The organism is Burkholderia sp. COPS (assembly GCF_019425585.1).
GTDB lineage: Bacteria > Pseudomonadota > Gammaproteobacteria > Burkholderiales > Burkholderiaceae > Burkholderia > Burkholderia cepacia.
In genome coordinates, this window is record NZ_WIXR01000060.1 from 56,490 (window position 1) to 114,160 (window position 57,671).

The following is a 57,671-nucleotide window of genomic DNA, read 5'->3' on the forward strand; positions in this document are numbered from 1 at the left end:
CGTCACATGCGAGACGCCCGCACCGCCATAAGCCTTCGGCACGGTGATGGCCCACAGCCCCGACTGCGAGAACCATTCGATCTCGTCGCGCGGTAACCGGCGCTCGCGGTCGCGCTCGGCCGCGCCTTGCGCAAGCCGTTGCGCAAGCGCATGCGCGGCCGCGATGGCCTGTGCGTCGTCGGCGATCACGCTGGCCGCCTGCGGTTGCGTATCGGCCGGTCGTTCCTGGATCGTGGCGCTCGTCTCTGACATCGGGCTCTCCTGCTGGTTGACGGAAACGTTCAATCTAGCAGTGCACCGAGCGCCGGCAAACCGAGCGATTCGCACAACGATATTCCTTCGAACGACAAACGATGCGGCACGCCGCGCGCAAAAAGCCGCGCATCAGCAGCGACATCGACGCCCCGGCATCGATGCCACGGCGCGTCGCCCGCGTAATGCCCGGCAGCGATAAGGATGTACGAATCCGTTATTGGATCGTGCGCATCGTGCTTCCTATACTGGCCTGCCGGCATCGACGGCCCCCGCCTTTCAAGGACCACCGCATGACTTCATCTCCCGCCGCAACCGAACTTTCCACCGGCACCGACTATGACGCGCTTGCCAGCCGCTTCAGGCCGATCTTCGAACGCATCGCGGCCGGCACCGCGGAACGCGAACGCCGCCGCGAACTGCCGCACGAGGCAATCGGCTGGCTGAAGGCCGCCGGCTTCGGCGCCGTCCGGCTGCCGGTGCGCGACGGCGGCGCCGGCGCATCGCTGCCGCAGCTGTTCCAGTTGCTGACCGAGCTCGCCGCCGCCGATTCCAATCTGCCGCAGGCCTTGCGCGGGCACTTCGCGTTCGTCGAGGACTGGCTGAACGCGCCGCCCGGCGCCGATCGACAGACGTGGTTCGACCGCTTCGCGAGCGGCCAGCTCGTCGGCAATGCGTGGACCGAGACCGCCGACGTGTCGCTCGGCCAGACCATCACGAAGGTGTCGGAAAAGAACGGCCGGCTCGTGCTGAACGGCCGGAAGTTCTACAGCACCGGCAGCCTGTTTGCCGACTGGATCGACGTGTTCGCGCAACGCGCGAGCGACGGCAGCGACGTGATCGTCGCCGTCGCGACCGCGCAACCCGGCGTGATCCGCGAAGACGACTGGGACGGCTTCGGCCAGACGACGACCGGCAGCGGCACCACGCGCTTCGAGGACGCGACGGTCGACGCACGGGACGTGATCGACTTCGCGCGACGCTTCAAGTACCAGACTGCGTTCTACCAGCTCTTCCACATCGCGACGCTGGCCGGCATCGGCCACGCGATCGTGCGCGACGCCGGCGAGCTGGTGCGCCACCGCACCCGCGTGTACAGCCACGGCAACGCACTGCGTGCAGGCGACGACGCGCAGCTGCAGCAGGTGGTCGGCGAGATCGCGTCGTGGGCCTACGCGGCCGACGCGCTCGCGCAGCGCGCCGCGCAGCCGCTGCAACGGGCCTACGAAGCGCACTTCGGCGGCGATGCGGCGGCCGAGCACGATGCGAACGTCGCGGCCGAGATCGAATCCGCGCAGAGCCAGCTCGTCGTGTCGGAACTCGTATTGCGTGCGGCGACGCACCTGTTCGACGCGCTCGGGGCGTCCGCCACCCGCAGCACGACGGCGCTCGACCGCCACTGGCGCAACGCGCGCACCGTGTCGTCACACAATCCGCTCGTCTACAAGGCGCGGATCGTCGGCGACTGGGTCATCAACGGGCGCACGCCGCCGTTCGTCTGGCAGGTCGGCAACGGCACGGGCGCGGGCGCGGGCGCGGACACGCAAGCAGAAACCGGAGCCGCGCAATGAGCAAGACCGGCAAGACCATCCGCTTCAACGCGTTCGAGATGAACTGCGTCGGCCACCAGTCGCCCGGGCTGTGGGCCCATCCGCGCGACCGGTCGTGGCAGTACAAGGATCTCGACTACTGGACCGACCTCGCCCGCGTGCTCGAGCGCGGGATCTTCGACGCGATCTTCATCGCGGACGTGATCGGCTATTACGACGTCTACAAGGGCAGCAACTACCACGCGCTGCACCAGGCCGCGCAGATCCCGGTCAACGATCCGCTGCAGCTCGCCGCGCCGATCGCGATGGCGACCGAGCATCTCGGCATCGGCATCACCGCGTCGACGACGTTCGAACACCCGTACACGTTCGCGCGCCGGCTGTCGACCGCCGATCATCACACGAAGGGCCGGCTCGCGTGGAACATCGTCACGTCCTACCTCGAAAGCGGCGCGAAGAACGTCGGCGATCACGGCCTGCGCACGCACGACGATCGTTATGCGGTTGCGGCCGAATACGTCGAGGTGCTGTACAAGCTGTTCGAAGGGAGCTGGGAAGACGGCGCGGTAGTTCGCGACCGCGACGGCCGCGTGTTCACGCATCCGGAGAAGGTGCACGAGATCGGCCACAAGGGCCGCTTCTTCGACGTGCCCGGCTACCACCTGTGCGAACCGTCGCCGCAACGCACGCCGGTGCTGTTCCAGGCCGGCGCGTCCGGCCCCGGCAAGGCGTTCGCCGCGCAGCATGCCGAATGCGTGTTCGTCGCCGCGCCGACCCGCGCGCAGCTCGCGCGCTACGTGGCCGACGTGCGCGCGCAGGCCGCCGCCGCGGGGCGCGACGCGAGCAAGGTATTGATCTACAACCTCGTCACCGTGATCGTCGATGAAACCGACGAGAAGGCGCAGGCCAAGTTCGACGAATATCGCAAGTACGTGTCGTACGACGGCTCGCTGGTATTCATGTCGGGCTGGACCGGCATCGACTTCGGCCAGTACGCGCCGAACGATCCCGTCCGGCGCGTCGAGACGAATGCGATCGTGTCGGCGGTCGAGCACCTGTCGGGCGGCGACACCGCCTGGACGATCGAGGAACTCGCGGCCTGGGGCGGCATCGGCGGCCTGGGTCCGGTGTTCGTCGGCTCGGCGGCGACGGTCGCGGACATCCTGCAGGAATGGGTCGCCGCGACGGACGTGGACGGCTTCAACCTCGCGTATGCGGTCGCGCACGAAACCTTCGAGGACGTCGTGCGTCATCTCGTACCCGAACTGCAGCGGCGCGGCGTGTACCCGACCGGCTATGCGCCGGGCACGCTGCGCGAGAAACTGTTCGGCGGGTCGGCGCGGCTGCCGGACGAACATCCGGCCGCGCAGTTCCGCGACATCGAGCAGGTCAAGCGCGATGCCGAGCGGGTAGCGGCCTGAGCGGACGGCATTGCGGCAGCTGGTCGGCCGGCTTCACGACAGGCAGCAACCGGTGCGTCGGGCCGCTCGCCCGACACCTCGCCCGATTGCTGCTCTCCTCCTCGCTCGAAGAAGCGCGCTGCGGCTCCGCCGCGCGTTCCGGCTGCGCACTCGCGCATCGACAGCAATGCAGATATCGCGGTAACGACGACGCGCGCACTGATGAAAGCGCGCGTTTTCCAGCGGACGAACATTCGCGCGATCTGATTCCGGGCTGATTCATCACCGATTCGTCGCCGGCATCTCCCGACCCCGATCCGGCACACGTTCAACGCCAGGGCAACGCATCCGCAGTGTCACGCACGTGCGGCAAGCATCGCCGTCGTATCGGCGCCCCAACCGGGTGCGCGGGAGATCGAGCGTGCCCGCTCACGTCGCGGCCCCATGCAATGCCGCGACGCGCCGGTGCACCGACGCACATCAACCGTGCGTATGCCGCAATTCGCCGTCGATCGTCTGCGGCAGCGTCAACAGGTTGAAGATCGGGCACACGGCCTCGACCGCCTGATGCAGTGCACGAATCGTCTCCGGCGGTTCGGGCGACACGATATCGAGCGTGTAGCGGAGGTTGTGCGGAAACACCGGCACATGCTCGAAGCCCGGCTGCTGCGCGAGAGGATGCTGGTCGCCGGTCACCTCGACTTCGATCGAGTCGATCTTCAGGCCGCGCTCCGCGGCCTGGATCAGCGTGATGTGCGTCAGGCAACTGCCGAGCACGCCGAGCTGCAGCTCCGGCGACGCCGGCCCGAGGTTGTAGCCCGCAAAGTCGGGCGGACTGTCGCTGATCACCTGGAAATCGCGAATGCGGATCTCGCGCACGCCGCTGCGGCCCAGTGCACGCACGGTCGCTTTCAGCGGCGTCGCCTTGAATTCCGGATCGTTGCGCGCGGCATCCTTTTTCGCGAGCCAGGCGTCGCGCTTCTGTTCGAGATAGTCGTTCAGTGTCGTCATGGTCGGGCCGGTACGGTCGCAATCATCGGCCTCGCATGCGACGGCCGGTTGAGGGGAGTCGTCATGCTATTCCGATCCGCTTCGACCACTAAACGATCTTTCCAGCAAAGCAATTCGCGCCGCGCGATGTCACATTGCAACCTCCGCGTTCAGGAACGCGTCGGCAGTTATGCACCGGCCGCCGACTTATCCACAATTTCCGTGCATAACCCTGTGGAGAACCTGGCGGCAATCGCGCTGCCGCCCTTGCCGACAGGCGTCGCCGCGCCGCCGTCGCCGCATCGCGGGCACTGAACGAGAACAACGCCGCATCGGGTTCGACGCTCGCCTGGATCCGGTTCCTCATCGTGCCGGTTCATCGGTTGCGTCAATATCGGCAGTCAGGATGTCCGCACCAGAAGCGTGCTGCTTCGACGACGTCCGCACCGTGTCCTGCCGCGATCGCGGCCCGACGATCCGGTGCCCGTCGCCCGCGTCGAGGCATCACGCGAGCGCGTCGTCACGCAGACGGAACTGCGCGACCGCCGCGCTCAGCCGCGCGCCTTGTTCGTCGAGCGACAGCGCGGCGGCCGCGGCCTCCTCGACCAGCGCGGCATTGCGCTGCATCGCCTGCTCCATCTGGATGACCGCGGCGTTCACCTGTTCGATGCCCGACGATTGCTCTTCGAACGCGTGGCTGGTGTCGCTCATGATCGTATTGACGCGCTCGACCGCGGCGACGAGCTCGGCCATCGCCGAGCCGGCCAGTGCGACGAGACCGCTGCCGTCCTCGACGCGCTGCGCGGAATGGCCGATCAGCTCGCGGATTTCCTTCGCCGCCGACGCACAGCGCTGCGCGAGCCCGCGCACCTCGGTCGCGACGACCGCGAAGCCGCGCCCTTGCTCGCCCGCGCGCGCGGCTTCGACGGCGGCGTTCAATGCGAGGATGTTGGTCTGAAACGCGATGCTCTCGATCACGCCGACGATCCCGGAGATCTTCGCGGAACTGTGCGAAATCGCCGACATCGTCTCGACGACGCGCTGCATCGCGTCGCCGCCGCGCGACGCGATGCCCGCCGCGCCCTCGACATAGGTGCGGGCATCGCGCGCGTTGTCCGCGTTCTGACGCACGGCCGCCGTCAGCTGCTCGACGCTCGCCGCCGCCTGCTGCAGCGAAACGGCCTGCTGCTCGGTACGCGTCGACAAGTCGACGTTGCCGCTCGCGATCGTGCGGACGTCGCCGACGATCGTCTCCGTACTCGTGCGCACCTGGTTCACGGTGTCGACGAGGCCGTCCTGCATCCGCTTCAGCGCATGCAGCAGATACGCCATCTCGTTCTCGCCGGGCACGACGACCGTGCCGGTCAGGTCGCCCTTCGAGATCTTTTCGAACTGACCGACCGCGAGCCTGATCGGCTCGATGATCGCCTTCGCGAGCACGCGCTGCGCCACGAAGCCGACGACGAGCGCGAGCACCGCGACCGCGACCATCCCCCACACGATCCGGTGGAAAAGGACACCGGCCGCCTCGTAGCGCGCCTTTTCTCGCGCAACCTGGAACGATTCGAGCGCATCGATCGCCTCCTGGTACGCGGTGAACAGGGCCGGCGGCGCGGTGCGTTGCGTGTCGAGGAAGCCGAACGCGTCGTCGCCGTCGAGTTGCGCGAGCGCCTTCAGGAACACGCCGTCGAGCAGGGCCCGACGGCGATTCTGCAGCGTGTCGAACAGCGCCTGTTCGTCGGCGCTGCGCGCGTGCAGGCGCGCGTAGGCATCCAGTTCGTCGTTGCTCTGCTTGAGGAGCGCGTGGACTTTCGCGACCTCCTCCTTCGCCGACCGGCCGGCGCTGATGACCTGCGCGACGTCGCTCATCCGTTCGCGCAGCACCAGCATGCGCTCGGAGCTGGTCTTCAGGTGCAGCAGCGACGCGGTGTCGTCGCGGTACATCGCCTCGAGCGAACCGTTGCCCATATAGAGGGCCGCGATGCATGCGCCGACCACCAGCACGAGCAGCACGGTATAACCCGCGATGGTCGCGACGAGACCACCACGGATAGTGAGTTGTTTTCGCATGACGTTCCCTTGCGCCGGCCGGGCGCGGCCAGCGGCGGATGTGGATTCCGGATCACGAAAGACGCGCGCCGCGTCGCAACACGCGGCGCATGGGCTGCGAACGGGTTAACGGCGGGTGGAACGGGGAGGTTTTATCCGCACGCGACGCGAATCTTGACGATTGCGACAAAGGAAGCGAAAAGATGCGCTCGACGCGTGCGCCAAGCAGTACTAACGATTGCGTGGGTCGCTTTTCGCGAGCGTCGGGCGGAACACGAGAAACACGAGGCACGCGAATCGCTCGACGCGCCCGACAGGTATCTAACCGCCGCCGGCCAGCCGTGACCGGATCTCGTCAACCGGGAGATCGCGCTGATGCGTCGCGATCTGCCATGTATTTCCCCAGCGGTCTTTCACCATAGCCCGCCTGTCGCCATACGGCATGTCGGCCGGCGCTTCGAGCGGAATCGCGTGTGCCGCGAGCGCTCGCCGATAAGTCAGGTCGGCATCCTCGACATAGACGTACAGAAACGCGGGCATCGGATCGCGCAGGCCGTCTTCGCCGCTGATCATCACGACGGAATCGCCGATCCGGATTTCCGCGGGCAACCCGGGTCGGAACGCGCCCTGGGCGTGAAACACCGATCGCATGAATTCGATCAGGTGTTCCGGATCCGGCACCACGATGCGGGGCGTGACGGTATGCCATCCGTCGGGCTGGAATCGGGCCATGTCGGGCCGCCTCCGAAGAGATTTCCGCGGGTATTCTCCTCCGGCTCCGACGCGCTGCAAAGGGCACGCCGCCGCCGGCCGGAACGCCCTGGGTTCAATCGACGATGAGCGGTTTCGCGCCCGTCTCTGTGGACGATCGACGGGCCTCCCTTACGAACCCGGCCTGACGACGCCTGCTTCGTCATAAGCCACGATGTTCAACCCTTCCGTCGCCGTCGGCGCGACGAAGTACCGCGTCATCCTGTCGAACTCGGCGTCCGATGCCTGGAACGGATGATCGCCTCGCGCGTTGCGCGCGCGCAGCCGCAACTTGCAGACCGCATCGGTAACGTCGAGGTAATGCAGCCGATGGCCGCAGCCGGCGGCCTGCGCAACGGCGAGCCCCCATGCGCGCGCGGCGACGGTGTTGAACGGCACATCCAGCACCACCGACACGCCGGCCCGCAGCACCGCACGGGCATGATCGGCAATCACGACGCCGACGCGCCTCGCACACCGGACGTAGTCGTCGATCGACAGAATCTCGCCCGGATGAAGATGGGCGAGCCACGCGTCTTCGCTGATCGCAACGACCGGCCCGGCGCTCGCGAGCCGCGCGACGAGCGTCGATTTTCCGGAAGCGATCTTGCCGCATACCATGTGGAGCAACACGGCATCGTTCGATGCGGTTGCGTGGAGTGACTCCGCTATCTGCATTTCCAGGCTCGCCATCGCATGCCCAGAAAGCAAAAACCCGCCTTCCGGGCGGGTTGTGACGATATCCATTCAGTCGATCGTTATCCCGCCGTCAACATTGCGGCGCGAATAATCGAACGGGTTTGCGAATGGGTCATGCGCATCAGAATAACCAACTGCCCGATCGCGAGCAAGCGGATTCGAAGCGGCATACTTCAACCGGCGGGCTTAAAACTGATACGCTTGCCGGAAAATGAACGGGGAATTCCGTGGCGACTCCGCGCCACCTCCATTCAGATAACAGAAAACCAAAAAGAGGGCATTCCGAAATGAAACGTAGTTTTGTATTTGCCGGCCTGCTGGCAATGTCGTTATTGGCCGCGCAAGCGGCACTGGCGCAGGAAAAGACCGCGCCGCCCGTCTATACGTGGCTGTCCGAGCGTTTCCCCGATTACACCCGCTACGATTCCCCCGTATTGACCATCAGCGATTCGGGCTTGTCGGCGGACCAAGGCATCGTCGACGCGCAATTGACGCTCGTCCAGTCTCCGCAAGGCGTCGATTCGGTACTGGGGCTGGCCGTCGCGTTCCATACGACGCAGAAATGGAATTTCAATACCGTGCGCGATTACGGGGCATACGGCACCCACTACCGGCAGCCGAAGATTCCGGTCGTGATTCCGACGCTGAACGGCGGCGGCTACGCCGACACCCCATACTGGAACACGTCAGCCGATGGCGCCAAGGCCTGGCCCGTCAACGGCGGCGTCTTCGTCATGCTGGACCGCCTCTACCTGAAGACCTACGAGATCAGCGGGACCGACCTCGTGCTCAGCCTCTCGGACTACGACCCGGTCGGCAAGGTCTTCAGGATCCGGATTCCGTCCGCGTACCTGTCGCGCTTTCTCACCAGCATTCCGAACGACCGCCGTCTGGTGCCGGAGGAGCTGAAGGACCGTCCGATGGGCTTCGGCGTGCATTTTGTCGAGCTGGACGAAGGGATACAGGAGGGGATGAAGGTCCCCAGCAGCGCGATGCAGATCCTCGGTGTACTGCCCGGCACCGTCGCCGATCGCGCCGGCCTGAAGAACTACGACGTGCTGATCCGGTTCGGCGATCGCCCGCTCAAGACGATGGCCGACCTGGCCGACGCCGTGCATGCGACCGCCAAGGGCACCGTGGTGCCGCTGACCGTCTGGCGCGATGCCAGGGCGGTCACGCTGCAGGCGCAGTTCTGAGCGCGCCGCCGGACCGGTGCGCGAACGCGGCCTGACGCCGCGGCGCACGCGTCACGCGGCCCCGTCGCGCCCCTTCGAAAACTCGCCACGGCTCATCGCGTCGAGCTGCCGCTCGATCTCCGCGCGCAATTCTGCGGAGATCTCGACGCTGTCGAGCAACTGCGAGATCCATAGCCCGTCGGCGGCGAGCCGGCAGATCATCAGCGTCGCGGCCTGCTCGAGCGGCACCGGGTCGGGGCGCGTCCATTCCCGCATCGGCACCGACCATCGTTCGCGCGTGTCCTGGTCGGTAATCATCGACGCGACGAGCACGCGCAGCACATCGGTACTCGCGACCGGCTGCGACTCGTCGAGCACCGCGTGCATGTAGGCCCGCGCCGCCGCACCGGCGCCGCCGGCATCCGCCGCCACCCGCTCGGCCATCTGCGCGGCGAACCGCCCGGTCGCCTGACCGAACAGCGCATCCAGCAGACCCTGCTTGTTCGCGAAGTGATACTGCAACGCGCCCTTCGTCACGCCGGCGCGCTCGGCCACCGCATCGAGCGTCAATGCGGCCACGCCATGATGTGTCGCGATTTCCGATGCGGCCGCCAGCAGCTGCGCGCGCACCTGGTCCGGTGCTTTTTTCCGACGCACGCCGGCGGTGGCGACGGCCGGCGCCGACGATGCTTCAGGCGCCCGCGCACCGGCCACGGCAGCCGGTTCGACAGGCTCGGCCACATCGTGCGGCGCGGGTTCGAGGTGCTTTTTCATGGTGCGGATGTTAGCACCGGGCGTCTCGATATAAACATTCCGGCTGGATGGTATGATCCGCCGCATGACTCAATCCACCCTCTCCCCCTGGTCCGCGCTCGACACCGCCATCGCCCGTGGACGCGACGCCCTCGTGCGTCTCCAGCAGCCTGACGGCAGCTGGTGTTTCGAACTCGAATCCGACGCGACGATCACCGCGGAATACATCCTGATGATGCATTTCATGGACAAGATCGACGACCTCCGCCAGGAGCGGATGGCGCGCTACCTGCGCGCGAACCAGCGGCTCGACACGCACGGCGGCTGGGCACTGTACGTCGACGGCGATCCGGACGTGTCGTGCAGCGTGAAGGCGTACTTCGCGCTGAAGGCGGCCGGCGACAGCGAGCACGCGCCGCACATGGTCCGCGCGCGCGACGCGATCCTGAAGCTCGGCGGCGCGGCACGCTCGAACGTGTTCACGCGCATCCTGCTCGCGACGTTCGGCCAGGTGCCGTGGCGCGCGGCGCCGTTCATGCCGATCGAATTCGTGCTGTTCCCGAAGTGGGTGCCGATCTCGATGTACAAGGTCGCGTACTGGGCGCGCACGACGATGGTGCCGCTGCTCGTGCTGTGCTCGCTGAAGGCGCGCGCCCGCAATCCGCGCAACGTCTCGATCCGCGAGCTGTTCGTCACGCCGCCGGATGAAGAACGCCGGTACTTCCCGCCCGCGCGCGGCATGCGCAAGCTGTTCCTCGCGCTCGACCGCACGGTGCGCCATGTCGAGCCGCTGATGCCGAAGGGCCTGCGGCAGCGCGCGATCCGCCACGCCGAAGCGTGGTGCGCGGAGCGCATGAACGGCGAGGACGGGCTCGGCGGGATCTTCCCGCCGATCGTGTACAGCTACCAGATGATGCAGGTGCTCGGCTACCCGGACGATCATCCGCTGCGGCGCGATTGCGAGAACGCGCTGGAAAAGCTGCTGGTCACGCGGCCGGACGGCAGCATGTATTGCCAGCCGTGCCTGTCGCCGGTGTGGGATACCGCGTGGAGCACGATGGCGCTCGAGCAGGCGCGCGGCGTGGCGGTGCCGGAAGACGGCGAGCCGGACGACGCGCGGCGCGCACTCGACGCACGCATCGCGCGCGCGTACGACTGGCTGGCCGAACGCCAGGTGAACGACCTGCGCGGCGACTGGATCGAGAACGCGCCGGCCGACGTCCAGCCGGGCGGATGGGCGTTCCAGTACGCGAACCCGTACTACCCCGACATCGACGACACCGCGGTCGTCACCGCGATGCTCGATCGCCGCGGCCGCACGCATCGCAACGCGGACGGCACGAATCCGTATGCAACGCGCGTCGCGCGCGCGCTCGACTGGATGCGCGGGCTGCAATCGCGCAACGGCGGTTTCGCGGCGTTCGACGCCGACTGCGACCGCATGTACCTGAACGCGATCCCGTTCGCCGATCACGGCGCCCTGCTCGATCCGCCGACCGAGGACGTGTCGGGCCGCGTGCTGCTGTGCTTCGGCGTGACGAAACGCGCGGACGAGCGCGCGTCGCTCGCGCGCTGCATCGAATACGTGAAGCGCACGCAGCAGCCCGACGGCAGCTGGTGGGGCCGCTGGGGCACGAACTACATCTACGGTACGTGGAGCGTGCTGGCCGGCCTCGCGCTCGCCGGCGAGGACAAGTCGCAGCCGTATATCGCACGCGCGATCGAATGGCTGCGTTCAAGGCAGCATGCGGATGGCGGCTGGGGCGAGACGAACGACAGCTATATCGACCCGAAGCTGGGCGGCACCAATGGCGGCGAGAGCACGTCGAACTTCACCGCATGGGCGCTGCTCGCGCAGATGGCGTTCGGCGACTGCGAATCCGATTCGGTGAAGCGCGGCATCGCGTATCTGCAGTCGGTGCAGCAGGAAGACGGTTTCTGGTGGCATCGTTCGCACAACGCACCCGGCTTCCCGCGCATCTTCTACCTGAAGTATCACGGCTATACCGCGTACTTCCCGCTGTGGGCGCTCGCGCGTTATCGGCGGCTGGCAGGCGCGGCTGCGGCTGCGCCCGCGGCGGTCGATGCGGCCGACACGGCCGTCGCCTGAACGATCGCGCGCCGCGGTGCCCGACGGCACCCGGCGCGCTCGCTGTCGCTGTCGCTGCCGCTGTTGCATTCCCCTTCCCGCCGAATCATGCGGCGCCCTTCTCCCGCATCCTCGCAAACGCATCGCGCAAATCCGCGCAGAACGCATCGCCGATCATCGACAGCGGCTGCGACGCGGACGTCACCATCGGGCACAGCCTGCTCGAACGCCTGGGCCGCCACGCACTTGCCCGCTTACGCGGCCATTACCCGATCGATCAGCGTGCCGCCCGGCGCTCAACGATCGATCGGCAACGGCGCATCGGCTGCGACGAGCTGCTGCCCGCGCATCTCGCGCCGGAAATCGGCGGAGATATCGAACGTCGATGCCGCTGAACTTCGACGGTGGCGATCGCTTCAGCGTCGGGAATGTCGCGGAACATGTTGCCGAGCGGCGCCGCGCCGAAACCGAGCCGGGTATCGGCCGACAGCGTGTCTTTGAGATTCATCGGTTGCTCCGGCTCGGACAGGAAAGTGAACCCAGTCTAGGTTGCACACCTAAGTCCGCCCAAGACATAATTCATCAAACTTGAGTCCCCGAAGGTCTTGCATGCTCGACATCCGCCAGCTTCAGTATTTCATCGCGGTCGCGGAAGAGGAACACGTCGGCCGCGCGGCCGAACGCCTGCACATTTCGCAATCGCCGCTCAGCCGCCAGATCGCGCAGCTAGAGGAAAAGCTCGGGCTGACGCTGTTCGAACGCAGCCAGCAGCGCATTCGTCTGACGCGTGACGGCCGCACGTTCCTCAGCGAAACGCACGCGTTCCTGCGTCACGCGAACCGCCTCGAATCGCTCGCGCGCCGGCTCGGCCGCGGCGACGAAGGCGGCCTGTGCATCGGCTACCTCGAAACGGCCACGCACTCGGGCGTGCTGCCGCGCGCGCTGAAGACGCTGCGTGCCGATCGCCCGTCCGTTCACATCGCTCTGTACAACTATCAATCCGCCGCGCAGCTCGAAGGCTTGCGCGAACGCAGCCTCGACATCGCACTCGTCACCGAGCCGCCCGCGCCGGACGATCCCGAACTCGATTCGATGAGGGTGCTGAACGACCCGATGCTGCTCGCGATGCCCGACGGGCACCCGCTCGCAAAGAAGAAGACGCTCGTCGCCGACGATCTCGCCGCGCAGGCGTGGATCGGCGTGACGCAGCACGAAAGCGCGCCGCGTCACGGCGCGTTCGTCGCGGCGTGCGCGAAAGCCGGCTTTTCGCCGGACATTTCGGTGGAAGCGACCGAGCCGCTCGCGGCGCTCGGCCTCGTCGCCGCCGGGCTCGGCGTGACGATGATCCAGCAGAGCCTGCGTCACCAGGTGCCGGAAGGCGTCGTGCTGCGCGAGCTGCCGTGGTTCAGTTACCGCACGCCGCTGTGGGCTGCGTGGCACAAGGTCAACCTGCGGCCGCTGGTCGGCATCTTCCGCGAAATCCTGACCGGCGAGGAAGTCGTCGCGGTGGCCGGAAAGTAACACTGCGGATGGCCGGCGGGCCTGCACATCGGCGCGGTCGCGCATGCGAAGCAAAACGTGCCAACGCCTTCGCTGCGAGCCTGAACCTGCGACGAAGGCGCTGACGAAGCCCGATATCGCCGGGCTCCTGCTCACGCGGTGCGACGCAATGCGCCGAGTTGCGCTGCCGTCAGGCCGCCGCGAACCGCTTCGCCAGTTCCGCGAGGCCGTCTTCGTAGATCCCGCGGAACAGCTTGACGGTGTCGTCGTCGGTCGCGCCGTGCGGCGTGAACGTGCCCGACCACTCGACGGTCGACGTGTTCGGGCCGTTTTCACGCACGCGCAGCGTGGAGCGATAGTTCACGACCGGGAACGGCGCCTCGAGGATCGCGTACGTATAGCTGCGTTGCGCTTCGTCGAACGCGACCAGCCGCTCGACGATCGCCTCGCCGGCCGGGTTCGCGAGACGCCGCACGCGGCCGCCTTCGCTCAGTTCGCTGTCCGGAATGTACGACAGCCAGTCGGGCAGCGCCCCGAACCCGCCGATCAGTTGCCAGACCGCCCCGGCCGAAGCCGGGAGTTCGATGCTTGCATTGGCCTGTGCCATGTCATCACCTTTCAGGATTGATGTCAGGATCAACGACCGGCCGGCAGCGGCGCGTTCGCCGCGATCAGACCTTGCTCACGCATTTCGCGCCAGAAGTCGGCCGGGATCACCACGTTCAGCGCTGCCTGGTCTTCCGCGATCCGCTCCGGACGGCTCGCGCCCGGAATCACCGCGACGGTGGCCGGATGCGACATCGAGAACTGCAGCGCCGCGGCCTTGATCGGCACGTCGTAGCGCGTCGCGATCGCCTTGATCCGCTCGACCTTCGCGAGGATCTCCGGCGAAGCCTTCTGGTATTCGAAGTGCGTGCCGCCGGCGAGCACGCCCGAGCTGTACGGGCCGCCGACGACGATCCCGACGTTCTGCGCGGCAGCCGCCGGCATCACGCGTTGCAGCGCGCGCTCGTGGTCGAGCAGCGTGTAGCGGCCGGCCAGCAGCATGCCGTCCGGTTGCGGTTCGGCGAGGTCCAGTACCAGTTCGATCGGCTCGACGCGGTTCACGCCGAGGCCCCATGCCTTGATCACGCCTTCTTCGCGCAGCTTGCTCAGCACGCGGAACGCGCCCTTGCGCGCCACTTCGAACTGCGCGAGCCATTCGTCGCCGTAGAAGTCCTGCGCGATGTCGTGCACCCAGACGATGTCGAGGCGGTCGGTGCGCAGGCGCTTCAGGCTGTCCTCGATCGAACGCAGCGTCGCATCGGCCGTGTAGTCGTTGACGATGCGGTTCGGCCGGCCGTGTTCGAACAGGCCGCCCTTTTCGCCGAGATCGCGTGCCGACACGTCTTCGATTTCGTCGAGGATCACGCGGCCGACCTTGGTGCTCAGGACATATTCGTCACGCGGGTGGTTCGCCAGCGCATCGCCGAGGCGGATTTCCGCCAGGCCCGCGCCGTAGAACGGAGCCGAATCGAAATAACGGATGCCGTGTTGCCATGCCGCTTCGACGGTGGCCGCGGCTTCCGCGTCGGGGATGTTGCGGAACATGTTGCCAAGCGGCGCAGTACCGAAACCAAGGATCTTGTTACCGGGCAGCTTGTCTTCGAGACTCATGATTTTCTCCAGGGAATGAGGGAAAGCGGGTTCAGTCTAGGTACGTCGGTTAAGTCTGTCCAAGACGGAATTCGACACACTTGAGTCCCCGAAGGTCTGAACGGCCGTTTCAAGGCCTGCCTCGACGACCCGCCCCGATACCCCGTTCCGGCAGGACGCCCGACCGGCAAGGCTTTCGACCGAATTCACACCCGATTCGTGATTCCAGATCAAAAATCATTTGGGCCGGCAGCCGTTTTTCCCGGGCGCCGCGATACCTATATTGGCTGCACTCGCAACGACATCGACGTGGTTGCGGTTCACTCGACCCGACAGGTACCCATGATGAAAACGCTGACTTCTTCCACGCTTGCCGCACTGATCCTTTCCGCACCGGCGCTGTCGTTCGCGCAGCAGGCCGACCATCAACTGACCCGCGCCGAAGTGAAAGCCGAAATGGCCCGCCTCGCGGCGGTCGGCTACACCCCGGCGCTGGACCACAACCAGTATCCGGTCGCGATCCTCGCCGCCGAAAAGCGCGTGCGTGAAAACACCGTCGCACACAATGCGCCGGGCACCGCACCGGCCGCCGCGACGTCCGGTTACGGCAGCGAAGCGCGCACCGCCGGCGAATCCGGCCGCGTGACGACGATCAAAGGCCGCGACTCGATCTATCGCGGTCATTGAGCCGCGCCGACACGCAAGAGCGCCCGCCTCCCGACAAGCGCCGCCGCTCGTCCCGCCCTTCCGCATGGCCGGCCCGAATCGCCTGAACAGGCATTCGGGCCACGCGTCGTCGCCGCATTTTTTCTCCCCCGCCCTGCCCCGCGAAACCCGCTCGCACATCGTCACCGCGTACGCCGATTCGTGACTGCGCAGTACAAGTTCTTATGCCGCTTCATCCGTTTATCCGCCGCGCGCCGCGCCGGATACTGCGCACCATCCGGCGCCAGGCGCCCCACTCGATATTTCGCACACGTATGAACCGATATCCAGGATTGAAGCGCATCGCGCGACCGGCCGTGCTGGCCGCCATTCCACTGGCCGCGCTCGTCGCGTTGTCCGGCTGCCGGTCGGACGACAAGGCGCCGACCGCGACGCCGAACGTGATCGTCAGCGCGCCCGTCGCGCGCGATGTCAACGAAGTCGACGTCTATACGGGCCGCTTCGAAGCGGTCGACACCGTCGACGTGCGCCCGCGCGTGAGCGGTTATCTCGACAAGGTCGCGTTCCAGGACGGCGCGACCGTCCGCAAGGGCGACCTGCTGTTCGTCATCGACCCGCGCCCGTATCAAGCGGCCGTCACGGCCGCGCAAGGCACGCTCGAACGCGCGCAGTCGCAACTGAAGCTGAGCCGGCAGGATTTCGAACGCGCCAGCGTCCTGATCAGGACCGACACGATCGCGCAGAGCCTCTACGACCAGCGCAGGCAGGCCGTGCAAAGTGCGCAGGCCGAGGTGACGAGCGCGCAAGGTGCGCTCGAACGCGCGCGGCTCGATCTGTCGTTCACGCGCATCGTCGCGCCGATGTCCGGCCGCATCAGCCGCAAGCGCGTCAGCGAGGGCAACCTCGTGAAAGGCGGCGACAGCGACGCGACCGTGCTGACGACGATCGTGTCGCAGGACCCGATCGACATCTACTTCGATGTCGACGAGGCAAGCTACCTGCGCTATACGCGCGAGGCGCAAAAAAGCGGCGGCAGTGCGTCGTCGCGGCAGGTCGCGATCGCGCTGCCGGGCGATGCGCAGCCGTCGCTGACGGGCACGATGGATTTCGTCGACAACCGCCTCGACGACTCGACCGGCACGCTGCGGCAACGCGCACGCGTCGCGAATCCGGACCGGCGCCTGAGCCCCGGCCAGTTCGGCCGCGTTTATCTGTCGAGCCGCGTCGCGCATCACGCGCTGCTCGTGCCGGATGCGGCCGTCGCGACCGATGCGACGCGCCGCGTGCTGTATTTCGTCGACGCGAACGGCACCGTCGCGATGCGCCCGGTGACGCCCGGCCGCCTGTACGGCAACCTGCGCGAAATCGATGCGGGGCTGAACGCGGGCGACCGCGTGATCGTCGACGGCTTCCAGCGCGTGCAGGCCGGCGACAAGGTCAAGGCCGTGCCGCGCGCGATCGAAGCTGCCACGTTGGCCCGCGCGGCGAGCGGCACGACCGGGAGCGCGCAATGAACCTCGGCCGTCTGTCCGTCCAGCAACCGGTGCTCGCGATCGTCCTGTCCATCGTGCTGACCATCGCCGGTGCGCTGGCCTATTTCTCGCTCGCGGTGTCCGAGTATCCGGACATCGCGCCGCCGACCGTCGTGATCCAGGCGACCTATCCGGGCGCGTCCGCGGAAACGGTGTCGCAAACGGTGTCGACGCCGATCGAACTCGAAGTAAACGGCGTGGAAGACATGCTGTACATGTACAGCCAGGCGACGTCCGACGGCAGCCTGAACATCACCGTGACGTTCAAGCCCGGCACCGACGTCGACAAGGCTCAGGTGCTCGTGCAGAACCGCGTCGCGCTCGCGACGCCGCGCCTGCCGGAGCCCGTGCAGCGCAGCGGCGTGTCGGTGCGCAAGTCGTCGCCGACGCAGCTCGGCACGATCTTCCTGTACTCGCCGGACCAGCGCTACGATCCGCTGTACGTGTCGAACTACGCGATCCGCGACGTCGCGGACGTGCTGAAGCGAATCGAGGGCGTCGGCGACATCAACCCGCTCGGCGCGCGCGAATACTCGATGCGCATCTGGCTCGATCCCGAACGCGTGGCGTCGTTCGGCCTGAGCCCCGGCGACCTGATCGCCGCGGTGCGGGCGCAGAACACGCAGCTCGCGGGCGGCGTGGTCGCGCAGGCGCCGATCACGAACCAGGCGTTCCAGCCGAACCTGATCTTCGAAGGGCGGCTCAAGCGCCCCGAGGATTTCAGCGACATCGTCGTCAAGCAGGGCAAGGACGGGCGGCTCGTGCGGCTGAAGGATGTTGCGCGCGTCGAGGTCGGCGCACTCGCGTATGCGACCGACAGCTACATGCTGCGCCACCCGACGATCGCGTTGCAGGTGCTGCAGCAGCCCGGCGCGAACGCGGTCGCGACGATGGATGCGGTCGAGAAGAAGATGGCCGAACTGGCCAGGGACTTCCCGAAGGGCATCGTCTACAACATCGGCTACAACCCGACCGCCTTCATCGGCGACAGCATCCACGAACTCGTCAAGACCATCTACGAAGCCGTCGTGCTCGTCGTGTTCGTCGTGCTGCTGTTCCTGCAGGGCTGGCGGCCGTCGATCATCCCGATCCTGTCGATTCCGGTGTCGCTCGTCGGCACGTTCGCGGCGATGGCCGCGCTCGGCTACTCGATCAACAACCTGACGCTGTTCGGCCTCGTGCTCGCGGTGGGGATCGTCGTCGACAACGCGATCGTCGTGGTCGAGAACGTCGAGCGGCACCTGTCGGCCGGTGCCGGGCCGCTCGACGCGACGCTGCTGACGATGAAGGAGGTGGGCGGCGCGCTGTTCGCGATCACGCTCGTGCTGTGCGCGGTGTTCGTGCCGACCTCGTTCATTCCGGGCATCTCGGGCCAGTTCTTCCGCCAGTTCGGTGTGACGATCGCCGTGTCGACCGCGATCTCGTTCTTCACGTCGGTGACGCTCGCGCCCGCACTCTCCGCGATGATGCTGAAAGCGCACACCGGCGATCACGATGGACCCGCACCGGCGTCGCGCCAGGCCGCGCCGTTCGCGCCGGCGATGCGCGTCGCGCGGCGCTTCTCGAACGCGTTCAACCGCGTGTTCCAGCGCCTGTCCGATGCGTATGGCCGGCTCGTCAGGAAGGTCGTGCGGATCATCCCGGCGATGGGCGTGCTGTACGTGGTGCTGATCGCCGCGACCGGCTACCTGCTCGTGTCGAGCCCGAAAGGCTTCATTCCCGCGCAGGACCGCGGCTACCTCGTCGTGCTCGTGCGGATGCCCGACGGCGCGACGCTCGAACGCACGAGCGCGGTCGCGCGCAAGATCGAGGACATCGCGCTGTCGGTGCCCGGTGTCGCACGCGTGCCGGTGTTCTCCGGCGTGAACGCGGCGACCGGCACGAACTCGGCGAACAGCGCCGGCCTGTTCCCGGTGTTCGAGCCCTGGCCCGAACGCAAGGCGCGCGGCCTGACGATCGACACGATCGCCGCCGAGATGCGCAAGCGGCTCGCGGCCGTCACCGAGGCGTCGATCGTCGTCGCGATGCCGCCGCCGGTGCAGGGCCTCGGCAGCACGGGCGGTTTCGCGATGCGGCTCGAAGACCGCAACGGCCTCGGCACCGCCGCGCTCGCGAAAGCGACGCAGGATCTGGTGGCGGCCGCGAACCGCACGCCCGGCATGGTCGGCGTCTATACGCCCTACTCCGCGACGAGCCCGCAGGTGCACGTCGAGCTCGACCGCGAGAAGGCCGAGATGCTCGGCGTGCCGAGCCAGGCCATCAACGACGCGGTCGAGACGTATTTCGGCTCGACCTACATCAACGACTTCAACATCGTCGGGCGCACCTATCGCGTGACCGCGCAGGCCGACCTGCCGTTCCGCGTCGGCGCCTCCGACCTCGCGCGGCTGAAGGTGCGCAACCGCGACGGCGAGATGGTGCCGATCGGCAGCGTCACTCGCATCGACGACACGCTCGGCGTCGATCGCGCACCGCGCTACAACCTGTATCCGGCCACCGAGATCAACGGCGATACGGCACCGGGCCTCGGTTCCGGCTTCGCGATCAAGACGATGGAATCGCTCGCGAAACAGGTGCTGCCGCGCGGCATTTCCTTCGAATGGACCGATCTGTCGTATCAGCAGACCACGGCCGGCAACACGGGGCTGCTCGTGTTTCCGCTGTGCGTACTGCTCGTCTACCTGGTGCTCGCCGCGCAGTACGGCAGCTGGAGCCTGCCCGTGTCGATCCTGCTGATCGTGCCGATGTGCCTGCTCGCCGCGTCGCTCGGCGTGCGCGCGCTCGGCCAGGACGTGAACATCCTCACGCAGATCGGCTTCATCGTGCTGGTCGGGCTCGCCGCGAAGAACGCGATCCTGATCGTCGAGGTCGCGCGGCAGCTGGAGGCCGACGGCACCGAACTCGTCGAGGCCGTCGTCGAAGCCTGCGTGCAGCGGCTGCGCCCGATCGTGATGACGTCGCTCGCGTTCATCCTCGGCGTGCTGCCGCTCGTGATCTCCGAAGGCGCCGGCGCGGAAATGCGTCAGGCGGTCGGCGCGGCCGTGTTCTTCGGGATGATCGGCGTGACGTTCTTCGGGCTGCTGTTTACGCCCGTGTTCTATGTGATGGTTCGCCGGCTCGCGTTGCGCAAGGCCGCTGTCGCGACCGTCGCGACGGAGGTGGTGCAATGAAGTTCGTTCGACTCGTGGCCGCGCTGTCCGCGGCGGCCGTCCTGACCGCGTGCACGAGCGCGCCGGTCGCCACCGTCACGCCGCCGCCGCTGGCCGCGACCTATGCGAACGCGGATCTCGCGGCCGGCGGCCCGGCCGCCGACACCGGCGCGTGGTGGCACGCTTTCCACGACCCGATCCTCGACCGGCTGGTCGACACGGCGCTCGCGAACAACCTCGACCTGCAGGCTGCGGTCGCACGCATCGACGCGGCGCGCGCGGTGCGGATCGGCGCGGCGGCGCAGTGGTTCCCTTCGGTCGACCTGAACGCGGGCGCCGGCCGCCAGCGGCTCTCCGCCTCGCAGGCATTCCCGACCGATACGCCGACGACCGGCAACGCGTTCGACCTGAATGCGAGCCTCGCGTGGGAAATCGACATCTTCGGGCGCATCCGCCAGGGCGTGTCGGCCGCCGACGCGGATATCGCGTCCGCGCAGAACGATGCGGCGGCCGTGCGGATCGCAACGATCGACGAAACCGTGCGCACCTACGTGACGGTGCGCGGGCTCGAGCAGCGGCTTGCGCTGGTCGAGGCCAACGCGTCGAGCCAGCGCAGCACCGAGGAATCGACGCGGCGCCTGTTCGCCGCGGGCGTCGTACCGATTGCCGACGTGGACCGCGCCGCCGCGCAGACGGAAACGACGCTGGCCGAGCTGCCCGCGCTGCAACTTCAGCGGCAGGCCGCGATCCACCGGCTGTCGATCATCACCGCGTCCACGCCGCAGGCCATCTATGCGCGCGTCGATCCGCCCGCGCCGGAACCGGTGTGGACAGCCGCCGCACCGGGCGTCGGCACGCCGGCCGACTTGCTGCGCCGCCGGCCCGACGTGCGCGCGGCCGAGGCGCGCGTCGTCGCCGCCTATGCACGGATCGGCGTGGCGGAGGCCGACCTGAAGCCGCACCTGCAACTGATCGGCGTGATCGGTGCGGCGATCGACGGCTTCTCGGGCGCGACGCTCGCGCGTTCGCTCGCATGGATGGCCGGCGCCGGCGCGAGCGCGCCGCTGTTCGACGGCGGGCGCCGGCGCAGCGTCGTCGCGTTGCGCCAAGCGCAGGCCGCACAGGCGGTCGCCGCGTATCGCTCGACGGTGCTGACAGCCGTCGGCGACGTCGAGACGTCGATTGCCGCCACCGCCCGCGATCACAGCCGGACCGAGCGCCTCGAACGCGCGGTGTCGAACGCGCGCGGCGCCTATACGCAGATCAACCGCTCGTGGCGCAGCGGCGAATCGGCGTTCATCGATACGCTGGAGGTGCAGCGTTCGCTGCTCGCGGCCGAGGATTCGCTCGCGCAGGCGCGCACCGAGGAAATGCTCGGCCGGGTCAGGCTGATGACTGCGCTGGGGCAGTAGGCGCGCGGTTCAGGTGCGACCGCTGCCGCGCATCGGTCGATACGCAAAGGGCGGCGGGTTCGATGTGACTCGAACCCGCCGCCCTTTTGCATGTTGCGTGGCCAGCTGCGTGCGGCACCGGCTCAGTCGATGTCGCCGCCGTCCTTCAACTGCGCGCTCAAGTAGTCGAGAAAACTGACGATGCGCGACGACAGTGTCGCATTGCGATAGAACACCGCGTGAATCGGCTGGCGGAACTCGACGGTATCGTCGACGAGCAGCTCGACGAGGCTGCCGTCGCGACGATGCGTGCCCGTCATGTAGTCGGCCAGGCACACGATGCCGGCGCCACTGAGCGCGAGCGTCAGCAGCGTCTCGCCGCTCGACGCCCGCAGCGCCGGATGAATCCGGTACACGCCGCCGTCGGCGGTATGCAACGGCCAGTGGTTCAGCGTTTCCGGCTGCACGAAGCCGAGCAGCGCATGGTTCACGAGATCGGCGACGCTCGTCGGCACGCCGGCTTTCTCCAGATAGGCCGGGCTCGCCAGGATGCGCAGCCGGCTGCTGCCGAGCCGGCGCGCATGCAGCGTCGAATCGCGCAGCTCGCCGATCCGGATCGCCACATCGGTGCGCTGTTCGAGCAGGTCGATGATCTCGTCGCTCGTATGGAGTTCGGCCGTGATCGCCGGATAGGCTTCGCGGAAGCCGGGCATCATCGGCGCGATCACATGCTGCATGAACGGCATCGCCGCGTTGATCCGCAAGCGCCCGGACGGCGTCTCGCGCTGGCTGACGATCTGTTCCTCGGCAAACTCGACCGACGCGATGATGTCGCGCGCGTAGTCGAGAAAAAGCTTGCCCTCGTCGGTCAATTCGAGGCGGCGCGTCGTGCGGCGGATCAGCGTCGTGTCGAGCTTCTCCTCGAGGCGCCGCAGGATCCGGCTCATCACCGAGGTCGGTTGATGCAGCTTGTCGGCCGCACCCGTCAGCGAACCGGTATCGGCGATGGTCACGAACGCGAGCATCTCGTCGAGGGTCGTCTTCATGGTCGGCAACCTTCCGCGGTTTCAGAAACCGCCACGATAGTGCCGCCGCGCCACTTTGATAAGCCGGCGCGCGCGCGAATCACAGTTGATTTCGGTTCAATGATTCGCGGCGACTATTGTCCGAACAATCCGGCATGAAGCGGGAGGCCGCATACGCAAACGCGCCCGGGCGGGCGCGCTTTTCGTCAGACAAGGCAACGCCGCGTCAGGCCGCGACGGGCATCTCGTCGCGAATCCAGTCGAGCATCGCGCCGTGCGTCGGCGCCCACCGGAGTTCCTGCCGCGCGCGCAACGCCTTCACGCGGCTGTTCGACGCGAGCGAGTAATGCGCGCGCGAATGGCCGAGCGCCCGCGCCGCATCCGCGATGTCCCATTCGACGATGGACGGCAAGCCGAGCCGCTCGCCGAGCGCATGGCCGATTTCCGCGAACGACGCTTCGCCGTTTTCCGCGAAGTAGAACGCACCGGGCGGCGCGGCATCGATCGCGCGCAGATACAGATCGGCGACATCGGCGACGTGCACGTTCGACCAGCGGTTCAGCCCCTTGCCGATCACGCGCACCGCGCCGGCATCGCGCGCGATCGCCGCGAGCAGCGGCAGCTGCGCGCTGTCGCGGCGGATGCCGAGGCCGTCGCCGTAGATCATGCTGTTGCAGATCACGGCCGAACGGATGCCGAGGCTGGCCGACGACATCACGAGCCGGTCGATCGCGCGGCGCTCGGCCTTCGCGGGTTTGACGACGGGCGTCGTCTCGTCGAATACGGGGGCATCGCCATGCGCGCCTTGTGCGTCGTCCGCGATCACGCTGGTGCCGCTCGTATGCACGAACGTCTTGCCCGAGCCGCTCAGCGCGGCGATGATCGCCTCGACGGCCGCACGGTGATCGCTGCTCGCCGCGTTGACGACGCAGTCCGCGTCGCGCGCGAACGCGTGCAGCAGCGCCGAGTCGTCGAGCGTGCCGACGACCGGCATGATGCCGGCCGCCGCGAGTTTCGCGGCGTTGTCGCCGTCGCGCGTCAAGCCGGTGACGACGTGCCCTGCCGAGACGAGCCGCGCGGCCACCGAGCCGCCGATGTAGCCACTCGCGCCCGTCACGAATATCCTGATGCCTTTCATCTGCTGCTCCGAGAGCGAGACAGTCGGTACGGCACACGTCTCGCGAAATGTCGTGCGTCGCAGTATCGGCGGCCGGCGTTGCGCGAGGAAGGGCAGCGTCGCGAAAACAGTTTTGAGCGCAACGGGATGATCGGCCGCGTCAGACGAATCCCTCGTCGACCAGCGTGCAGCCGTTCGCGGTGATTTCGTGCCGCTGGCCCGAGCCGCCGGCCACACGGCTCCAGCTTTCGGACACGAGCATCGCCGCATCGCCGTCCGTGTGCAGCGCATAGCCGAATCCGCCATACATGCCCGGCACGGCGAACCACATGCGTTCGGCCTGCGCGTCGAGTTCGAGTAGCGGTTCGAGTTCGGGCAGGCGCAGCGCGTCGACGCGCAAATGTGCGATGCGGCCGAGCATCATCGCGTGGAAATGGCGCTGGATGGCGAACAGCGTGGCGTCGGGCACGAAGCGTCGCGGCTGCGGCGCCAGCAGGTCGACCAGATGCCGATGCCCGCGCCGCCCGGCGATATCGACCGGGCGCTCGCCGTGGGCATCGCGCAGCATGCGCCACGCACCGAGCCGCAACAGTTCGGCGACGACCGCCTTCGGTGCGCCGCCGCAGGCAGCCTGATGCAGCGGCGCACGAAGCGACGTGCCGCCGAGCCGGGTCGCGTTGACGAGCGCACGCTCCTTCGCGACGAGCGCAAGCATCGTCGCCCAGTCGCCGTTCCTGGCCGCGTCCGCCAGCGCGTGCCGGGTCGCGACCTGCGCGTCGCCGAGCACGTCGGCGCCCGTGATGCCGTCCCATGTGATGCTCAACCGGATCTCCTCGTGTGTCGCGTTCGCGTGATCGCGTCGATCGCCCATCATAAGCGTTCGTCGCGGCTGCGCGATCGCGCGGCGCTGCTTCGGGTCGGGATTTCCCGGCGCCCGATCGGGCCACTGCCCGCACCGGCCCGTCGATCTGCGATGATGTCGGACGCGAGGCCACGCATCGCGATCGCCTCGCACGGGCGCGCCGCACGCGCCCCCGATCCATCCACCCCGACGAAGCATGCCCATCATGATCGACGTTTCCTCCATCACCGACGCGTTCGCCCCGGGCGGCGAGCCCACGCAGTACCGCGTATCGCCCGAGAAACTGATTTCCGGCGATCCGCTGCAGACGCTCACACCCGGCTTCGCGAGTCCGTGCGGCCGCTTCTCGACCGGCATCTGGGAAAGCACACCCGGCTGCTGGCACGTCGCGTACACCGAAGCGGAATACTGCGAGATCCTCGAAGGCACGTCGGTGATCACCGACCTCGAAGGCAACCGGAAGACCCTGCGTGCCGGCCATCGTTTCGTGATTCCGCCGGGCTTTCGGGGCACGTGGGAAGTCGTCGAACGCACGCGGAAGATCTTCGTCGCGTACGACGAGCAGCCGCCCGAATGAGTGGCGAGCGGGCGCGATCGACGCGGCATTGCACGACAGGTCGACGATCCGCCAGCCGCGCTGCATCGCCGCCGTGCGCAATCGTTCGTCCGGATTCGTCGCGACCGCATCGGTCGCCTTCCCGACAGCTCGGCACGCCGGCCGTGCGGCACGACCGGCGTGCCGGCGGAAATGTTACCGCCGGCCGTCGAGCGCCCCGAGAATCCCGTACGCGGCCTTTACGCGGTCTTCGTTCGGAAAGCTGCGGTTCGCGAGCATCACGATCGCGATCCGCTTCGACGGGACGAACGCGACATAGGTGCTGAAGCCGTTGGTCGAGCCCGTCTTGTTGATCCACGTATTCGCGCTCGGCGCGAGCGGCGGCTTGATCGCGGAGGCCGGCAACCCGTCGCGCAGCATCTTCATCGAGTTGCCTTCGAGCAGCGTCGGCAGCGCGACCGGATACGGATACTGTTCCCAGATCAGGTCCTGCGTCAGCGGCCCCGCGCGGAAATAGCCGGTGTGGGTGCGTTCGAGCGCGCGCTGCAGGCGCGGCGCGGTTTCGATCAGCCCCATGTTCGCCTGCACGAAGCGCAGCAGGTCGGCCGCCGTGGTCCGCACGCCGTAGGCCGGCTGCCACAGCATGCCGCCCGTCATCCGGATCGGCTTGCCGTCCTGCGTATAACCCTGTGCATAGTCGGCCTGACGTGCTTCCGGCACGTTGATGTACGTGTGCGTCATGCCGAGCGCGGGAAAGAGCCGCTGCTCCATCAGCACCGCGAAATCCTTGTGCATCGCCTTCGCGGTGAGCCACCCGAGCATGCCGACCGACACGTTCGAATACGTCCGGTACGTACCCGGCGCATGCGCGGGCCGCCACGCGTCGAGATAGCGGATCAGCCCCGCGTCGTCGCGGATGCTGTCCGGCACCTGCACCGGCATGCCGCCGGACGTGTGCGTACCGAGATCGAGCAGCGTCACGACACCGAACGGCTTGCCCTGCAGGGCGGGCAGGTACTTGCCGACCGGGTCGGCCAGCGACAGTTCGCCGCCCTCCTGCGCGTCGGCCGCGAGCGTCGCGGTCAGCGTCTTGCTGACCGAGCCGATTTCGAACAGCGTGTCGCCGGTGACGGGCTTGCCGGTTTGCGTCGACATCACGCCGTAGTCGAACACGTAGGGCTTGCCGTCGGCGACGATGCCGACCGCCATGCCGGGAATCGCGTACTGCTTCATCAGCGGCGCGATGTGACGGGTCACGGTGTCGTGGAGGTCGTCCGGGGTGGCGGCGGCCGCGCGGCCGGCCGTGGCGGTGACGCACGCGGCGACGAGCAGGGTCGCGGCGAAGCGTGTCGCGTTGAATCGCATGGTTGCGGTTCCTTCGATTTCTGATGGTTGCGTGGACAACAGATCCGGTCGCGCCATGCGGAAATCGCAGCGGCCGGCCTGCCGAAGCAGGACTATCCGCTGTAAGCCGTCCGTCAACAATCGACGTTATGTTGATCGAGCCTAAAGAAAAACTTATGGGATTGGCGAAGGAGTGGATGACCGCTGCCGCCGGCGCGGCGTGCTCGATGGTTTGCGGGGAACGTCGAACGGCACCGTCGCGTGCACTGCCACGAACGCGACACGTCGATGACGTTGCCGTGCAAACGGGTCACGGCGCCGACAACACGACGGCTCGAGCGCGTTACCCCGGCAACTGGTCCAGAAACCCCAGCATCGCCGCGTTGAACCGCGCGGGCCGCTGCAGCGGCGCGAAATGGCTCACGCCGGGCAGGATCGTCAGCGTCGCGCCCGGGATCGTGCGCGCCAGGTACGCCGCATGCTCGGGCCGGATGAATTCGTCGTGCTCGCCCAGCACGATCGTGACCGGCACGGCGATCGCCGCGAGATCCTCCGCGCTGTAATCCGGTTGCGTGCGCATCATTTCGCTGACGGCCGCGACGAATGCGTCGAACTCGCCCGGTGTCGCGGAAAGCGCCGCATAGTCCTTGCGATGCCGCGCGAAGCAGCGGTCGAGCAGCGGGCCCGGCACGATCTCCTTCGTGCCGCCCGGGTCCATGTTGCATGCGAAGAAGAACACGCCGGCCGCGCGTTCCGGCGCGCGATCGGCCAGCACGAGCGCGATGCACGCGCCGTCGCTCCAGCCGACGAAGCGCGCACGGTCGACGTGCAGCGCATCGAGCACCGCGAGCACGTCCGACGCCATGCGTTCGTAGGAATAGGGTTGCGCATCGCGCGTGCTGCGGCCGTGGCCGCGGCTGTCGATCACGATCGCGCGGTAGCCGGCCGCGAGCAGCGCCGGCACCTGGTTGCCCCAGTTGCCGCCGTGGCCAAGGCCGCCGTGCAGCAGCACGACCGGCGGGCCGTGGCCGAACGACGCGTGCCAGATGCGCGCGCCGTCGTGTTCGAGCCATCCTTGCGCGTCGGCCGCCGGCAGCGGCGTGCCGCCTTGCGCGTCGAAGCGGACGAGGTCGTCGTCGTCGAGTTCCGCATCCATCGTTCTGTCGTCCTGTCGAGGGAGACGTGCTTGCGATTGTAATGCGTGCGGCCGACGCGGCCGCACCCGCTCAGGCCTGCGTCGACACCAGCCCGCCCGCCGACGAGCCGCCCGTCTTCTCGATCGCCGCCGCGAGTTGCGAGATCGCGGTCGCCAGCGCCCCCGCGATCGCGCCGGCTTCCGCGCTCAGCGACTGCTGTTCGACCGCCGCGGCCGGGTCGTCCTTCGCGCGCTGCGCCGCGCTCGCCATCTGGCGCTCGATCGTGGCCAGCTGCTTCTGCAACCGGTCGATCAACGCTTTCAGCTGCGCGACCGCCGGGTCGTCGGACGACGCGCCCGATGCGCCGAGCGTTTCGCCGGTGGCACCGGTCGAACCCTGCGCACCGGAAGTGCCTGCCGGACTCGTCGTACCCGTCGCGCCCGCGGCATTCGTCGCGCCATCGGTGGATGACGTCGCGGCGGGCGCGGCCGACGAAGCGTTCGCGCCAGGGCTGGTGTCCGCCAGCGAGGTGCGCGTGGTCGTGGAGAAATCGATCTGCATCGTGTCGGTCCCTGTGTCGGTAAGCGAATCGTGGCTGGGGGCGAAATTACCTTCCAACTCGTTTACGGCATTCGTCACACGAAACTTGAGTATCGGGGCCAGACAGATTTGGCTGAAGATCGCCGGTTTTGGTCGCGAAAGGGCCAGATTCGCGGCACCGCAGCGCTGATAAAATCGCGGCTTCGCCGGCGGAAGTCGCGCGCCCGCTGCCCCGGCGCACGAGCGCGCAACGCCGCCGGTTATCGACTCCCGCCCTTCCGGGCGCGGCACGCGACACGTGCCGACGCCGCGGTCGCGGCTGCGCGGGTCGCTTTTTCCGTTCGCCTGCGAGCCCCGCTCGCCGCTTCAAGCGGCGAACGCCGTCCGGCGCGCGCTCACTTCATCACGCATTCGAGGAACACACGATGGCCCGCATCGGCGCCTTCTGCATCACGACGTGGCTTGCCGCCGCGATTCTCTACTTCGGCCAGCACTCCGTCGCGATGATCGTGTTGAGCGGTGTCGTCGTGTTCGGCGGATTCGACCTGCTGCGTCCGTAAGCGCGCAGGGCCACGCGGCCGCGCCCGGTCGCGACGGCCGGCGCGACTGTGATAGCCTCTCCCGCACCCGCACCGTCTGTCACGCGCACGCCTTGCCGGCAACCAGGAGAACGGAATTTGAATCATGGTTCGAACCGCCACCCGGCCGCCCTCGCCTGCAAGGTGTGCTCGGCCCGCGCGCCCATCTGCGGGCTGGTCGATTTCTCGCGCTGCGGCGCCGACTTCATTGCCGGGAAGAAAGTCGACCCGTATGCGGGCGTGCCGGTCTACTACCATGCTTGCGAGCAATGCGGCTTCACGTGGGCGCCCATGTTCGACAGCTGGACCCACGACGATTTCGCGCAGCATGTCTATAACGCCGACTATGCGCGCCACGATCCCGAGTATCTCGAGATCCGTCCGCAGCAGCATGCCGACCTGATCTGCACCAGTTTCGCGGAAATGCGGGAAGGCCGGATTCTCGATTTCGGCTCGGGGCTGGGCTTGCTGGAACGGAAACTGGCGTCGCGCGGCTTCACGGACATAACGTCGTACGATCCGTTCTCGCACCCGGTTCCGCCCGAAGGCACGTTCGACACGATCCTGTCGTTCGAGGTGTTCGAGCATCATCCGGCGCCGTTCGACCTCTTCGACCAGATCATGCGTTACCGGAAACGCGACGGCGCGCTGCTGTTCCAGACGTCGCTGATCAGCCGGGAGATCATCGAGCGCGGCATCGAGCAGTGGTGGTACTGCGTGCCGCGCAACGGGCACATCTCGTTTCACACGCCGCAGTCCCTGACGCTGCTTGCCCAGCGCCACGGGCTCGAATACGGCGCGTTCAGTCCCGAGCTGCACGTCGTCTTCGATCGCGCGGCGACACCGCGCTGGCTCGACAGGTTTCTCAAGCCGTAACGGCGCGCCGGCGATCGGGCGTGCGACGAACGCCGCGTGCCTTCACGCGGCGCTTGAACGGCTCGCTGCCGCTTGCACGGCACGCGCCCACGCCGCCGTCAGCACTTCGCGAACGTCGGCACCGCCGGATCGACCGCCAGCGCACGTTCGTTGAAAACGACCGGCACCCCAGCAGCCCCGAGCTTGCAGTTCCCGCGGTCGAGCCGCCACCCGTCGATCCGCAGCGCGACGCGCGACACCGGCGCGCCGCTTGCATGCGGCAGGTCGATCGTGATCCGCCGCTTCGCGCCCGGGATCAGGTTCAGGTAGTTGTCGCTATAGAACGCGGGCAGCAGGCGCGCGCCAGTCGACGGATCGAATACTTGCAGGTGGGTCATCAATGCGACGCTTGCGCCGATATTAGCGACATCGACCGTGATGCGCGTGGTCATGTTGTCCGCCTCGGATGCGCTGGCCCCGACGGCAACCGCCGCGCCCGGCATCGTGTCGAGCGACGCATACGACGCGTCGCCGCCGTCGCGTTGCCGCCAGTAGACGTTCTCCGCGAGCGTATTGCCGCCCGAATCGGTCAGCGCGAGCGACACGATGCATACGTCCGACTTCGCGGCGGCCATCGCGGCCTTCAGGTTCGCCACCACACGATACGACGCCCGTGCGGCGCCGCCGACATCGGCCGTGCTCCGGCTGCTCAACGTGCCGTCCAGGTTGTACACGCGCATTTCAACGCTGCCGGTGACGGCTGCCGCCGTGTGATTCGCGATCGTCACGTCGGCCGTAGCCGCATCGAGGATCACATTCACGCGGCGACACCCGTGCTGAACCGCGAAGAACGACGAATGCTCCTCGAGATCGTGGCTGTACATCTGCCAGACGAAGCTCGGTTGAGACGGGTTCGTCATCCACATGATCACGCCGGTGGCAGGTGACGTAATCTCCCCGGCCACCGGGCCGATCATCACGGCCGCGTTTGCTTCGTAGATCGAACGGATACACTCGTAGTTCATCATCTGCGCCTTGCGCACGAAATCGGCGAGGTTCCGAATCGTGCCGTAACGCTGGCCGGTCATCGCGATGTAGCCGGCGCCACCCGGCACGTTAGCCAAATACGCGCCGTTGCCGTTCATGTCGCGGTCGGCCCAAAAGTTGTCGGGGCACTCGTACGAACCGGGCGGCAGCATCGCTTCGACGAATTCCAGCGTCGGGATCGAATGGGAGCCGACCTCGTTGTGGAACGGGATCGACGTTTTGCCGTAGTAGCGGTTGAACGCATCCTGAGGCGATGCCCAGTTATACGGGCCGCCGGACGAATAACCGTTCACGGCACCTGAACCCGTATCGCCAGCCGAACTCGTGAGGCACAGGCGCTGCGGGTCCAGCCTGGCGACGAGTTTGTCGAGCCCCGCTACGACCGCATCTGGCGGCGAGCCTTCGTTGCCGCCGCACCAGAGCACAATAGATGGTCGATAGCGGTTGCGGGCAATCACATCGCGAATGTTGTCGAGATCACGCTGCACGTTGGCGGGGCCCGATGTCCCCCCTTCGGTCGAGAAGAAAAAATCCTGCCACACGAGGATCCCGTAGCGGTCGCACGCATCGAAGAAATCGTCGCTCGTACTCTGCCCGTTCCAGTTGCGGATCAGGTTCAGGTTCGCATCGCGATGCAGCCGCACCTGGTTGAACAGCCGTTCGCGCGGAATGCGCTTCAACGCTTCGTCAAGCCCCCAGTTGCCGCCCATCACGAGAATCGGCAGGCCGTTGACGGTGATGCTCAACTCCGGACCATTACCGATATCGCGCGTATATTCGATGCGACGCAGGCCGATATTCAGCGTGCGTTCATCCGACAGCACACGCCCGACCTTGATCCCGACGGTCACCGCGTAGAGATTCGGATCGCCATATCCGTTCGGCCACCACAGGCGCGGCTGCTTGATCGACAGCGCCGCGATGTCCGCCGACGTGAGCGACACCTTCGTCGTAGTGTTCGACGCAGGAATCTCGATGTCGTGGGTGAACGTCACGCCGTTACCGATGCTGCCGACGATCGTCGCGACGATGTCGTGACCGGAGCCGTTGTCCAGCTCGAGATCGAGCCGCAACTCGGCCCACGACAGATCGTCGAGCAGCGTATGCGCAACGTTCATCGCCGCGATGCGCACCGCACCGGTCGTGAACCACGAAACCGGCTGCCAGATGCCAAGGTTGCGATCGGGGATCGTCGGCAGCCAGTCCCAGCCAGCCGAGCAGAAAAACGTCGGGCCATTTTTCAGCGTGTTGCCGGTCGGGCCGCCGTTGCGGCCGCCGCGCGTGACGCCGCTCTTGTAGTTCGGAAGCAGCGGCCCTTCCGAAAAATCCAGCTTGACGACACGCACCGCCAGATTGGCCGTGCCGCCCGCCTGCGGCACAAGCCGCGAGATGTCGAATTCGCCCTGCTTGAACGCACCTTCGAGCCGGCCGGCGAGCGCGCCGTTCAGCCAGATTTCCGCACAATAGTTGATGCCGCCGAAATGAAGCCACAGCCGCTGTCCCAGTTGCCGGGCCGGCGCCGCGAACGTGGTGCGGTACCAGTAATCGGTGTCCTTCAGCGTATCGGGAATGACATCGGTAACGATTTGTCCGTAGAACGGATCGGGGTACTTACGGTTGACGATCATGCTGTTCAGCACGGTGCCGGGTACCGTCGCCGGTGCCATGCCCGTCACGTCGGCGGCACCCGACAGTTGCGCGCCGGTCGCACCCGGCATGCTGCTCGCCGACGCGAACGTCCAGTTCTGCGTGAGTTCCTGCGAGGCCAGCAACGCGCGTTCCGGATCGGGTGGCACACCCGGCACCGCCGGCGGGATCGTCGCCGCCCCATCGGCACCCGGCGTGCCGGGCACGGCCGCCGTGGAGTCCATATCACCATTACACCCGGCCAGCCAGCTCGTGCTGACCAGCGCAGCACTGTAGGTCAGGAATTTCCGGCGCTCTTTCGATTTCATGTCGTTACCTTCCTCTGATAGTGTCGTCTCGACGGGCGCACACGGGGCCAACCCGGTGCGCGCCCGTCGCTTTCATCGCGCGCCGGCCTGGCGCATGCCCGTCGCGGCCGGCGGGCTGCCCGCCGTCATCTGCGTGTAGTCCGCGTTCGGACCCGATGGCGGCGTCAGGTTGTCAGCGGCCGCCCATTGCGTCGGCGTCGCTGACAGCGCGTAGTTCATCGTCCCGCCGCCTGCGATCTTGCCCAGCGGCAGCCACGAACCCGCGTAGTCCGAACCATTGACCTTCAGCGACTGGATGTAGGGGAACGCGGCGTGGCCGGTATCGTCGGCCGCGACCTGCTTGTCGCTGTCAAGACGCAGCGTCTTGCCGTTGCCGAGCCAGACGGTGATTCCGCTGAATTGCGGTGTCGACAACGCAAGACCGGCTTCCGACGGAATGACCGGGAACATGCCGAGCGTCGCCCACACGTACCAGCTCGACGTCGCGCCCATGTCATCGTTGCCGGGCAGGCCGTCGCGCCGGATCGTGAAGGTCTGCGCCATGATGATCGGCAGGATGTACTGCGCGCCGCTCGGTTGCCCGGCCCAGTTGTATCCCCACGGCGACTGGAACGACGGTTCGTTGCCGATGTACAGACCAGTGGACGATTCGCCGCCGTTCAGGTTGCGGGAAGTCGGCACGGTCGAGTACGGCGTCGTGATCGAGAACAGCGCGTTCAGCCGCGTGACGGCCGCCTGCTTGCCGCCGATCGCGCCGATCAGCGCGGACCAGTCCTGCGCGAACGACCAGAAGTAGTTTGGCTCCGTTGATTCGTGGAACGCGCCGGGAATCAGCGTACCCAGCGTGCCGGACGCAGCGCCGGCCGGCGGTGCGTTGCGCGCGGCGATCACTTTGTTGCTGTAGTCGAAGATGTTTCGCCACCATCCTGCCCGCATGTAGAGCGTGTTGATGTTGTCGGAAGTGACTCCGACGGACGGCGCGTTCAGTACGCCAGGCGGCAAGGCCTGCAGGAAGGCCGCTGCCGAGCGGTCACTCAGCACGCGCTCGATGGTCGCGGACGACGCATGCCCGTCGTCGTCCGGGGACAGGTAGTGGGCCGTCAGGAAATTCAGGAGCCCCGGCGCGCTCAAGCGGTCGTTGCAAGCACTCGACGGATCGAACACGGACTGCTTCGTCAGCCGTGCGGCCGATACCAGATCGAAATCGGTTGCACCGAACTTGTAGGAACCCGCGATCACGTTCAGCGCGTTGTCGCCCGACATCGGCGTCGAATCGTCACTGCCGTCGACCCAGTGCGGGAAGGCGCCGCACTGCAGTCCGTCGACGACCAGCGATTGCATCATGTCGCTCGCTTCCTTCGGCGCGAGCAGCGCAAGCAACTGCGCTTGCGAGCGATACGTATCCCAGAACGACAAGCCGGTGTAGTGGTTGCCATATCCGCGCGTCGAGCCGTCGGCGTGGCGATACGTGTAATTCTTGACGTTCGCGGTATCGCGCTTTGGAACGCCCCCGGTTCTGTCTATATCGTTGGAATAGTTGAACGGACTGTCCGGATCATTGGGCTGACGCATGCTCCGGAAATCGCCGTTCGTGTCGCTGTAGAGCGTCGGCGCGCTGAACACGTGATAAAGCGCGGTGTAGAACTTCGTGAGATTCGTCTTCTGCGTCGGATTCAGCGATGTGGCGTTCCCGGCGTCGTCGATCTGAATCGTATTGAGCCGGTCGTTCCACAGTGCCGATGCCTGCGCACGCGCATCGTCGAACGCCAGCTTTCCGCCCTCGGCATTCAGGTTGGCCTGGGCGTTCTCCGCGCTGACGGATGAAATGCCGACCCTCACGGTAACGGTCTTGTCCACCTTGGTCAGGTCGAACTGCAGCGTCGCTGCGCCGTCGCTGGCGACATTCACCGACGACGTGCCCGATTGCTTGCGCAGCGGCTTGTCGAAAGTTGCGTAGAAGTACACGGGGGCATTCCATCGCGTACCCCACGGCGTACAAAATGCGGGAGCGACTGCCTGGCCGCTCATCGACTTGCCGTCGCTGGCGATCGACAGCGCGACATTCTCGGCGGCGATCGGCGTGCTGCCCCACGCGTTGCTGTTGCCGTTCAGCTTCGCATCGATCGAGAAGAAACCCTTGTCCTTGTCCGTATAGGTGAAACGGGCGACACCGGAGCGCGCCGTCGCGCTCATCTCGGCCAGAATGCCGTTGGCGAGACGCACCTTGTAGTACCCGGGTTGGGCGGCTTCGTTGGAATAGTTGTACCCGATACCGGTCGGCGAGCCGTTGGCTGCAAGGGCATTTGCCCCGTCGGTCGGCAGCATCGCGACCGTGCCCTGCCCGGGGCAACCGACACCGCTCAGGTGCGTGACGCTAAAGAAGTGAATCGTGCCGCTCGATCCGCCGGACGACAGATACCCGCCCGATCCGTTGAAGTTGTACCGCGGCGTATTCGGCCCGAACGTCACCATGCCGAACGGCACCGTCGCGCCCGGGTTCACGTTGCCTGCGTACCCAGAGTCGGCGTTGACCTGCGTACCGATGAGCGGGTTGACGAACTGGGTCAGCTGCATGTTGGTGCGTTTGGGCGGCGCCGGCTGATCGGGCTGCGACGGCCGGGAGGGGTCCGAGGACGGCGGCACGGCCGACGGCGTGTCTCCCGCGCCGTTGCTGGCCGTCTGAACGCTGTTCACGTCGTCGCCGCCGCACGCGGCAAGCGCCGCGCAAGTCAGCGCGGCGACGAGCAAGAGTCGTGTATTTTTCATTTTTTGTTTAGTACCGTTAATTAAAACGATTGTTCCGGTGCCGCGATCATCCGGCACGCCGCACGGCTGGCGGCCCTGCACGGCGCATCGATGCCACGCGGCGTGACGTCGCCTGGTCCCCTCAGGCGACGTCACGCTGACTCGTTACATGCGAATACCCCGCGACGATCATTGCCGCCGCAACCATCGCTTCCGCCGCCCTGTTTCCGGGAACGTTACATCCTTCCCAGTGGCTTACAGTGCAACAGCAACTGTTTATTCACCACGAGAAGTTTCCCGAATTTTCAGTTTGTTTAACTAAACAAACGGGCGTTAATCAGATCGGGATACGCATCCCCGCCATTTGTTGCGTTGCAACGGCGGCGCACCGGGAGGTGCATTGACAGGCGCCCGGCGAACCCGGGCGCCGCATGAACGTGAAGAACGGGACGAACGGATGCCGTGCGCGTCAGCGCGGCAACGTCCGCAACGACGACGGCCCGCCCGTCAGCGCGATCCGCTTGCCCGTATCGCGCAGCTTGCCGCCTTCCACCGCATAGAACGCCAGTTGCCGCTCGACGTTGAACTGCACGATCACGTGCCGGCTGTCCGCGGTGAACACGATGCCTTGCGCGGCTTCGCCGCCGGGCACCTCGCTCACCTTCACGGCCTGCCCGTTACGGATTTCGAACAGCAGCACCTTGCCGATCTTGTGGCGGCCCGGATTGTCGGCCGTCAGGTTCGAACCGTCCATCGCCTGCACGGCGATCCACTTCCCGTCCGGCGAAATCGCGACGCCTTCCGGCAGCGACGGCACCGTCAGGTACTGGACCGTGCGGAACGGCACGCGCGACACATCGATCAGCGCGACCGAATCGGCATCGCCCGCGAGCGTGCCCGTATAACCCGGCAGCCCGGCCAGCCCCACGTTGCTGACGACGGCCCAGCGGTTGTCGCTCGACACGTCGATCGTGTAAGGCGCGACACCTGTGCTCAGGCGCGACCCGCTGTCGGTCACCTTGCCGTCGTCGATGTTCAACACCGCGATGCCCTGCTCGTCGCGCAGCGACACGAGCGCATGCTTGCCGTCGTGCGTGAAGCTGATCCCGGCCAGCCGCTTCTTGCCGATCTTCAGGCTGCCGTCGAGCGTCACCTGCGTGCCGTCGATGCGAAGGATCGACACGCTGCCGTCGACGTTCGCGACGAGCGCGAGCTTGCCCGAGCGGTCGATCGCGATCCCCTGCGGATGCGTGCCGAGCTCGATGCGCGTGACCGACGGCGGCGCGGCGTCGAGATTCACGACCTGCAGGAACGTGTCGAACACGAGCTGCTTCGCGGCCGTGTCGTAGCGCGTCGGCGCGCCGACAAGCGCGAGCTTCGCGTCGGGCGTGATCGCGACGGCCTGCGGCGGCCCCTGGATGCCGTTCTCGACGTCGACCTGCCGCGCGACCTTCGGCGGGAACGTGCTGGCGTCGAGCAGCGTCAGCGTGTCGGCGGGCGGCGACGCGAGATAGGTGTCGCGGCCCTCGACGCGCTGGTACTTGCCGTCGTTGCCGGACACGATCCAGTCGGCGGCGTGCGCGGCAACGGCCGTCGTGGCGAGCGTCAGCGCGGCGAGCAGGCGCGCGCTGCGCGGGCGGAAAGGATTCGAATGCATGGCGGTCGGTTCTCCGGATCGGTTGCGGATGCAATGGTTGGCTCGACCCTGCTGCTCGACGGGTCAAACCACCGCATGATGCCCGAAAGCCGCCAAATCCGGCGTCCCGCACCCGGTTCGTTTCGGTCAACCCGTCCGTCGCGCGCCGGACGGCCACTCGCCGACGTCGTCGAGCGGATACACCGGCCGCGCCAGCCGCTCGTAGTGAAACAGCCCGTAGTCCGAGCTCGTCACGCCGCGGCTGTCGCACTCGACCAGCGCGGCCGCGATCGGCACGAACACCGGCCGGCAATACATCCGCGATTTCAGCAGCAGGAAGCGTGCGCGGCGCGGATCGACGCCGACGCTCTCGAACACGCCGAGGTCCCACGGCTCCTGCGTACGCTCGGTGATGACGAGCGTGGCCGCGCCGATATCGAGCACGGCCGTGCGGCCCATGTACGCGCGCTGGCCCGTGTAAGTCGGCCCCGTGATCACGTATTCGCCGTCGGTGAGCGCACGCACGATGCCGGTCGCGCGAAACGGCTCGCGCCGCACGCCGCCGTGCGACGGCAGGCGGTTGCCGACCGACACCGTCACGGTCGCGCCGACTCCCGCGTCGATCAGCACCGCAACGGCCTGCGGGTCGCACAACGGCCCGCTGACGATCCCGTCCAGCCCGTGCGCGAGCGCGGCTTCGAGCAGGTCCATCGTGTCGCACGGGCCGCCCGACATGCAATTGTCGCCGTGATCGAGCATCAGCGCGGGGCGATCTGCGTCGCGCGCGAGCGCTGCCGCCTGCGCGACCGATTCGGCGAGCGGCGCGCTGCGATAGACGAATTCGTCGCGCGCGTCCCAGATCTGCCGCGCGATGCGCTCGGCCGCCGCGTCGGCCGCGGCGCGGTCGCCATCGGCCACGACGACGACGCTGATGCACGGCGCGGGAATGTCCGCGAGCGAGAAACCCGGCAGCACCGATACCGCGAGCATCCCGTCCGCCTCGGCCTCACGCGCGGCCTCCACCGCGCGCTTCATCGCGCCTTCCGCGCTCGCGCTGCGCAACGTCGACGTCATCAGCGGCGGCTGCCGCCACGCGAGCACGGGCCGCGCGCGACCGTGAAGCCGGTCGAATAGCAACCGCGCCGCATGCTCGCCCGTCTCGTACATGTCGACGTGCGGATAAGTCTTGAAACTGACGATCACGTCCGCGTGATCGATCATCTTCTGCGTGACGTTCGCGTGCAGGTCGAGCGCGACCGCGATCGGCGCATCGGGCAGCGCCGCGCGCACGCGTTCGAGCAGGTCGCCCTCGCCGTCCGCGCTCTGCTCGGCGACCATCGCGCCGTGCAGGTCGAGCATCACGGCATCGCAACCCGGCGCGGCCGCGACGATCGCATCGCAGATCGCCGCATACGCGTCGGCCGCGACCGGGCCGCTCGGGTTCGCGGCCGCCGATACGGGCGTGACGATCCCGGCACCTTCACGCTCGGCCGCGTCGAGGAACGCGGACATCGCGGTGCGCATCCCGCGATTCGCGCGATACGCATCATCGCCCCAGTCGGGGCCGTTGCGGCCGAACGCGGCGAGCGGCGTCGGCACCGGCGAGAACGTGTTCGTCTCGTGGTTCATCCGGGCGATCAGGATCTTCATCGTGTACTGCCCTCCACGTTCGCGGCCGTATCGCGTCGGCCCGCTGCCGTCTCCTTCACCCGCATCGTCGAACTCCCCTCAATCGATGAAACGATGAAACGACGCGGCACGCGCAGCGTGCCGTCGCCGGAATCGCGCCGCCGCCCGCCGGCTCGCTCGTCGCTTGTCGCTTGTCGTCGCGAATCGGGGCAGGGGCGCGCGTCGCTCAAGCGTACCCCGTCGTGCCTTTCGTCTCCAGATATTCGACGAGGCCGAACTCCGCATACTCGCGTCCGTTGCCCGAGCGCTTGTAGCCGCCGAACGGCGCAGCCGGGTTCCATGGCGGGTAGTTGATGTGGACATTGCCGACCCGCAGCCGTGCTGCGACCCGGCGCGCGCGCTCGAGGTCCTTCGTCTGCACGTATGCCGCAAGTCCGTAGACCGAATCGTTCGCGAGCGCGATCGCCTCGTCCTCGGTGCGGTAGGTCAGGATCGACAGCACCGGCCCGAAGATTTCCTCGCGCGCGATCGTCATGTCCGGCGTGACGTTGGAGAACACCGTCGGCTTCACGTAGAAACCGTCGCCGAGCCCGTCGGGCCGACCGGTGCCACCGGCGACGAGCGTCGCGCCTTCGTCTATCCCGCACTGGATCAGCTGCTGGATGCGGTCGAATTGCGTGCGGCTGACGACCGGCCCGATGCCCGTTTCCGTCGAACGCGGATCGCCGACGACGGTGCGCGCCGCCTCGTTGCGCGCCGCGGCCTCGGCTGCGGCAAGGTGGTCGACGTGCACGAACATCCGCGTCGGCGCGTTGCACGACTGCCCGCTGTTGCTGAAGCAACTGCGCGCACCGCGCGTGACCGCATCCTCGATGTCGGCATCGGGCAGGATCAGGTTCGGGCTCTTGCTGCCGAGTTCCTGGTGCACGCGCTTCACGGTATCGGCGGCCGCCTTCGCGACCTCGACACCCGCGCGCGTCGAACCGGTGAACGACACCATGTCGACCTCCGGATGCCGCGACAGCGCGTCGCCCACTTCGTGCCCGTAGCCGTGCACGAGGTTGAACACGCCCGGCGGCACGCCGGCTTCGTGCAGGATCTCCGCGAACAGGATCGCGCTGAACGGCGCGATCTCGCTCGGCTTGAGCACCATCGTGCAGCCGGCGGCGAGCGCCGGCGCGACCTTGCACACGATCTGGTTGATCGGCCAGTTCCATGGTGTGATCAGCGCGCACACGCCGATCGGCTCGTGCGATACCAGCAGCGAATCGGTCTGCGTGCTGAAGCGAAACGACTGCAGCGCGCGAATCGTCTGCTCCAGGTGCGCGGTGCCGACCGCCGCCTGCATCGCACGCGCGAATGCGATCGGTGCGCCCATCTCCTGGCTGATCGTCCGCGCGACCTCCTCGTAGCGGCGCTGGTAGACCTCGAGCACGCGCCGCAGCAGCGCGACGCGCTCGCCCACCGGCCAGCGCGAATACGTGTCGAAGGCCTGCCGGGCCGCGCTGACCGCACGGTCGACGTCGGCCGCGCCGCCGATCCTGAGCCGCGCATACGGCCGCGCCGTGCTCGGGTCGATCACGTCGATCGCCTTCGCATCGGCCGGGTCGAGCCACTGGCCGTCGATATAGGACTGTTGTGACGTTCGCATCGAATGCTCCTGTGGTGACGGATGCCGGTGTCGCGCTCAGCGCGTCGCGCGCGCGAAGGTGTCGACGAGGATGTCGCGGATCTGCGCGACGAACCACACGATTTCGTCGCGCGACATCACGAGCGGCGGCGAGAACTGCACGATCGGCGTGCCTTCGTGGTCGACGCCCGCGCGGCACAGCAGCCCCGCGTCGAAGATCGCGGGCGCGAGCAGCGTCGACACGAACGCCTGCGCGCTGATGCCGGCCGCCCAGCGGCGCGCGGCCTTGTCGGTCACGAGTTCGAGCGAATAGTGGTAACCGTCGCCGCGCACGTCGCCGACGCACGGCAGTTCGAGCAGGCCGTCGAGGGTCTGGCGGAACACCGCTTCGTTGCGTCGGACGTTCTCGAGCACGCCTTCGCGCTCCATGATCGCGAGGTTCGCGAGCGCGGCCGTGCACGCGACCGGATGGCCGCCGTATGTCGCGCCGTGCAGGAACATCTGCTGCGGGCCGTCGAGGATCGTTTCCACGACCGCGTCGCTCGCGATCACGCCGCCGAGCGGCACGTAGCCCGACGCGATGCCTTTCGCGAACGTGATGACGTCCGGCTTCAGCCCGTAGCGCGCGGAGCCGAAATATTCGCCGAGCCGGCCGAACCCGCAGATCACTTCGTCGGCGACGAGCAGCACACCGTGCCGGTCGCAGATGTCGCGCAGCCCGGCCGTGTAGCCGGCCGGCGGCGTCAGGCTGCCGCCCGCGTTCTGCAACGGCTCGACGACGATCGCGGCGACGGTATCCGGACCTTCCTGCACGATCAGCGACTCGATCTCGTCGAGCAGATGGCGCGTGAACTGCGCTTCCGTCTCGCCCGCCGGGCGACCGTAGCGTTTCGTGTTGCCCACGTGGCGCACGCCCGACATCAGCGGCTCGAAATGCTTGCGGAAGTTCGTCATCCCGTTCAGCGCGAGCGCGCCGAACGACGTGCCGTGATACGCGACGCGACGTGCGATGAACTTGCGCCGCTGCGGCTCGCCGCGCGACTGGTGATACTGGCGCACCAGCTTGATCGCCGCTTCGTTCGACTCCGAGCCGCTCGACGTGAAGAACACGCGGTTCAGCCCGTCCGGCGCGAGCGTCGCGAGCTTGTGCGCGAGCGTGATCGCCGGCTCGTGGCCGACACCCCAGTTGGTCGCGAACGGCAGCCGCACCATCTGCTCGCGGATCGCGTCGCCGATTTCCGCGCCGTGGCTGTAGCCGACCTGCACGCAGTACAACCCGGCCAGCGCATCGAAGTAGCGCTTGCCGTGGCGGTCGACGAGCCAGCAGCCTTCGCCGCGGTCGAACACGGTCAGCGCGTGGTCGCGATACGCATCGGCGTGCGTGAAATGCATCAGCAGGTGGCGCTTGCCGAGCGCCTGCAGGTCCGCATCGAGATTGACGTCAACAGCGTTCATGGTTCACTCCTCCTTCAGGGTTTCAGGTCCGGCGCGGCGCGCCCGGTCATTCAGTTCATCGACAGTGTCGGCGCCGGGCGCGTGAAGCCGCGCGTCAGCCATGCGAGCTGGCAGAGCCCGAGCACGAGCCAGCCGATGCCGACGTAGAACGTCTGGCGCGACAGCCCCGACCAGAGCCACACGTTCATCGCGAAGCCGAGCGCCGGCATCACGCCGAACGTGATCCAGCCCGCGAAGCGGCGATGCTCGGCGCGGCACAGATAACTGCGCATCACGCACAGGTTCACGACCGCGAACGCGACGAGCGCGCCGAAGCTGATCATCGTCGACGCGAGATCGAGCGTGACGAACAGCGCGGACAGCGACACGACGCCGACCGCGAGCGTCGCGCGCACCGGCGTGCGCAGCCGCGCATGCAGGTGGCCGAACACGCGTTCGGGCAGCACCCGGTCGCGGCCCATCGCGAACAGCACGCGCGTCACGCTCGCCTGCCCGGCCATCGCGCTCGCGAAACAGCCGGCCACGTACACGGCGACGAAGAACGCCGACAGCGTGCCGCCGCCGATGCGCCGCATCAGCTCGAGGCTGGCCGAATCGAGATCCTTGAATGCGTGCCAGTCGGGAAACACCACCTGCCCGACATACGCGATCAGCATGAACAGCACGCCGCTCGCCAGCGTGCAGAGCAGGATCGCGCGCGGCACCGTGCGCTTCGGCTCGCGCGTTTCCTCCGACAGCGTGGTGACCGCGTCGAAGCCGAGAAACGACAGGCACAGGATCGCGGACCCGGCGAAGATCGCGCGCGCATCGCCCGACGACGGCAACGCGACGGCCATCGACAGTCCCTCGCCTGCCGCGACCCGCGCCGATGCGATGACGAAGATCGCGATGAACACGAGCTGGCTCGCGATGAGGATCAGGTTCACGCGATTGACGAGCCGGATGCCGACGATGTTCAGCCCGGTGATCAGCGCGATGCTCCCGACGATCCACACGCTGGCCGGCACCATCGGAAAAATCTGCTTCATGTAGATGCCGATCGCGAGGTAGCTGATCATCGGAATGAACAGGTAGTCCATCAGCAGCGCCCAGCCGACCATGAAGCCGGCCGACGTGCCGAAATTGCGGCTCGCGAACGTATAGGCGGACCCGGCGCTCGGCATCAGCCGCGCCATGTGGCCATAACTGCGCGCGGTGAACAGCATCGCGACCAGCGTGACCGCATACGCGGCCGTCAGGTGCCCGTTCGTCTCGCTCGTGACGAGCCCGTAGGTCGTGAACACCGTCATCGGCAGCATGTACGCGAGGCCGAAGATCACCAGCGTCGCGAGGCCGAGCAGGTGCGGCTTGCGGCGTTCGTCCGCGTCGCCGCGAAACGCATGTGCGGCGAAGTCCTGCGTCGCGGCGGCCGATGCGTATCGACCGGGGCTGTCGTTGTCCATGCTGTCCTCACGTAGGTGGCGTTCACGGCTTCAACACTCGTTCGCCCGGCACGGCCGGCGGCGCACGACTGGAAGAAAGTGTGGTGCGCCAAAAATTCCGCCACGAATGAGAAATGCGGACGTAATCGGGGGATATTTCCGGACACCCCGCCGCGTATCGCGCCGGCGCGTCATGCATGGTGCTGTGCCGCACTGGCGTTTTGCGGACATTCCGGCTATGTTCTACGCGACCCAGTCGCCCCGTCAGCACCATGGACACTCGATCTCATCGAAACCAGAGCCGGGCCGAGCGCAGCCTGCGTTCGTCGCTCGGCCTCGCGCGCCCGGCCGGACGCCAGGAGGACATTCCCGCCACCGTCCACGCGATCGCGGTCGCGCTGGACGAGTGCCGCGTGCGGCATATCGACGGTGCCGCGCTGCTCGAAGGCACGGGGCTCGGCGCGGACGAAGTCGCGTCGCCGAACCTGCACGTGAATCGCGGCCAGGAGCAGCGCTGCTTCCACAACCTGCTGCAGCGCAGCGGCGTGCCGTCGATCGGGCTGTCGATCGGCGCGCGGCTGCACGTATCGACACTCGGCCTCGCCGGCTACGCGATGCTGATCAGCGGCTCCGTCATGCAGGCATTCCGGTGCATGAGCCAGTTTCCGCTGTTCATGGGCCTGTATTTCGACGTGCGTATCGATGCGAATGCGGACGGCATGAGCGTGACCATCAGCCGCTACAACGGCGAGCCCGATCTCGAGGTGTTCCAGGTCGACATGTGCCTGTCGAGCCTGCGCCTGATCGTGTCCGACCTCGTCGGCAAGCCGGTCTGGCCCGCGCAGGTACAGCTCGCGCGCCGCACGCCGCGCAACGCGGCCGACTACACGCGCCACTTCGGCTGCAAGGTCGCGTTCAATGCCGGTGACAACCGGCTCGTGTTCACGTCCGTGAACGGCACCGAGATGCCGCTGCTCGCGAACGAAGTCAGCTTCAATGCGCTGCACGGCCAGTGCGAGGCGCTCGAACGGCAGTGGGCCGCGTCGGTCGGCACGCGTTTCGCCGATCGCGCGAAGGAGCTGATGGCGCGCGACCTCGCGCGTTTCAAGTCGATGACGTCGCTCGCGAACGCGCTGCACCTGACGGAGCGCACGCTGCGCCGTCGGCTCGACAAGGACGGCCTCACGTTCCAGTCGCTGCTCGACGACGTGCGCCGCGACGAGGCGGTCCGGATGCTCGACGATCCGGAGCTGACGGTCGCGGCCATTGCGGAACGTCTCGGCTACAGCGAGCCGCGCAGCTTCCGCCATGCGTATCGACGCTGGACCGGGCACCCGCCGCGCGCCGGCGCCGAGTCGGACACGTAACGCGCCATGGACGCCGGGTTGAAAGGCGCGCAGCACAAGCCTTCACGCCATCCGGCCACGAGCGGGATTCATTGACGGCATCGGTCATTCCCGCACACGTCATGCATGACCTGCGTCTGCATGGCGTCGCGTTCGAGATGGCGGTTATCGTCCGGGTCGACTCAAGTAGAATGCGCGCAACCATCAAGCCGAGCGGGGCCACGCTTCCATTCCACTCGCACCGGCGCAACGCGAACAAGACGACACGAAACTGCGCAGCGGCATCCGCGGGCCGCGCCGCCCCATCCGGGCGCGCGCCACCGCGACGATCGCCCGCCGACGAAGCCTCCATGAGCAAACCGATCCTGTACCTCCTCGCCGGCAACGGCAGCGCGGCCGACTGGTGGGACGACACGCTGCCCCACTTCCGCCATTACCGGCCCGTGCCGCTGGAACTGCCGGGCTTCGGCGACAACCCCGCGCCGCCCTGCGAAGATCTCGCCGCGTATGCGCAAGCGCTGCTGGACGCAACCGAACCGGGCCACGCGATCATGGCGGTCGGCGTGAACGCGCTGCTGGTGCTGCACGCGTTGCAACGGCGCCCCGGCCACTTCGGCCGCAGTGTGCTGCTCGCGCCCGTCGGTGCATTTCTGTGGGAACGGCGCCTGCCGAAACTGATGGCGCCGAAGCCGCTGCGCAAGACCGTTCACTGGCTGCTCGCGCACTACCCGGCGCTGTTCGCCCGCAAGTTCTCGAACCTGACCTGGACACACGCGCAGTACCGCCGCATGGGCGCCGGCTACGCGCGCTGCCGCGCGTTCCTGCCGCACTGGGATCTCGTGCGCGCCGATACCGCGCTGCCGCTGCTCGAGTGGGTCACCGATCGCATCGAACTCGTGTGGGGCGACCAGGACGCCGTGCTCGGCGTGCGCCAGGCCGCCGCATGGTCGGCCATCCTCGCGCGCGCCGAGCTCACCGTCACGCTGCAGGCCGGCTGGGGACACTATCCGTGGATCGACGCGCCGGCGGCATTCGCGCAGTGGCTCGAAGCGGGCGACGCCGGCTTCGTCGCGCACACCAAGGGCGGGCGCCTGGCGCTGGCGACGATGGCCGGCCTGCCCGTGCCGCCCGCGCTGTCGCTGACCCGCGCCGACGATCCGCGCCTGCCCGGCTTTCTCGCGAGCCAGCCCGACGCCGAGTGGGCGATCCGCTCGTCGAGCCATGGCGAAGACCAGGCCGATGCGGCCAACGCGGGCCTGCACACCACGTTCCTGCGCGTACCAGCCTCGCAGGCAGCCGCGCGCGTGGCCGAGCTGCTCGACGGCGGCCTCGAGGAAACGGTCGTGCAACGCTTCATCACGCCCGTGCTGTCGGGCATCGCGTTCGTGCGGCATCTCGCGGTCGAAGTCGAATGGGTGGAAGGCCACCTCGAATCGCTCGCCGACGGCCAGGCCAGCCCGCAACGCGCGATCCTGTCGCGGCTCGGCGAGCCCTGGCAGCGCGGCACGTTCCCGGGCGCGCACGGCCTAGGCGCGACGCAACTGTGGACCTTCCTGCAACGCGTGCTGCGCGCGTTCCACTACGTGCCGGGTGATGTCGAATGGGCGTGGGACGGCACGCAGCTGTGGCTGCTGCAATATCGCCCGATCAGCAGCTACGGCTGGCACCGGCACCTGACCGCCGCGAACATCGCCGAGATCCTGCCGCCGCAGCCCAGCCGGCTGGTCGAGTACGCACAACGGCGTGCGGCCGGCAGCATCCCGGCCATCATGGCGCGCTGGGATGCACGCGTATTGCAGGACAACGAACCATTCACCGCGCTCTACGGCGGCGCGTCGTACATCAACAACGACCTGTTCCTCGCCCGTCTCGCAGACTGGGGCGTATCGGCCGGCAACTACAGCGGCGAGATCGGCGGCGCGACCCCGCCGCTGCGCTGGCGCCCGCTGCGGCTGCTGCGTTCGCTGCCGGTGTTCTGGCGCATGCTGCGCGCCGCACGCGGGCATCTGCCGACGCTCGAACGCGGCCTGCAGCGCTTCGACCGGGAACTCGCGACGCTCGTCGAGCAACGCGCCGACGGCCGGCAGCTGGCCGACTGGTTCACGCGCTTCTACGTGTTCGTCGTACAGGGCAACCTGTGCATCGCGTCATCGCTGGCCAGCAGCGGCGGCGCGCTCTGGGGCCGTCCGCAGACCGCATATGGCCAGCTCGGGAACAGCCCGCATCGCCTGCCGTGGGAAACCGATCCGGGCACCGCACGGCCCGCGCCCGCCGATCTGCCGTTGCAGGCGTTTCCCGACTGGCCGCTGCCCGTCCGCGTACTCCACGCGCTCGGCGCGCCCGGCATGCGCGGCTGGTATCTGCAGGTGCGCGAGTGGTATCGCGACAACCTGATGCGCGTGTTCTTCCGCCTGCATCACGCGATGCCGGCCGCCGACCGCGACGCATGGTTCGCGCCCCATCCCGATCGCCGCGAACGCAACGGCAGCTTCTGGCAGGACGGCAGCGAAGGCACCGACGAGGCGGCCGGCTTCATGATCTATCCGGGCCACACGCAAGGCGTGCTCGGCCGCGACATCCTGCTGGAAGACACGCTCGACCCGGGCCGGCACGCGCAGTACCAGGCCGCGCGTGCGGTGATCGCGCGCATGGGCGGCCGGCTGTCGCACGGCGCGACGCTGCTGCGCGAACTGCGCAAGCCGTCGGCCGTGCTGCCGCGCGTCGACGCGGCGTGGATCGGGCGCGAGGTGCGGCTCAGCGACGGCCGGCTGACGCTGGTCGACTAGGCGCGACACGGTTGCCGCGGGCCCGGGCGCGTACTCAGCGCACCGGCGTGCGGAGTTTTCCGTCGACCTTCAACGTACGCCGGTCGTGCGCGGCTTCGTATTCGACCGTCTGTGCCGGTGTGACGGCGCCGTAGGAACGGCCGTTCACGTAGACGATGCCGTCCCGCAGCTCGATCCGGTCGCCGTTGACCGTCGCGGTCGCCCGTTCGCCCTGCAGCACCGCGCCCGAGCAACCGGCGGTCGAAAAGCTGCGCACCGACGTGCCCGGCATCGCGGCGATCCCGCCCTGATCCGCCGCATGCGCCGCGCTGCAGGGCGGCGCATCCATGCTGCCGGCCGCGTGAACGGCACCGGCACCGATCCCGCATCCGGCAAGCAACGCAATCGTCATCGGCTTCAGATTGTTCATGGTGGGCTCCGTTGTCCGCCGCCGCGGATCGATGACCGGCCGACACCCGTGCTCGCATGGCGGGGCGTCCGGATGCATCGAGTATGCGTCCGGTTCGCGGCACTCCGCCATCCGCGCCAATACCACTCACCGCCCGCCCATCCGTCCCCGCGATCCGCGCCGACGCCGGCCCCGCAAGCACCGCTCGGCACGACGCGTCCCGATGAAAATCCGCCTTGATCAAGTTGCGACCCGCAACTATTATTGATTGCGATCCGCAACCTTTCCGGGCTGACCATGGACCTCATCGACGCTCCCGCCAAGCCTCGCGAAGCAACCATCCTCGAGCTTCGCGACTTCTCCCGCAAACTGGTTCGCGAGCTCGGCTTCATGCGCGCGACGCTGGCCGACAGCGACTGGGCGCCTTCGGCGGTTCACGCGATCCTCGAGATCGGGATGGCGCCCGGCATCAACGCCCGCGATCTGGGCAACATCCTGCGGCTGGACAAGTCGAACACCAGCCGGCAACTCGCGCGGCTCGAGGCGGCCGGCATCGTCGAACGGCGCGTGTCGAGCGACGATGCGCGCGCGACCGAGCTGTACCTGACCGCCGACGGCAAGAAGCTCCAGAAAAGAATCGACGCGTTCGCGACGGATCAGGTGTCGAATGCGCTGCGCCGCATGGTGCCGGCGGATCAACAGGCGCTGCTGCGCTCGCTCGCGCTGTATGCCGATGCGCTCGCGCAGGACAACGCCGCCAGGGCAAGCGCCGCGACACCCGATGCGCCATCGATCCGCGAAGGCTACCAGCCGGGCTGCATCGGCGATATCGCGGGCCTTCACGCGTGCTTCTACTCGGAACACTGGGGATTCGGCGCCTTTTTCGAAAAGCGGGTGGCGACCGAGCTGGCCGAGTTCGCCGGTGCGCTGCCGGCCGACGGCAAGGCGCTCTGGCTGTGCCAGGAAGACGGACGCACGCTCGCGTCGCTCGCGATCGACGGCGACCCGGCAACGGGCGTCGCGCACCTGCGATGGTTCATCGTGAACGATGCGTTGCGCGGCTCGGGCATCGGGCGCCGGCTCATGACGGAAGCCATGCGCTTCGTCGACGCACGGCGGTTTCGCGAAACCTATCTGTGGACGTTCAAGGGCCTCGATTCGGCACGCCACCTGTACGAGTCGTTCGGCTTCACGCTGACGAGCGAATCCGCGGGCACGCATTGGGGCACCGAGGTGGTCGAGCAGCGCTTCAGCCGGCCGGGGCCATCCGGCGGCTGAGGGTCGACGGGCCGTCTGCGCCGCGACGCCCTTCATGGTTTCTCGAGTGCCTTTGCGACTACCTTTGTGACGACCGTTCCGGCGCGATTCGCGCTGCAGGCCGTCGAATATTCTCATCACTTGACCCGCGTCATGGCCGCTCGAGCCGCGTCGCGTGCGCGGTTCATCCGTTATCGCGATCACGCCGAACGCCTGCATCGGCCTGCGAATCACTAGGGAAAATCCTGAGACATCCTTACAGCGATTTCCCTGATGATTCACGGAAGCGTCATGTTTCGGCGATCCAGCGGTCCGCCAAGCTTTCAGTTCGCGTCTCGAAACCGATGACGCATCGCGGCAAATTCGATGACCGCGGCCTGAAACGGCAGTCGCTGGCGAATCGTCAGGTGTTCAATACTTTCAACAACCCGGTCGAGAGTAAACGTGAGATTCCGTGGCCCGCTGGTGCGGTGGAGACGAGGCGATGCGCGAAACCTGCGCGCCGCGATCGCGTCCACCGACGACCGTGGTGACGGCTGGCAAAGTCCTCGCCTGCATCTGTCGATCTACACCATCCTGTCCTGCCGCTCCGTTCGCCGCCACAACGCCGTCGCCGCACGTGCGTACGTCGCGATCCATACCGACGACGTGGCCTCGCTGCTGCCTTAGCGCTTCCTCCCTTTCCCTGCATCCGTTCGACCTGCCCGCCGTGTCGCCCGACCGGTGACGGAATCCGCTCGCACTTCGTTTCCGTGCGAGCCGGCCCGCAGTCGAACGGACTCCTGATCGTTGCGCACCGCGCTCGCTCACCGCGAGCGGTGCTCGCGCACGCCCGCTTCATCCGATGAACCGTCGCGCACCGGCCCGCGCATCGCGGATCGACACGCGCGCTGAAAATGGAGACTGCTTCATGCGAATCCGCACGCTTGCCCGCAGCATTGCAACCGCCGCCACCCTGTCGGCCGCCGCGTCCGCCGTCACGACCGCCCACGCGGCCGGTGAACTGAACATCTACAACTGGTCCGACTACATCGCACCGGACACGGTCCCGAACTTCCAGAAGCAGACGGGCCTCCACGTCCGCTACGACAACTACGACAGCGACGACACGCTGCAGGCGAAACTGATGTCGGGGAATTCCGGCTACGACATCGTCGTGCCGACGTCGAACTACATGGCCAAGCAGATTCAGGCGAGCGTCTACCAGCCGCTCGACAAGTCGAAGCTGCCGAACCTGTCGAACCTCGATCCGCTGCTGATGAAGATGGTCGCCGACGCCGATCCGGGCAACCAGTACGGCGTGCCATGGGCCTACGGCACCGACGGCATCGGCTACAACGTGCAGGCCGTGAAGAAGGCGCTCGGCGACAAGGCGCCGGTCGACAGCTGGGCGCTGGTGTTCGATCCGGCCAACATGGCGAAGCTCAAGAGCTGCGGCGTGTCGTTCCTCGACCAGGCCGTCGACGTGTTCGCGGCCACGCTGCAGTACATGGGCAAGGACCCGAACAGCACGAACCCGGCCGACTACCGCGCGGCGTACGAGGTGCTGAAGAAGGTGCGCCCGTACATCACGCAGTTCAACTCGTCGGGCTACATCAACGATCTCGCGAACAACGACCTGTGCGTGTCGTTCGGCTATTCGGGCGACGTCGGCATTGCGCACCGCCGCGCCGCCGAAGCGAAGCGTCCGTACGAGATCCGCTTCGCGAATCCGAAGGAAGGCGGGCTGCTGTGGTTCGACATGATGGTGATCCCGAAGGATGCGCCGAACCGCGACGCCGCGCTGAAGTGGATCAACTACCTGCAGGATCCGAAGGTCAACGCCGGCATCACCAACGCGGTGTTCTATCCGACCGCGAACAAGGCCGCGCGCCAGTACGTAAAGCCCGCGATCGCGCGCGACCCGTCGGTGTATCCGGCCGACGAGGTACTGAGCAGGATGACGCTGCTGAAGCCGATGCCGCCCGAGATTCGCCGGCTGCAGAACCGGCTGTGGGCGCAGTTGAAGACGGGGCGCTGAGCGTCGCGCCGCGGGACTGAACCGTGCCCAGCGGCGGCTCGCGCCGCAGGGCATGGTTCCGATCGGCTGCGGAATAGTCGGCCTATCCGACAGGGCGTCGACCGCCTGCCCCAACTGACCGACGAGCCCTCGTCAGACTTCGGCTTCGCGACGGACGGCCGCAACTCTCCGCGTAAGGTTGCCGTCGATCGGGCTCCCGCAAAGGCCAGCTGGTCTCGGCTTATCGTTTTCCGCTCCGGGGCATCGCGAATCGCAGTAATGCCACGCAGATCGCCACGCTCCCTGCGATCACCCGCCAGATGATCTGCAATCCTCTCCATGAAATCTGCCAGAGACGACTAACCCAGTGCATGCTTCTCCGCCTCTCGGTCGGCGTGCGCTTGTTCAAGCCCACCGTCTTGGCCGTCGCCAGCGCGATTTTCCCGCCGATGACAATGGAAAAAAGCACGTAGTAGATCCATCGATAGTGCTTCGACCGACGATCGTCGTTGACCTGCGTCAGTAGTTTCTCTTGCCGGTCGCGAAACGCGACAAGTGTCGAGACGACACATTCGCTTGCAAGCGATGCCGGATTGAACGCATCGTGCCTGACGTCTCGCCCGTCAAGCCGCTCGGGAAACGACGTGCAGAACTGTATCGGGGTTCTCAGGCACCGCGACGATGACGGCGGCAACACGCTGACCCTATCGTCGATCCGCGTAACAGGACACATGTCCTCGTTGTATGTCGCAATTTCGTTTCGCAACGACGTGATTTGCTCCGGTGTCAGACGTTGCCCGTTGATCTGGTACATATCCGCCGCGGCGTGCGGCCCCGTGACGACAAAGACAGCCGGATCTTCTGCCGAGTAATCGAGCAGTGTTTGCTGCACGCTCGACGCCCAGCGGCATGACAGGCTCTCTCCCAGCCTGTTCTGCGCGCACCACGATTCATACCGTTCCGCCTGCTTCAACAGATAGGCGCTTGCTCTCTGCATATCGCGGGAACTCTCCTGCAGAGACTGGACATGCCGGTTCGCTTGCGAATCGAACACGGAAAAAATGCCCGCGAGCAACGCGGCCGCGTACCAAACATGATCGTAGACATGCCCGAAACCGTCGCCGATCGGAAGGAGGTCGATGAGCACAAGCACGCCGCACCATCCCGCGACCAGCCCTAAACCTACCAGCGTCAGCATGCCCCAACCGCTGCCCAGCACACCGCTCCCGCCGATGACGAACGAATCGGGCACAAATGAAATCAAGGGCCACCAGCCCTGCAGTACCAGCAACCCCGGGAGCAAAAGAATTGACAATGCAACCAGGGCCCCCTTCTTCCGGGCGAGCACATATCCCGTCGTGATGTAGAGAAACGCCAACACCAGCAAGAGTATCCAGAGCACGACCAGAATCGGCAGCATCGCTTCGCCTGGCGACCAATAACTCGAAACGACCTGCCCCTGCGCATCCTTCTCGACAAAATTCGACGAGACAAGTCCGAGTCCTTCAAAACTTTGCTGAATATTCCAGGCGCCGCCTTTCAATATCACGAGATAGGGGTATATCAGCCAGCCCAAATATTTGCCGAGAAAATACCCCGACCGCTCCGCGACGATATAAACAATTTCATTCATTTTTCAATCCATTGAATCAACACGATCGACCCATCTAAAATCCCGGCCTTAACCAGAATCATTCTAGGTGTGATATGCCAAAAACAACAATCAACGGATCTCTTTTATATATTCTAAAAAATCAGTCTCTTTGTTTTATTTCACCGGCAATCTCGTCTTGACGGACTGGTTTGCCGGTCGGCGCCTCGCCAGGCATACGGGCACTCCTGCCGGAGCCGCACACCCCGCACCGTGTTGCATGTCACCACCGCGAACACCGTCACGACGTGAACCGCATCTACCAACATGTCGACCGGCGCCCCCCGTGGCGTCTGGGCCAGATGTGGTGCGAGACCATCGGTCATGCCTCTGTTCGCGGCTCGACCATGATGCAATGACTGCCATTCGACCGTGAACGTGCACTCGGCATGCGGGATGACCGGCCGGGACACGAGCGTGTCCGATCTCCACCGAGGCCGATTGCATCAACTATCGCGACACCCGCTCCGCCGCAAACGCGTCTTCCACGAACCGGATCACGTCGTCGAGCGACGACGTGCACGTAGCGCCCGCCGCGAGCGCGCGAAACGCCCCCTCCGGCCCGAAGCAGACGAGCGGCTTGCGCCAGCGCAGCGCGAGCGCAATCTCCTCGGCCGTGCCGTGCCCGCCCGGCAGCGCGACGATCAGGTCGCTGCTCAGCACGTTCACGTAGTTGCGGTTGATCGTGTGCGGCTCGGCATCCGGCTCGCGGCGCGGCAGCGGCGTGAGGATCGGGATGTCGACGAACGGATGCGGATAGCCGTCGAGCGGCACGAAGCCCGCGAGCGGATCGGCCTGCGTCGGCAGGATGCCGATCGATCGCCCGGCCCGCCCGGGCACGCCGGCGAACGCCCGCGCGACCGCCAGCATCACGCCCTGCCCGCCGCCCGTCAGCAGGTTGAATCCGGCCTGCGCGAGCCATGCGCCGAGCGGCTCCGAAAACGCGAGCCACGGCTCCTTGCCCGAGCCCATCACGCCGATCGTCCTGTTCTTCTGCTGCATCGTGGTTTCCGGAGAAGTGGTTGGATTGCGCGCGCTCGCCGCGCTCATTCGAGCTCGACGCCCTTGAGCTCGGGAATCAGGAACAGCGTCGCGACCATGTCGAGCACGTAGAGGCCGGCGAGCATCGCGATGGCCGTCTGGAACGAATAGTGCGCGGCAAGCGCGCCGACCGCGACCGGGCCGAAGCCGCCCACCGCGCGGCCGATGTTCCACAGCACGTTCTGCGCGGTTGCGCGTGCGGCCGTCGGATAACCCTCCGACATCAGCGTCCCGTAGCCACCGACCATCCCGTTGACGAACATGCCCATCAGCGCGCCGGCCCACAGCATCGCCGTGGGGTCCGACAGCTGCGCATACGCGATGACCGTCGCCACCGCGCCGAGCTGGTACAGCAGGAACGTCGGCTTGCGCCCGATGCGGTCGGCCAGCTGCCCGAACACCCAGACGCCGATCATCATCCCGACGACCGTCACCGCCGTCCACACTCCCGACTTCGTCAGCGAGAAACCCATCTGTTTCGACAGGAAGGTCGGCAGCCAGATCATGATCCCGTAGTAGCCGAAGTTCTGGACCGAACACAGGATCACGATGCCGAGGCTCGTGCGCGCGGTGCGGCCGTCCGCGACGAGCAGGCGGAACGCGTTGGCCTTCGGCTGCGCCGCGCGCTGCACGAACGCCTCCGGCTCGTGCAGCTTGTTGCGCATCGCCCACGCGAGCAGCGCGGGCAGCACGCCGACCAGGAACATCCCGCGCCAGCCAATGTGCAGCAGCAGGAACGGTGTCAGCAGGGCGGCCAGCAGCACGCCGGCCTGCCAGCCGAGCGCGACGTAGCACGACACGCGTGCGCGTTTGCTGGCCGGCCACGCTTCCGCGGCGAGCGCCATGCCGATCCCGAACTCGCCGCCCAGCCCGATGCCCGCGATGGTGCGGTAGACGAGCAGATCCTGGAAGCCCTGTGCGAACGCACACAGCCCGGTGAAGACCGCGAACAGCAGGATCGTCCAGGTCAGCACACGCACACGCCCGTAGCGGTCGCTCAGCGCACCGAACAGGATGCCGCCCGCGACGGCGCCGATCAGCGTCCAGGTGACGAGCGCGCCGCCCTGCCCGGCTGTCAGGTGCAATGCCGCCGTAATCGCCGGCAGCATGAAGCCGAGGATCAGCAGGTCGAAGCCGTCCATCGCATAGCCGATCGCCGATCCGGCCAGCGCTTTCCACGCGTACGCGCCGACCTGCTCGACGCGCGGGGCCGACGGGCCGCCGAGCGTCGGAGATTTCATGTTTGCTGCCATGGTGTCCCGCCACGATTGTCCGGCGACATTCTAAGGCCTGTGCCCGCGAACGAAGGGCCGGCAGGTCGGCCCGTGGCGAGGGTCCGCGCGCGCCGGCGCCCGCCTGCGGGACGACATGGCGGCAACCTGCGGGTCATGAACGGGAGAGTAAAACGGCGGGCCGGTGTCGGCGGTGAAGCCGGCGACGTCGCGGCCAGGCCGGACACCGGACGAACGACTACGTGGGGAGAGCGGGTTGCCGGCCGGCCCGCTTGCGCGAGCCGGAGGGCGCCGGATGGTCCGGCGGCCTGGCCGGCTTCAGCCCTGGTCGTCTCCGGGCCACCAGGTCTTGGCCTCGCGGTCGACGGCGAGCGTCTCGAGATCCTTGCCTTCGAGCCATTTCGGCCGCGGGCCGCGGCCCGACCATGAGCGGCCGGTCGTCGGATCGTAGTACTTGGCAGGTGCCTTGCGTTTTCGCTGGACGATATAACCGAGCGCGCTCAGCACTTCCTGCTGCGAAATTCCCAAAAGCTCGACCTGTTCCTTGAATGCCGCGAGCGCGGCCTGCTTCTCCTTCTGCTTCGCATCCGACAGCTTGATATTCAGGTCCCGAAGTTGTGCTTCGAGTTCCTGCAGGGCCTGGGTCATGTATTCATCCTCTGTGGGCATGTTTTCGCAAAAAGCTCCGATGGCGGAACCTACCACGAAGTTCCGCCGATGGGTGCTGTCAAATAGATGTATCGTTTGCCTGAGCCGGCGCGGCTTGCGCGATACGCACTAAACGACGTCGCGCGTCAATCGATGACAGACTGAACCGGCCCGGCGACGCGCAGCCCGCCGCATACGAAGGCACGGGCGAACGACTGCGGCAAGTAAGCGCCGCACCAGGCACTGGCGCGGCATGGCGCGAATGATAGCAGTGCACGGCATCGCGATGCAGAAGTCGTCGGCCGGCGTCGATCCGAACCCGGCCGCTTTTTGGCGACTTTTCGGCCGCTCGTCGGTCGCTTTTCGGCCGCTTACAGACCGACTTCGCGGGCGTCCCACGCGATCCTGTCGAACAGCGCGCGCAGCTTCGCGCCGCGCGCCGCGTTCAGCGCGGCCGCATGCGCGACGCGCCCGGCGAGATGCGCGCGGAAGTCCGGACGCGCATCGCGATTCTGCGACGCCGGCCCGCTCCGGATGCAGTTGGTCAGGATGGCCTTCAGGAGATCGAACTCATCGCGCGCCAGGTTCGGATGACGATTGACGACCACGCCGGCGAGTTGCTGGCGCATGCCGCGCCGCATCACGCGCGTCTTGCGCAGGTGCAGCGCAAAGCCCTCCTCGAGCGCGATCGCGGCCACGCGCACCTGCAGCCGCTCGACGTCGCGCGCCAGCGCCCCGCCGCCGGAAAATGCGAGATCGTCGGCATAACGCGTGTAGGTTGCATCGAGCGAACGCGCGAGTGCGGCAAGCCGCATGTCGAAGCCGAAGGCGCTCAGGTTCGCCAGTGCCGGCGACGTCGGCGCCCCCTGCGGCAGATGCCGTTCGCGATAGCGCTGGCGGCCGATCCAGTCGAACCGGTCGCGCAGGTCCGGCGCCAGCAGCCGCGCGGACGGTACGCGATTGGTGCACATCCCGGTGAGCGTGCGCGCGACTTCGGCCGGGTACCCGAGCGTGACGAACAGCGCGTGAATGCGCGCGGCGCGTATCGATACGAAGAAATCCGCGAGGTCGAAACGGACGACGACATCGCGATCGGCATGCGGTGCCGCGAACGACACGATCCCGTGCCCCTTGCGAAAACCGTGTACCGCATCGTGCGGCGCAATGCGGTCGAGCAGCCCGTGCAGGATGCGGCGCTGCGCTTCGCGCAGCCGGCCCTTCGGGATCTCGACCAGGCGGCACCCGCCGCTGCGCTTGTCGTGCGCCACGTACGTGTAGTGATGCAACGGCGTGGCGCCGCTGCGCGCGTCGACGCGCCAATGGTCGGACAGCCAGTCGAGTTCCGGCACGCGCACGCCGAGCCAGCCGGCGAGATCGCCGGGCGTCGCCCATTGCGGCACGTCGCAGCCGGCCAGCGGCGCCGGCAACGGCTGCTGGACGAGCGGCCGCCGCACGACGCGGATCGCGGCGGGCCGGTCGCTGCCGTACCACGCGAGCACGAACGGCGGCGCATCGGCGAGGTGCACCGCAAGCGCATCGATGTCGACATCGGCCCAGCGCGCGCCGAAGCGCACGAGCGCGGCATCCGCGACTTCGTGCGTCCACGTCGGCGCGCCGCCGAGCACCGCCGCCATCCGGGACAGGACGCCGGCACGTTCGGGCGCGCCGGCCAGCATCGCCTCGGCAATCGTGCGGGTGGTTTCGCGCAGGGATGAAGACATGGAAAAGGATGGGCGGGACGATGAGCCAACGTGACGGGTACTGCGAGGAGTCACGTTGCGCAACGCGCAACGGCGCTCCTTGCGACGCATCGGGATGTCGATCTGATCCACGGGGTAGCCCCGTAGTCCTGGAACATCGGCTGCCTGTTCCGGGCGTGAGCTTGACCCACCGGCCCGCGATGCGACTTTAAAGGCCGCGAACGCGGCGTGTCAAACCGGGGCGATCCGGCGCTGTCGGATCGCGACGACCGACCTACGCGCGCCGGGAAAACAGTTCGCGGTACGCGATCGGCGCGACGCCGACGCCGGCCATGTTGTTCAGCATCGTGGCCCAGGTCGCGTTGTCGACGCTGACCGGAAACGACCGCACGCGGTTGGCGAGCAGCCAGAAGGTGCGCGTCATGCCGTTGCTCATCGCGACTTCGTACCCGCCTCCCTCGATCCAGTAGCCGACCGGCGGCAGTGCCACCGGCTCAAGGCGGCCGGCCCGG

General features: G+C 67.2%; 45 protein-coding genes and 2 pseudogenes (2 of these 47 cut by a window edge). 17 read left to right on the forward strand and 30 right to left on the reverse strand.

Features of this window, described 5'->3' with window-relative positions; all coding sequences use genetic code 11:
- A protein-coding gene (locus FOZ70_RS34560; RefSeq protein WP_219707700.1) for an SfnB family sulfur acquisition oxidoreductase crosses the window boundary here: on the reverse strand, window positions 1-252 show its 5' end (the start). 987 nt of this gene lie to the left of the window's left edge; 252 of the gene's 1,239 nt are visible here — the first part of the coding sequence; the start codon lies at window positions 250-252; the stop codon falls past the left edge of the window.
- A gap of 293 nt (window positions 253-545) precedes the next feature.
- On the opposite strand from FOZ70_RS34560, the gene FOZ70_RS34565 reads away from it, so the two are divergent.
- A complete protein-coding gene (locus tag FOZ70_RS34565) occupies window positions 546-1,823 on the forward strand; it encodes an acyl-CoA dehydrogenase family protein (RefSeq protein ID WP_219707701.1) in 1,278 nt (425 codons plus the stop codon).
- Window positions 1,820-3,223, forward strand: coding sequence for an LLM class flavin-dependent oxidoreductase (locus tag FOZ70_RS34570; protein ID WP_059620409.1), 1,404 nt, complete (start codon window positions 1,820-1,822; stop codon window positions 3,221-3,223). Before FOZ70_RS34565 ends, FOZ70_RS34570 begins: the two co-directional genes overlap by 4 nt.
- Window positions 3,224-3,682: 459 nt before the next feature.
- Here the strand turns inward: FOZ70_RS34570 and FOZ70_RS34575 are convergent, their stop codons facing one another.
- The 4 genes from FOZ70_RS34575 to FOZ70_RS34590 all read right to left on the reverse strand — a co-directional run bounded on the left by FOZ70_RS34575 (window position 3,683) and on the right by FOZ70_RS34590 (window position 7,669).
- Window positions 3,683-4,213 carry an OsmC family protein gene (locus FOZ70_RS34575; RefSeq protein WP_021160217.1) on the reverse strand — a complete coding sequence of 177 codons (531 nt, stop codon included), beginning with the start codon at window positions 4,211-4,213 and terminating at the stop codon, window positions 3,683-3,685.
- Between the two features lie 483 nt (window positions 4,214-4,696).
- A complete protein-coding gene (locus FOZ70_RS34580; protein ID WP_219707702.1) occupies window positions 4,697-6,262 on the reverse strand; it encodes a methyl-accepting chemotaxis protein in 1,566 nt (521 codons plus the stop codon).
- A gap of 300 nt (window positions 6,263-6,562) precedes the next feature.
- The gene (locus FOZ70_RS34585) at window positions 6,563-6,925 is read right to left on the reverse strand and encodes a VOC family protein (protein WP_346656429.1); all 363 of its coding nucleotides are present in this window, start codon (window positions 6,923-6,925) and stop codon (window positions 6,563-6,565) included.
- 198 nt (window positions 6,926-7,123) lie between these two features.
- Entirely contained in the window at window positions 7,124-7,669 is a 546-nt protein-coding gene (locus FOZ70_RS34590; RefSeq protein WP_219707724.1) for an ATP-binding protein, read from the reverse strand.
- Between the two features lie 248 nt (window positions 7,670-7,917).
- On the opposite strand from FOZ70_RS34590, the gene FOZ70_RS38560 reads away from it, so the two are divergent.
- A complete protein-coding gene (locus FOZ70_RS38560) occupies window positions 7,918-8,886 on the forward strand; it encodes a PDZ domain-containing protein (protein WP_219707703.1) in 969 nt (322 codons plus the stop codon).
- A gap of 51 nt (window positions 8,887-8,937) precedes the next feature.
- Here FOZ70_RS38560 and FOZ70_RS34600 read toward each other — a convergent pair whose 3' ends face one another.
- A complete protein-coding gene (locus FOZ70_RS34600) occupies window positions 8,938-9,639 on the reverse strand; it encodes a TetR/AcrR family transcriptional regulator (protein WP_219707704.1) in 702 nt (233 codons plus the stop codon).
- Between the two features lie 52 nt (window positions 9,640-9,691).
- Between FOZ70_RS34600 and shc the strand changes: the two genes are divergently transcribed.
- Complete coding sequence (gene shc / locus FOZ70_RS34605) at window positions 9,692-11,728, forward strand: squalene--hopene cyclase (protein WP_059555127.1); 2,037 nt, start codon at window positions 9,692-9,694, stop codon at window positions 11,726-11,728.
- Between the two features lie 85 nt (window positions 11,729-11,813).
- Here the strand turns inward: shc and FOZ70_RS38320 are convergent.
- Window positions 11,814-11,988, reverse strand: a pseudogene (locus tag FOZ70_RS38320) (LysR family transcriptional regulator); the annotation flags it as partial.
- Window positions 11,989-12,104: 116 nt separating this feature from the next.
- Window positions 12,105-12,215, reverse strand: a pseudogene (locus FOZ70_RS34610) (aldo/keto reductase); the annotation flags it as partial.
- Between the two features lie 101 nt (window positions 12,216-12,316).
- Here FOZ70_RS34610 and FOZ70_RS34615 point away from each other — a divergent pair.
- The gene (locus tag FOZ70_RS34615; protein ID WP_021160208.1) at window positions 12,317-13,228 is read left to right on the forward strand and encodes a LysR substrate-binding domain-containing protein; all 912 of its coding nucleotides are present in this window, start codon (window positions 12,317-12,319) and stop codon (window positions 13,226-13,228) included.
- Between the two features lie 169 nt (window positions 13,229-13,397).
- On the opposite strand, the gene FOZ70_RS34620 is transcribed toward FOZ70_RS34615, so the two are convergent.
- Both FOZ70_RS34620 and FOZ70_RS34625 read right to left on the reverse strand, forming a co-directional pair.
- Window positions 13,398-13,814: an SRPBCC family protein gene (locus FOZ70_RS34620; protein ID WP_059620402.1), complete on the reverse strand. Its 417-nt coding sequence runs from the start codon at window positions 13,812-13,814 to the stop codon at window positions 13,398-13,400.
- A gap of 29 nt (window positions 13,815-13,843) precedes the next feature.
- The gene (locus FOZ70_RS34625; RefSeq protein ID WP_059492476.1) at window positions 13,844-14,863 is read right to left on the reverse strand and encodes an aldo/keto reductase; all 1,020 of its coding nucleotides are present in this window, start codon (window positions 14,861-14,863) and stop codon (window positions 13,844-13,846) included.
- Window positions 14,864-15,184: 321 nt separating this feature from the next.
- Here FOZ70_RS34625 and FOZ70_RS34630 point away from each other — a divergent pair, with 321 nt between their 5' ends.
- The 4 genes from FOZ70_RS34630 (at window position 15,185) to FOZ70_RS34645 (ending at window position 21,601) form a co-directional block, all read left to right on the forward strand.
- A complete protein-coding gene (locus FOZ70_RS34630; RefSeq protein WP_219707725.1) occupies window positions 15,185-15,529 on the forward strand; it encodes a DUF4148 domain-containing protein in 345 nt (114 codons plus the stop codon).
- Between the two features lie 293 nt (window positions 15,530-15,822).
- The gene (locus tag FOZ70_RS34635; protein ID WP_219707705.1) at window positions 15,823-17,022 is read left to right on the forward strand and encodes an efflux RND transporter periplasmic adaptor subunit; all 1,200 of its coding nucleotides are present in this window, start codon (window positions 15,823-15,825) and stop codon (window positions 17,020-17,022) included.
- Window positions 17,019-20,210: a multidrug efflux RND transporter permease subunit gene (locus tag FOZ70_RS34640; RefSeq protein WP_219707706.1), complete on the forward strand. Its 3,192-nt coding sequence runs from the start codon at window positions 17,019-17,021 to the stop codon at window positions 20,208-20,210. Before FOZ70_RS34635 ends, FOZ70_RS34640 begins: the two co-directional genes overlap by 4 nt.
- The gene (locus FOZ70_RS34645; RefSeq protein WP_219707707.1) at window positions 20,207-21,601 is read left to right on the forward strand and encodes an efflux transporter outer membrane subunit; all 1,395 of its coding nucleotides are present in this window, start codon (window positions 20,207-20,209) and stop codon (window positions 21,599-21,601) included. Before FOZ70_RS34640 ends, FOZ70_RS34645 begins: the two co-directional genes overlap by 4 nt.
- Window positions 21,602-21,723: 122 nt before the next feature.
- Here FOZ70_RS34645 and FOZ70_RS34650 read toward each other — a convergent pair whose 3' ends face one another.
- The 3 genes from FOZ70_RS34650 to FOZ70_RS34660 all read right to left on the reverse strand — a co-directional run bounded on the left by FOZ70_RS34650 (window position 21,724) and on the right by FOZ70_RS34660 (window position 24,545).
- A complete protein-coding gene (locus FOZ70_RS34650) occupies window positions 21,724-22,626 on the reverse strand; it encodes a LysR substrate-binding domain-containing protein (protein WP_219707708.1) in 903 nt (300 codons plus the stop codon).
- A gap of 205 nt (window positions 22,627-22,831) precedes the next feature.
- Window positions 22,832-23,743, reverse strand: a complete 912-nt coding sequence (locus FOZ70_RS34655) for an NAD-dependent epimerase/dehydratase family protein (protein WP_219707709.1) — start codon at window positions 23,741-23,743, stop codon at window positions 22,832-22,834.
- 139 nt (window positions 23,744-23,882) lie between these two features.
- Complete coding sequence (locus FOZ70_RS34660) at window positions 23,883-24,545, reverse strand: ankyrin repeat domain-containing protein (RefSeq protein WP_219707710.1); 663 nt, start codon at window positions 24,543-24,545, stop codon at window positions 23,883-23,885.
- A gap of 244 nt (window positions 24,546-24,789) precedes the next feature.
- On the opposite strand from FOZ70_RS34660, the gene FOZ70_RS34665 reads away from it, so the two are divergent.
- A complete protein-coding gene (locus FOZ70_RS34665) occupies window positions 24,790-25,161 on the forward strand; it encodes a cupin domain-containing protein (protein WP_258025810.1) in 372 nt (123 codons plus the stop codon).
- Window positions 25,162-25,335: 174 nt separating this feature from the next.
- Here FOZ70_RS34665 and ampC read toward each other — a convergent pair whose 3' ends face one another.
- From ampC to FOZ70_RS34680, 3 genes are all read right to left on the reverse strand, one after another.
- Window positions 25,336-26,505: a class C beta-lactamase gene (ampC, locus tag FOZ70_RS34670; RefSeq protein ID WP_104767546.1), complete on the reverse strand. Its 1,170-nt coding sequence runs from the start codon at window positions 26,503-26,505 to the stop codon at window positions 25,336-25,338.
- Window positions 26,506-26,827: 322 nt separating this feature from the next.
- A complete protein-coding gene (locus FOZ70_RS34675; protein WP_060307400.1) occupies window positions 26,828-27,640 on the reverse strand; it encodes an alpha/beta hydrolase in 813 nt (270 codons plus the stop codon).
- 70 nt (window positions 27,641-27,710) lie between these two features.
- Window positions 27,711-28,181 carry a hypothetical protein gene (locus FOZ70_RS34680; protein WP_059863270.1) on the reverse strand — a complete coding sequence of 157 codons (471 nt, stop codon included), beginning with the start codon at window positions 28,179-28,181 and terminating at the stop codon, window positions 27,711-27,713.
- 404 nt (window positions 28,182-28,585) lie between these two features.
- On the opposite strand from FOZ70_RS34680, the gene FOZ70_RS38325 reads away from it, so the two are divergent.
- Both FOZ70_RS38325 and FOZ70_RS34685 read left to right on the forward strand, forming a co-directional pair.
- The gene (locus tag FOZ70_RS38325; protein WP_006767081.1) at window positions 28,586-28,720 is read left to right on the forward strand and encodes a hypothetical protein; all 135 of its coding nucleotides are present in this window, start codon (window positions 28,586-28,588) and stop codon (window positions 28,718-28,720) included.
- Window positions 28,721-28,837: 117 nt separating this feature from the next.
- Entirely contained in the window at window positions 28,838-29,614 is a 777-nt protein-coding gene (locus FOZ70_RS34685) for a class I SAM-dependent methyltransferase (protein ID WP_059489329.1), read from the forward strand.
- 98 nt (window positions 29,615-29,712) lie between these two features.
- Here FOZ70_RS34685 and FOZ70_RS34690 read toward each other — a convergent pair whose 3' ends face one another.
- The 7 genes from FOZ70_RS34690 to FOZ70_RS34720 all read right to left on the reverse strand — a co-directional run bounded on the left by FOZ70_RS34690 (window position 29,713) and on the right by FOZ70_RS34720 (window position 43,132).
- Entirely contained in the window at window positions 29,713-32,595 is a 2,883-nt protein-coding gene (locus FOZ70_RS34690; RefSeq protein ID WP_219707712.1) for a sugar-binding domain-containing protein, read from the reverse strand.
- Between the two features lie 72 nt (window positions 32,596-32,667).
- Entirely contained in the window at window positions 32,668-35,361 is a 2,694-nt protein-coding gene (locus tag FOZ70_RS34695; protein ID WP_219707726.1) for a glycoside hydrolase domain-containing protein, read from the reverse strand.
- 448 nt (window positions 35,362-35,809) lie between these two features.
- On the reverse strand, window positions 35,810-36,997 hold the full coding sequence (locus tag FOZ70_RS34700) for a beta-propeller fold lactonase family protein (protein ID WP_059489323.1): 1,188 nt from the start codon (window positions 36,995-36,997) through the stop codon (window positions 35,810-35,812).
- Window positions 36,998-37,123: 126 nt separating this feature from the next.
- Window positions 37,124-38,626 (reverse strand): M81 family metallopeptidase, encoded by a 1,503-nt coding sequence (locus FOZ70_RS34705; RefSeq protein ID WP_219707713.1) that lies wholly within the window; start codon window positions 38,624-38,626, stop codon window positions 37,124-37,126.
- Window positions 38,627-38,831: 205 nt separating this feature from the next.
- Complete coding sequence (locus FOZ70_RS34710; protein WP_219707714.1) at window positions 38,832-40,256, reverse strand: aldehyde dehydrogenase family protein; 1,425 nt, start codon at window positions 40,254-40,256, stop codon at window positions 38,832-38,834.
- A gap of 36 nt (window positions 40,257-40,292) precedes the next feature.
- Window positions 40,293-41,690: an aspartate aminotransferase family protein gene (locus tag FOZ70_RS34715; RefSeq protein WP_059652006.1), complete on the reverse strand. Its 1,398-nt coding sequence runs from the start codon at window positions 41,688-41,690 to the stop codon at window positions 40,293-40,295.
- Window positions 41,691-41,740: 50 nt separating this feature from the next.
- Window positions 41,741-43,132 carry an APC family permease gene (locus FOZ70_RS34720; RefSeq protein ID WP_059620381.1) on the reverse strand — a complete coding sequence of 464 codons (1,392 nt, stop codon included), beginning with the start codon at window positions 43,130-43,132 and terminating at the stop codon, window positions 41,741-41,743.
- Between the two features lie 251 nt (window positions 43,133-43,383).
- Here FOZ70_RS34720 and FOZ70_RS34725 point away from each other — a divergent pair, with 251 nt between their 5' ends.
- Both FOZ70_RS34725 and FOZ70_RS34730 read left to right on the forward strand, forming a co-directional pair.
- A complete protein-coding gene (locus FOZ70_RS34725) occupies window positions 43,384-44,478 on the forward strand; it encodes an AraC family transcriptional regulator (RefSeq protein WP_219707715.1) in 1,095 nt (364 codons plus the stop codon).
- Window positions 44,479-44,807: 329 nt separating this feature from the next.
- Window positions 44,808-47,243, forward strand: a complete 2,436-nt coding sequence (locus tag FOZ70_RS34730; protein ID WP_219707716.1) for a PEP-utilizing enzyme — start codon at window positions 44,808-44,810, stop codon at window positions 47,241-47,243.
- Window positions 47,244-47,277: 34 nt separating this feature from the next.
- Here the strand turns inward: FOZ70_RS34730 and FOZ70_RS34735 are convergent, their stop codons facing one another.
- The gene (locus tag FOZ70_RS34735) at window positions 47,278-47,652 is read right to left on the reverse strand and encodes a hypothetical protein (RefSeq protein WP_059489298.1); all 375 of its coding nucleotides are present in this window, start codon (window positions 47,650-47,652) and stop codon (window positions 47,278-47,280) included.
- A gap of 276 nt (window positions 47,653-47,928) precedes the next feature.
- On the opposite strand from FOZ70_RS34735, the gene FOZ70_RS34740 reads away from it, so the two are divergent.
- From FOZ70_RS34740 to FOZ70_RS34750, 3 genes are all read left to right on the forward strand, one after another.
- Entirely contained in the window at window positions 47,929-48,909 is a 981-nt protein-coding gene (locus FOZ70_RS34740; RefSeq protein ID WP_219707717.1) for a helix-turn-helix domain-containing GNAT family N-acetyltransferase, read from the forward strand.
- A 423-nt stretch (window positions 48,910-49,332) separates the two neighbouring features.
- Window positions 49,333-49,557: a hypothetical protein gene (locus FOZ70_RS34745; protein ID WP_021160126.1), complete on the forward strand. Its 225-nt coding sequence runs from the start codon at window positions 49,333-49,335 to the stop codon at window positions 49,555-49,557.
- Window positions 49,558-49,798: 241 nt separating this feature from the next.
- Window positions 49,799-50,908, forward strand: coding sequence for a polyamine ABC transporter substrate-binding protein (locus tag FOZ70_RS34750; protein ID WP_048029152.1), 1,110 nt, complete (start codon window positions 49,799-49,801; stop codon window positions 50,906-50,908).
- Window positions 50,909-51,128: 220 nt separating this feature from the next.
- Here the strand turns inward: FOZ70_RS34750 and FOZ70_RS34755 are convergent, their stop codons facing one another.
- From FOZ70_RS34755 to FOZ70_RS34780, 6 genes are all read right to left on the reverse strand, one after another.
- Window positions 51,129-52,520, reverse strand: coding sequence for a hypothetical protein (locus FOZ70_RS34755; protein WP_219707718.1), 1,392 nt, complete (start codon window positions 52,518-52,520; stop codon window positions 51,129-51,131).
- Between the two features lie 468 nt (window positions 52,521-52,988).
- Window positions 52,989-53,588 (reverse strand): Rossmann fold nucleotide-binding protein, encoded by a 600-nt coding sequence (locus FOZ70_RS34760; protein WP_021160123.1) that lies wholly within the window; start codon window positions 53,586-53,588, stop codon window positions 52,989-52,991.
- Window positions 53,585-54,832: an MFS transporter gene (locus FOZ70_RS34765; RefSeq protein WP_175889914.1), complete on the reverse strand. Its 1,248-nt coding sequence runs from the start codon at window positions 54,830-54,832 to the stop codon at window positions 53,585-53,587. The genes FOZ70_RS34760 and FOZ70_RS34765 overlap by 4 nt, the downstream gene beginning before the upstream one ends.
- Before the next feature lie 297 nt (window positions 54,833-55,129).
- Window positions 55,130-55,459: an H-NS histone family protein gene (locus FOZ70_RS34770; RefSeq protein WP_021160121.1), complete on the reverse strand. Its 330-nt coding sequence runs from the start codon at window positions 55,457-55,459 to the stop codon at window positions 55,130-55,132.
- A 371-nt stretch (window positions 55,460-55,830) separates the two neighbouring features.
- Window positions 55,831-57,180: a reverse transcriptase family protein gene (locus tag FOZ70_RS34775; protein ID WP_219707719.1), complete on the reverse strand. Its 1,350-nt coding sequence runs from the start codon at window positions 57,178-57,180 to the stop codon at window positions 55,831-55,833.
- A gap of 253 nt (window positions 57,181-57,433) precedes the next feature.
- On the reverse strand, window positions 57,434-57,671 hold the 3' portion of the coding sequence (locus FOZ70_RS34780) for a hypothetical protein (protein WP_059651981.1). The gene runs 335 nt beyond the window's last position; 238 of the gene's 573 nt are visible here — the last part of the coding sequence; its start codon lies off the right edge, out of view; it ends in the stop codon at window positions 57,434-57,436.

Excerpts from the sequence above, each read along its gene's own strand:
- FOZ70_RS34740 (WP_219707717.1), top strand. The coding sequence starts at position 47,929 with ATGGACCTCATCGACGCTCCCGCCAAGCCTCGCGAAGCAACCATCCTC.
- FOZ70_RS34665 (WP_258025810.1), top strand. The coding sequence starts at position 24,790 with ATGATCGACGTTTCCTCCATCACCGACGCGTTCGCCCCGGGCGGCGAG.
- FOZ70_RS34645 (WP_219707707.1), top strand. The coding sequence starts at position 20,207 with ATGAAGTTCGTTCGACTCGTGGCCGCGCTGTCCGCGGCGGCCGTCCTG.
- FOZ70_RS34635 (WP_219707705.1), top strand. The coding sequence starts at position 15,823 with ATGAACCGATATCCAGGATTGAAGCGCATCGCGCGACCGGCCGTGCTG.
- FOZ70_RS34620 (WP_059620402.1), bottom strand. The coding sequence starts at position 13,814 with ATGGCACAGGCCAATGCAAGCATCGAACTCCCGGCTTCGGCCGGGGCG.
- FOZ70_RS34690 (WP_219707712.1), bottom strand. The coding sequence starts at position 32,595 with ATGAAATCGAAAGAGCGCCGGAAATTCCTGACCTACAGTGCTGCGCTG.
- FOZ70_RS34715 (WP_059652006.1), bottom strand. The coding sequence starts at position 41,690 with ATGAACGCTGTTGACGTCAATCTCGATGCGGACCTGCAGGCGCTCGGC.
- FOZ70_RS34735 (WP_059489298.1), bottom strand. The coding sequence starts at position 47,652 with ATGAACAATCTGAAGCCGATGACGATTGCGTTGCTTGCCGGATGCGGG.
- FOZ70_RS34700 (WP_059489323.1), bottom strand. The coding sequence starts at position 36,997 with ATGCATTCGAATCCTTTCCGCCCGCGCAGCGCGCGCCTGCTCGCCGCG.
- FOZ70_RS34775 (WP_219707719.1), bottom strand. The coding sequence starts at position 57,180 with ATGTCTTCATCCCTGCGCGAAACCACCCGCACGATTGCCGAGGCGATG.
- FOZ70_RS34760 (WP_021160123.1), bottom strand. The coding sequence starts at position 53,588 with ATGAGCGCGGCGAGCGCGCGCAATCCAACCACTTCTCCGGAAACCACG.
- FOZ70_RS34575 (WP_021160217.1), bottom strand. The coding sequence starts at position 4,213 with ATGACGACACTGAACGACTATCTCGAACAGAAGCGCGACGCCTGGCTC.
- FOZ70_RS34705 (WP_219707713.1), bottom strand. The coding sequence starts at position 38,626 with ATGAAGATCCTGATCGCCCGGATGAACCACGAGACGAACACGTTCTCG.
- FOZ70_RS34750 (WP_048029152.1), top strand. The coding sequence starts at position 49,799 with ATGCGAATCCGCACGCTTGCCCGCAGCATTGCAACCGCCGCCACCCTG.
- FOZ70_RS34615 (WP_021160208.1), top strand. The coding sequence starts at position 12,317 with ATGCTCGACATCCGCCAGCTTCAGTATTTCATCGCGGTCGCGGAAGAG.
- FOZ70_RS34630 (WP_219707725.1), top strand. The coding sequence starts at position 15,185 with ATGATGAAAACGCTGACTTCTTCCACGCTTGCCGCACTGATCCTTTCC.
- ampC (WP_104767546.1), bottom strand. The coding sequence starts at position 26,505 with ATGCGATTCAACGCGACACGCTTCGCCGCGACCCTGCTCGTCGCCGCG.
- FOZ70_RS34720 (WP_059620381.1), bottom strand. The coding sequence starts at position 43,132 with ATGGACAACGACAGCCCCGGTCGATACGCATCGGCCGCCGCGACGCAG.
- FOZ70_RS34695 (WP_219707726.1), bottom strand. The coding sequence starts at position 35,361 with ATGAAAAATACACGACTCTTGCTCGTCGCCGCGCTGACTTGCGCGGCG.
- FOZ70_RS34625 (WP_059492476.1), bottom strand. The coding sequence starts at position 14,863 with ATGAGTCTCGAAGACAAGCTGCCCGGTAACAAGATCCTTGGTTTCGGT.
- FOZ70_RS34765 (WP_175889914.1), bottom strand. The coding sequence starts at position 54,832 with ATGGCAGCAAACATGAAATCTCCGACGCTCGGCGGCCCGTCGGCCCCG.
- FOZ70_RS34570 (WP_059620409.1), top strand. The coding sequence starts at position 1,820 with ATGAGCAAGACCGGCAAGACCATCCGCTTCAACGCGTTCGAGATGAAC.
- FOZ70_RS34770 (WP_021160121.1), bottom strand. The coding sequence starts at position 55,459 with ATGACCCAGGCCCTGCAGGAACTCGAAGCACAACTTCGGGACCTGAAT.
- FOZ70_RS34565 (WP_219707701.1), top strand. The coding sequence starts at position 546 with ATGACTTCATCTCCCGCCGCAACCGAACTTTCCACCGGCACCGACTAT.
- FOZ70_RS34675 (WP_060307400.1), bottom strand. The coding sequence starts at position 27,640 with ATGGATGCGGAACTCGACGACGACGACCTCGTCCGCTTCGACGCGCAA.
- FOZ70_RS34730 (WP_219707716.1), top strand. The coding sequence starts at position 44,808 with ATGAGCAAACCGATCCTGTACCTCCTCGCCGGCAACGGCAGCGCGGCC.
- FOZ70_RS34580 (WP_219707702.1), bottom strand. The coding sequence starts at position 6,262 with ATGCGAAAACAACTCACTATCCGTGGTGGTCTCGTCGCGACCATCGCG.
- FOZ70_RS34710 (WP_219707714.1), bottom strand. The coding sequence starts at position 40,256 with ATGCGAACGTCACAACAGTCCTATATCGACGGCCAGTGGCTCGACCCG.
- FOZ70_RS34680 (WP_059863270.1), bottom strand. The coding sequence starts at position 28,181 with ATGCAGATCGATTTCTCCACGACCACGCGCACCTCGCTGGCGGACACC.
- FOZ70_RS34640 (WP_219707706.1), top strand. The coding sequence starts at position 17,019 with ATGAACCTCGGCCGTCTGTCCGTCCAGCAACCGGTGCTCGCGATCGTC.
- FOZ70_RS34600 (WP_219707704.1), bottom strand. The coding sequence starts at position 9,639 with ATGAAAAAGCACCTCGAACCCGCGCCGCACGATGTGGCCGAGCCTGTC.
- FOZ70_RS38325 (WP_006767081.1), top strand. The coding sequence starts at position 28,586 with ATGGCCCGCATCGGCGCCTTCTGCATCACGACGTGGCTTGCCGCCGCG.
- FOZ70_RS34655 (WP_219707709.1), bottom strand. The coding sequence starts at position 23,743 with ATGAAAGGCATCAGGATATTCGTGACGGGCGCGAGTGGCTACATCGGC.
- FOZ70_RS34725 (WP_219707715.1), top strand. The coding sequence starts at position 43,384 with ATGGACACTCGATCTCATCGAAACCAGAGCCGGGCCGAGCGCAGCCTG.
- FOZ70_RS34755 (WP_219707718.1), bottom strand. The coding sequence starts at position 52,520 with ATGAATGAAATTGTTTATATCGTCGCGGAGCGGTCGGGGTATTTTCTC.
- shc (WP_059555127.1), top strand. The coding sequence starts at position 9,692 with ATGATCCGCCGCATGACTCAATCCACCCTCTCCCCCTGGTCCGCGCTC.
- FOZ70_RS34590 (WP_219707724.1), bottom strand. The coding sequence starts at position 7,669 with ATGCAGATAGCGGAGTCACTCCACGCAACCGCATCGAACGATGCCGTG.
- FOZ70_RS34650 (WP_219707708.1), bottom strand. The coding sequence starts at position 22,626 with ATGAAGACGACCCTCGACGAGATGCTCGCGTTCGTGACCATCGCCGAT.